This is a genomic window from Psychrobacter sp. CX14 (genome assembly GCF_057396205.2).
The window spans coordinates 2,768,231-2,825,901 of record NZ_CM183187.1 but is presented as its reverse complement, the minus strand read 5'-3'; the positions used below and the strand labels follow the sequence as shown (position 1 = coordinate 2,825,901).

At 43.4% G+C, this 57,671-nt stretch carries 48 protein-coding genes (2 of these 48 running past the window's edge); 34 read left to right on the top strand and 14 right to left on the bottom strand.

Annotated elements, in window-relative coordinates; all coding sequences use genetic code 11:
* Positions 1–3,608, bottom strand: the 5' portion of a protein-coding gene (locus tag AC2SLO_RS11005; RefSeq protein ID WP_486542304.1) for an Rne/Rng family ribonuclease. 616 nt of this gene lie to the left of the window's left edge; only the first 3,608 of its 4,224 coding nucleotides appear in the window; its start codon is at positions 3,606–3,608; its stop codon lies off the left edge, out of view.
* A 1,190-nt stretch (positions 3,609–4,798) separates the two neighbouring features.
* Between AC2SLO_RS11005 and AC2SLO_RS11000 the strand changes: the two genes are divergently transcribed.
* Genes AC2SLO_RS11000 through AC2SLO_RS10985 form a run of 4 tightly spaced genes read left to right on the top strand, consistent with a single transcriptional unit; the run spans position 4,799 to position 8,368 of the window.
* Positions 4,799–5,899, top strand: coding sequence for an RluA family pseudouridine synthase (locus AC2SLO_RS11000; protein ID WP_486542306.1), 1,101 nt, complete (start codon positions 4,799–4,801; stop codon positions 5,897–5,899).
* Positions 5,900–5,952: 53 nt separating this feature from the next.
* Positions 5,953–6,678, top strand: a complete 726-nt coding sequence (locus tag AC2SLO_RS10995) for an HAD family hydrolase (RefSeq protein WP_486542308.1) — start codon at positions 5,953–5,955, stop codon at positions 6,676–6,678.
* 59 nt (positions 6,679–6,737) lie between these two features.
* Positions 6,738–7,688, top strand: coding sequence for a 4-hydroxybenzoate octaprenyltransferase (gene ubiA, locus AC2SLO_RS10990; RefSeq protein WP_486542310.1), 951 nt, complete (start codon positions 6,738–6,740; stop codon positions 7,686–7,688).
* 53 nt (positions 7,689–7,741) lie between these two features.
* A complete protein-coding gene (locus AC2SLO_RS10985; protein WP_486542312.1) occupies positions 7,742–8,368 on the top strand; it encodes a DUF4112 domain-containing protein in 627 nt (208 codons plus the stop codon).
* Between the two features lie 122 nt (positions 8,369–8,490).
* Here AC2SLO_RS10985 and AC2SLO_RS10980 read toward each other — a convergent pair whose 3' ends face one another.
* The 4 genes from AC2SLO_RS10980 to efp all read right to left on the bottom strand — a co-directional run bounded on the left by AC2SLO_RS10980 (position 8,491) and on the right by efp (position 11,776).
* Entirely contained in the window at positions 8,491–9,165 is a 675-nt protein-coding gene (locus tag AC2SLO_RS10980; protein ID WP_486542313.1) for a hypothetical protein, read from the bottom strand.
* A gap of 43 nt (positions 9,166–9,208) precedes the next feature.
* Positions 9,209–9,634: a secondary thiamine-phosphate synthase enzyme YjbQ gene (locus AC2SLO_RS10975; RefSeq protein ID WP_486542315.1), complete on the bottom strand. Its 426-nt coding sequence runs from the start codon at positions 9,632–9,634 to the stop codon at positions 9,209–9,211.
* Positions 9,635–9,762: 128 nt separating this feature from the next.
* Positions 9,763–10,935, bottom strand: coding sequence for a hypothetical protein (locus tag AC2SLO_RS10970; protein ID WP_486542317.1), 1,173 nt, complete (start codon positions 10,933–10,935; stop codon positions 9,763–9,765).
* 268 nt (positions 10,936–11,203) lie between these two features.
* Positions 11,204–11,776 carry an elongation factor P gene (gene efp, locus AC2SLO_RS10965; RefSeq protein WP_486542319.1) on the bottom strand — a complete coding sequence of 191 codons (573 nt, stop codon included), beginning with the start codon at positions 11,774–11,776 and terminating at the stop codon, positions 11,204–11,206.
* Between the two features lie 102 nt (positions 11,777–11,878).
* Here efp and epmB point away from each other — a divergent pair, with 102 nt between their 5' ends.
* Positions 11,879–12,973: an EF-P beta-lysylation protein EpmB gene (gene epmB, locus AC2SLO_RS10960; RefSeq protein WP_486542321.1), complete on the top strand. Its 1,095-nt coding sequence runs from the start codon at positions 11,879–11,881 to the stop codon at positions 12,971–12,973.
* 11 nt (positions 12,974–12,984) lie between these two features.
* Positions 12,985–13,482, top strand: a complete 498-nt coding sequence (locus tag AC2SLO_RS10955) for a c-type cytochrome (RefSeq protein ID WP_486542323.1) — start codon at positions 12,985–12,987, stop codon at positions 13,480–13,482.
* Positions 13,483–13,584: 102 nt separating this feature from the next.
* Here the strand turns inward: AC2SLO_RS10955 and AC2SLO_RS10950 are convergent, their stop codons facing one another.
* The 3 genes from AC2SLO_RS10950 to radC all read right to left on the bottom strand — a co-directional run bounded on the left by AC2SLO_RS10950 (position 13,585) and on the right by radC (position 18,463).
* Complete coding sequence (locus AC2SLO_RS10950; RefSeq protein WP_495637075.1) at positions 13,585–14,199, bottom strand: peptidoglycan DD-metalloendopeptidase family protein; 615 nt, start codon at positions 14,197–14,199, stop codon at positions 13,585–13,587.
* 387 nt (positions 14,200–14,586) lie between these two features.
* Positions 14,587–17,394 carry an acyl-CoA dehydrogenase gene (locus AC2SLO_RS10945; RefSeq protein WP_486542327.1) on the bottom strand — a complete coding sequence of 936 codons (2,808 nt, stop codon included), beginning with the start codon at positions 17,392–17,394 and terminating at the stop codon, positions 14,587–14,589.
* Between the two features lie 388 nt (positions 17,395–17,782).
* A complete protein-coding gene (radC, locus tag AC2SLO_RS10940) occupies positions 17,783–18,463 on the bottom strand; it encodes a RadC family protein (protein WP_486542329.1) in 681 nt (226 codons plus the stop codon).
* Between the two features lie 270 nt (positions 18,464–18,733).
* Between radC and AC2SLO_RS10935 the strand changes: the two genes are divergently transcribed.
* From AC2SLO_RS10935 to AC2SLO_RS10915, 5 genes are all read left to right on the top strand, one after another.
* Complete coding sequence (locus tag AC2SLO_RS10935) at positions 18,734–19,192, top strand: GNAT family N-acetyltransferase (RefSeq protein WP_486542331.1); 459 nt, start codon at positions 18,734–18,736, stop codon at positions 19,190–19,192.
* A gap of 161 nt (positions 19,193–19,353) precedes the next feature.
* Positions 19,354–20,604 (top strand): bifunctional phosphopantothenoylcysteine decarboxylase/phosphopantothenate--cysteine ligase CoaBC, encoded by a 1,251-nt coding sequence (coaBC, locus tag AC2SLO_RS10930; protein ID WP_486542334.1) that lies wholly within the window; start codon positions 19,354–19,356, stop codon positions 20,602–20,604.
* Positions 20,605–20,816: 212 nt separating this feature from the next.
* On the top strand, positions 20,817–21,626 hold the full coding sequence (nfsA, locus tag AC2SLO_RS10925; RefSeq protein WP_486542336.1) for an oxygen-insensitive NADPH nitroreductase: 810 nt from the start codon (positions 20,817–20,819) through the stop codon (positions 21,624–21,626).
* A 212-nt stretch (positions 21,627–21,838) separates the two neighbouring features.
* Entirely contained in the window at positions 21,839–22,606 is a 768-nt protein-coding gene (locus AC2SLO_RS10920; RefSeq protein WP_486542338.1) for a sulfite exporter TauE/SafE family protein, read from the top strand.
* Between the two features lie 143 nt (positions 22,607–22,749).
* The gene (locus tag AC2SLO_RS10915; protein ID WP_486542340.1) at positions 22,750–23,406 is read left to right on the top strand and encodes a DNA-3-methyladenine glycosylase family protein; all 657 of its coding nucleotides are present in this window, start codon (positions 22,750–22,752) and stop codon (positions 23,404–23,406) included.
* 28 nt (positions 23,407–23,434) lie between these two features.
* Here the strand turns inward: AC2SLO_RS10915 and AC2SLO_RS10910 are convergent, their stop codons facing one another.
* Together AC2SLO_RS10910 and rsmI are read right to left on the bottom strand one after the other, a co-directional pair.
* On the bottom strand, positions 23,435–24,805 hold the full coding sequence (locus AC2SLO_RS10910; RefSeq protein ID WP_486542342.1) for an MFS transporter: 1,371 nt from the start codon (positions 24,803–24,805) through the stop codon (positions 23,435–23,437).
* A gap of 279 nt (positions 24,806–25,084) precedes the next feature.
* Positions 25,085–25,969, bottom strand: a complete 885-nt coding sequence (gene rsmI / locus AC2SLO_RS10905; protein WP_486542344.1) for a 16S rRNA (cytidine(1402)-2'-O)-methyltransferase — start codon at positions 25,967–25,969, stop codon at positions 25,085–25,087.
* Between the two features lie 150 nt (positions 25,970–26,119).
* Here rsmI and AC2SLO_RS10900 point away from each other — a divergent pair, with 150 nt between their 5' ends.
* The 5 genes from AC2SLO_RS10900 (at position 26,120) to hisG (ending at position 30,476) form a co-directional block, all read left to right on the top strand.
* On the top strand, positions 26,120–26,557 hold the full coding sequence (locus tag AC2SLO_RS10900) for a YraN family protein (protein ID WP_486542346.1): 438 nt from the start codon (positions 26,120–26,122) through the stop codon (positions 26,555–26,557).
* Positions 26,558–26,911: 354 nt separating this feature from the next.
* On the top strand, positions 26,912–27,820 hold the full coding sequence (locus tag AC2SLO_RS10895; RefSeq protein ID WP_486542349.1) for a BON domain-containing protein: 909 nt from the start codon (positions 26,912–26,914) through the stop codon (positions 27,818–27,820).
* Between the two features lie 264 nt (positions 27,821–28,084).
* Positions 28,085–28,339 (top strand): BolA family protein, encoded by a 255-nt coding sequence (locus AC2SLO_RS10890; protein ID WP_486542351.1) that lies wholly within the window; start codon positions 28,085–28,087, stop codon positions 28,337–28,339.
* A 120-nt stretch (positions 28,340–28,459) separates the two neighbouring features.
* On the top strand, positions 28,460–29,749 hold the full coding sequence (murA, locus tag AC2SLO_RS10885) for a UDP-N-acetylglucosamine 1-carboxyvinyltransferase (protein WP_486542353.1): 1,290 nt from the start codon (positions 28,460–28,462) through the stop codon (positions 29,747–29,749).
* Positions 29,750–29,807: 58 nt separating this feature from the next.
* The gene (gene hisG / locus AC2SLO_RS10880) at positions 29,808–30,476 is read left to right on the top strand and encodes an ATP phosphoribosyltransferase (protein WP_486542355.1); all 669 of its coding nucleotides are present in this window, start codon (positions 29,808–29,810) and stop codon (positions 30,474–30,476) included.
* 136 nt (positions 30,477–30,612) lie between these two features.
* Here the strand turns inward: hisG and AC2SLO_RS10875 are convergent, their stop codons facing one another.
* Positions 30,613–32,091 carry an esterase-like activity of phytase family protein gene (locus tag AC2SLO_RS10875; protein WP_486542357.1) on the bottom strand — a complete coding sequence of 493 codons (1,479 nt, stop codon included), beginning with the start codon at positions 32,089–32,091 and terminating at the stop codon, positions 30,613–30,615.
* A gap of 348 nt (positions 32,092–32,439) precedes the next feature.
* On the opposite strand from AC2SLO_RS10875, the gene hisD reads away from it, so the two are divergent.
* Positions 32,440–33,738, top strand: a complete 1,299-nt coding sequence (gene hisD / locus AC2SLO_RS10870; protein ID WP_486542359.1) for a histidinol dehydrogenase — start codon at positions 32,440–32,442, stop codon at positions 33,736–33,738.
* 291 nt (positions 33,739–34,029) lie between these two features.
* A complete protein-coding gene (gene hisC / locus AC2SLO_RS10865; protein WP_486542361.1) occupies positions 34,030–35,139 on the top strand; it encodes a histidinol-phosphate transaminase in 1,110 nt (369 codons plus the stop codon).
* A gap of 83 nt (positions 35,140–35,222) precedes the next feature.
* Here the strand turns inward: hisC and AC2SLO_RS10860 are convergent, their stop codons facing one another.
* Positions 35,223–36,860 carry an anthranilate synthase component I family protein gene (locus AC2SLO_RS10860; protein WP_486542363.1) on the bottom strand — a complete coding sequence of 546 codons (1,638 nt, stop codon included), beginning with the start codon at positions 36,858–36,860 and terminating at the stop codon, positions 35,223–35,225.
* 278 nt (positions 36,861–37,138) lie between these two features.
* Here AC2SLO_RS10860 and AC2SLO_RS10855 point away from each other — a divergent pair, with 278 nt between their 5' ends.
* Together AC2SLO_RS10855 and AC2SLO_RS10850 are read left to right on the top strand one after the other, a co-directional pair.
* The gene (locus AC2SLO_RS10855; RefSeq protein WP_486542365.1) at positions 37,139–38,260 is read left to right on the top strand and encodes an EcsC family protein; all 1,122 of its coding nucleotides are present in this window, start codon (positions 37,139–37,141) and stop codon (positions 38,258–38,260) included.
* A gap of 332 nt (positions 38,261–38,592) precedes the next feature.
* Positions 38,593–38,871: a type B 50S ribosomal protein L31 gene (locus AC2SLO_RS10850; protein WP_486542367.1), complete on the top strand. Its 279-nt coding sequence runs from the start codon at positions 38,593–38,595 to the stop codon at positions 38,869–38,871.
* Between the two features lie 165 nt (positions 38,872–39,036).
* Here AC2SLO_RS10850 and murJ read toward each other — a convergent pair whose 3' ends face one another.
* Positions 39,037–40,587 carry a murein biosynthesis integral membrane protein MurJ gene (gene murJ / locus AC2SLO_RS10845; protein ID WP_486542369.1) on the bottom strand — a complete coding sequence of 517 codons (1,551 nt, stop codon included), beginning with the start codon at positions 40,585–40,587 and terminating at the stop codon, positions 39,037–39,039.
* A gap of 176 nt (positions 40,588–40,763) precedes the next feature.
* Positions 40,764–41,378, bottom strand: a complete 615-nt coding sequence (ampD, locus tag AC2SLO_RS10840) for a 1,6-anhydro-N-acetylmuramyl-L-alanine amidase AmpD (protein ID WP_486542371.1) — start codon at positions 41,376–41,378, stop codon at positions 40,764–40,766.
* A gap of 282 nt (positions 41,379–41,660) precedes the next feature.
* On the opposite strand from ampD, the gene AC2SLO_RS10835 reads away from it, so the two are divergent.
* From AC2SLO_RS10835 to AC2SLO_RS10770, 14 genes are all read left to right on the top strand, one after another.
* Positions 41,661–43,631: an Lnb N-terminal periplasmic domain-containing protein gene (locus AC2SLO_RS10835; RefSeq protein ID WP_486542373.1), complete on the top strand. Its 1,971-nt coding sequence runs from the start codon at positions 41,661–41,663 to the stop codon at positions 43,629–43,631.
* Between the two features lie 80 nt (positions 43,632–43,711).
* Positions 43,712–45,088 carry an esterase/lipase family protein gene (locus AC2SLO_RS10830; protein WP_486542375.1) on the top strand — a complete coding sequence of 459 codons (1,377 nt, stop codon included), beginning with the start codon at positions 43,712–43,714 and terminating at the stop codon, positions 45,086–45,088.
* An 87-nt stretch (positions 45,089–45,175) separates the two neighbouring features.
* On the top strand, positions 45,176–45,547 hold the full coding sequence (locus tag AC2SLO_RS10825; protein WP_486542377.1) for a hypothetical protein: 372 nt from the start codon (positions 45,176–45,178) through the stop codon (positions 45,545–45,547).
* Between the two features lie 84 nt (positions 45,548–45,631).
* A complete protein-coding gene (locus tag AC2SLO_RS10820; protein ID WP_486542459.1) occupies positions 45,632–46,900 on the top strand; it encodes a WG repeat-containing protein in 1,269 nt (422 codons plus the stop codon).
* Positions 46,890–47,621, top strand: a complete 732-nt coding sequence (locus AC2SLO_RS10815; protein ID WP_486542379.1) for a hypothetical protein — start codon at positions 46,890–46,892, stop codon at positions 47,619–47,621. Before AC2SLO_RS10820 ends, AC2SLO_RS10815 begins: the two co-directional genes overlap by 11 nt.
* 16 nt (positions 47,622–47,637) lie before the next feature.
* The gene (locus AC2SLO_RS10810; RefSeq protein ID WP_486542381.1) at positions 47,638–48,510 is read left to right on the top strand and encodes an SDR family oxidoreductase; all 873 of its coding nucleotides are present in this window, start codon (positions 47,638–47,640) and stop codon (positions 48,508–48,510) included.
* 189 nt (positions 48,511–48,699) lie between these two features.
* The gene (locus AC2SLO_RS10805) at positions 48,700–50,079 is read left to right on the top strand and encodes a hypothetical protein (protein ID WP_486542383.1); all 1,380 of its coding nucleotides are present in this window, start codon (positions 48,700–48,702) and stop codon (positions 50,077–50,079) included.
* Positions 50,080–50,245: 166 nt separating this feature from the next.
* Entirely contained in the window at positions 50,246–50,908 is a 663-nt protein-coding gene (gene pyrE / locus AC2SLO_RS10800; protein ID WP_486542385.1) for an orotate phosphoribosyltransferase, read from the top strand.
* Between the two features lie 109 nt (positions 50,909–51,017).
* Positions 51,018–51,992 carry a glutathione synthase gene (gene gshB / locus AC2SLO_RS10795; RefSeq protein ID WP_486542387.1) on the top strand — a complete coding sequence of 325 codons (975 nt, stop codon included), beginning with the start codon at positions 51,018–51,020 and terminating at the stop codon, positions 51,990–51,992.
* Positions 51,993–52,343: 351 nt separating this feature from the next.
* Positions 52,344–52,790 (top strand): DUF2147 domain-containing protein, encoded by a 447-nt coding sequence (locus AC2SLO_RS10790; protein WP_486542389.1) that lies wholly within the window; start codon positions 52,344–52,346, stop codon positions 52,788–52,790.
* Between the two features lie 403 nt (positions 52,791–53,193).
* Positions 53,194–54,270, top strand: coding sequence for an undecaprenyldiphospho-muramoylpentapeptide beta-N-acetylglucosaminyltransferase (gene murG, locus AC2SLO_RS10785; RefSeq protein WP_486542461.1), 1,077 nt, complete (start codon positions 53,194–53,196; stop codon positions 54,268–54,270).
* 186 nt (positions 54,271–54,456) lie between these two features.
* Positions 54,457–55,899 (top strand): UDP-N-acetylmuramate--L-alanine ligase, encoded by a 1,443-nt coding sequence (gene murC, locus AC2SLO_RS10780; protein ID WP_486542463.1) that lies wholly within the window; start codon positions 54,457–54,459, stop codon positions 55,897–55,899.
* A gap of 68 nt (positions 55,900–55,967) precedes the next feature.
* On the top strand, positions 55,968–56,924 hold the full coding sequence (locus AC2SLO_RS10775) for a D-alanine--D-alanine ligase (protein ID WP_486542391.1): 957 nt from the start codon (positions 55,968–55,970) through the stop codon (positions 56,922–56,924).
* Between the two features lie 239 nt (positions 56,925–57,163).
* A protein-coding gene (locus tag AC2SLO_RS10770) for a cell division protein FtsQ/DivIB (RefSeq protein WP_486542393.1) crosses the window boundary here: on the top strand, positions 57,164–57,671 show its 5' portion. 332 nt of this gene lie beyond the right edge of the window; 508 of the gene's 840 nt are visible here — the first part of the coding sequence; the start codon lies at positions 57,164–57,166; its stop codon lies beyond the right edge, outside the window.

Below are 57,671 nucleotides of genomic sequence, written 5' to 3'. Positions count from 1 at the left end.
GAAGCTTCCGTAGTTTGAGTTGCTTCACCCTGCTCAGATGCTACCTCACTTGAGGTAGAGTCAGTTGATTCAGCCGCTTGAGTATCAGGCTTAGACTCTACCGCTGGCGGCGTATAGTCGGGATGCTGACCACGTGGGTCATTGGCCGCGCGTGCACCGATAGGTGTTGGTGCTACCTCGGTTTTTCCCTGATCCACATTGTGAGCCGCTACCGCTGAGGTCATCTGAGCAAAGCGCTCTAGATAGCTTGGCGATAAAGACTGATAGCCATAGTTGATAAAGCTAAACGCTTGCGGTGTCTCAGCTGCAGGGGTTTTCTGAGTTGTCACAGGTATCGTTTTGATGCCTGAAGTTTCCTTATACGCATTTAATGCCGCTAAGAAACAGGTAATCACACCATCTTTTGCTAGGCGCATACGCGGCTGAGCTAAGTGAGTGTGAATAAACTGACCCACAGAGCCGTTAATCACCGGTGCAGGTGTAGCAGCAGCTTGCTCAGCTTTAGGCGCTGTCTGCTTATTCTGCAAGGAGGCCTTAATCACACGAGGGTCGTTACTGGCTTGTCCAAACTTCTCGGCAGCCACATAGCGATCCGCAAACAGCGACTCAACATCAAAGCTAAGCGTCGCTTTGCTAGAGGTCTCATCTGCCAGTTCAGGACTGGTGTCTACTGCTTTAGCATCAGTCTCTTTAGTAACCGGCGCTTTAGCAGCAACTACTTCTGATTTGCTTTCAGATTGCTCAGATTGATGCGGTGCATCATTCGATGCCGGCTTCTCAGCGCTCTTTTCTGCTACTGGCGCCGACTCTTTAGCTGCTGTCTCTTCTTTAGGAGCAGACTTTGCTACTTCTGGTTGAGATTTAGCTTCTGTCTGCTCGGTTGATTCAACAGGCTTATCAGCGTCTGCTGATTTTTCATGAGCCTCTTTTACTGATGGCTCGCCTTTGTTATCGGCTTGCTGATTTTGAGTAGAGATGTTGTCTTCCTGCTGTGCCGGCTTCTCAGATGACTCTGCTTTTTTTGCAGTGTTATCCGCTTTAGAGTCCCTTGAAACAGGCTGATTGCTCGTCTTGTCATTCTTATGCGACGTAGACTTTGAGTCATCAAGTGAGATGTGAACCACTTCAACTTGTTTTAGATGATTCTCAGCTTCCGTGACACGAAGGTTTACCTCATTTGGATCAACTTGGCGCTCGTTTTGCGAGCGATTGTTTGATCGATTTGAGCCAGACTTATTGTCCTGTCTTGAGTGACGCTCAGAGCGGCTGTCTTGTGACTGATTGTCAGACTTCTGCGGCTGCTTAGTCTCACCACGCTCTATAGCACCGCGTGATTCACGTTTGCTGTTAGGCTCGCGTTTTGGCAACTCTTTTTGTGAGTTGGTTTGGCTGTCGCTGTCTTTAGCGCCTTGATGACGATTGTCTGAACGGTTGTCAGAGCGATTATCAGGCCTTTGCGAGGTGTCAGCCGACTTGTTGTCGTCTTTATCTTGGGTGTTATTACGGCGACGATTATCAGGTCTACTACGCTCACCACGTTTGTCATTTTTGTTGTTACGGCTGCGACTGTTACGTGAGCGGCGGCGTTCTCTGTCGCTGTCACTCTCTGTATTTGAGTCGCTGTCGTTATTGGCTTTATTTTCTGGTGCTGCTGCAGGCGTTGGCGTGGTAGAAGTCAGCGCAGTGGCGCTTACTTGTCCGAAAGCACCACGGCTTTCAGCACCGCTGTTTACAATCGCCTCAATGGCTTGTGCGGCATCGGCACTGCTTACTGTTGCTGCCATTTGAGCTTGCGGCGTTGGAGCAAATAGGTTTGATAACCATGCTACAGCGGCAGGCTTAGCCTGTTCAACAGCTGTTTGATTTGGCTGAGCTGCTGCTTGTTGACTGGCAGGCGGAAGTGGTGGATTAACAATGGCACCGGTATGAGCGGTATTGCTGCCATTTTGAGTGCTGTTATTGTTAGCGGCTGTATTGATACTATTGCCAGTGGCTTTGTTGGCCGCAGTATCTTGCTGACGAGGTTGACGCACTGGCTGCTGCTCTGGGCGATCAGATTCAGCGGTCTGCCAATCAACTTCATAGCCTAGTGAGCTGGTTTCTTGCTGTTGAGTATCGGTCACACGCTCATAACTGGCCGGCGCAAACCCTTGATGATTAAAGTGTAGATTAAAGTTTGGTGACTCAAGATGGGCATGTGGCAAGATAGTGATACGCGTACCGCTGTCTTGTTCTAGATACACAAGACTTTCACGTTTTTCGTTCAATAAGAAAGCAGCGATATCGGTTGGTACTTCAGCTTGAACTTCACCATGACGCTCTTTTAGGGCAGTCTGTTCAATCTGACGCATGATAGATAGCGACAATGAACGTAGGTCGCGAATCATGCCATTACCATGACAACGTGGACAGATATAGCCGGTTGACTCTTCTAAAGATGGACGCAGACGCTGACGGCTCATCTCCATCAAGCCAAAGCGTGAAATTTCACCAAATTGAACGCGAGCACGGTCATATTTAGTGGCTTCAACCAAACGTTTTTCGACTTCTTTTTGATGTTTGTTATCGTTCATATCAATGAAATCGATAACAATCAGGCCACCCATATCACGTAGACGCAATTGACGTGCAATCTCGTCTGCCGCTTCTAAGTTAGTGTGGTAGGCGGTCTCGGCAACGTCAGCACCTTTGGTTGATTTGGCAGAGTTGATATCAATAGAAACCAGTGCTTCGGTTTGGTCGATAACAATTGAACCACCAGATGGCAGACGTACTTCACGCTGATAAGCGGTTTCGATTTGACGTTCAACGTTAAAGCTTGAGAACATCGGTTCAAAGTCGGTATATTTACGCAGCTTATCGATTTGCTTTGGCATAACTGCTTTAACAAAGGTTTCTGCCTCAATAAAAGCCTCTTCATTATCAATCCAGATTTCGCTAATGTCATCACGTAAATAGTCACGCACAGCGCGAGTCACAACGCCGGCTTCTTGATGCACAAGGCGCGGTGAAGCGTATTTTTTGTTTTGGTCTTGAATCGCGTTCCAGATATTAAGTAGATGATTTAAATCATGCTGTAAATCGTCTTGAGTTTTACCAATACCGGCTGTACGTACGATAACACTCATGCCTTTTGGTAAATCAAGATTACCCAGCATACGCTTCATGTCTTCACGTAGCTTGCCGGAGATTTGACGAGAGATACCGCCGCCTTTAGGGTTGTTTGGCATTAATACCAAATAGCGACCGGCTAAAGAAACGTAAGTCGATAGGGCAGCGCCTTTATTACCGCGCTCTTCTTTTTCAACTTGGACGATGAGCTCATCGCCTTCTTTGATTAATTTACGGATGTTTTCTTCGCGTGGGTTGCCGGATAAATATTCACTGGCAATTTCACGAACAGGTAAGAAACCTTGACGCTTTGAGCCATATTCAACAAATACTGCTTCTAGTGAGGGTTCTACGCGGGTCACATGACCTTTATAGATGTTGGCTTTTTTCTGCTCACGCGTACGGTTTTCAAGATCGAAGTCATAAAGGTGGTTGCCTTTACAAAGGGCAACACGAACTTCTTCGTTGTGAGTGGCGTTAATGAGTATGCGTTTCATTGGTGTATCCTAGTTTAGGTCATGATACACAATGGCTGATACTTAGAGGGAGTAAAGCTTAGACATGATATATAGCCAAAATAGGGGCTGGCTTGCTAGGTACTGAGTTGACCGATAATACGGCCTATTCAAGTACAGTTAATCAAAAGATGAAGAGGACAGGGTTAACATAAAACTTCAAAAGGTGTTGAGCATTAAGTCATTGTTTATTAAGCGGTTAAGTTATCAAGCGGGTCAGCAAAGTGTGCTTTAGGCTCGTATTAAGTGTGCAACATTGTGTGATACTCCAAGTTATGTAAAACTTAGATGGCCATAAAAGGTAAATATCACTAGCAGACGGTTGGTCTGCTTATTGTGTTAGTTTTCAGTCGCCCTATAAAGAGAGGCTGTCATCATTACAGTCATACTCAAGGTTGCCAGGTTCTAGTCAAATCAGTACATACGTCGTTGTTACTGCAAAAGAGGTGAGTCGTAAATTCACCGCCATGTCATCTTGGTATGATAAGCCAATCCATATTGAGACTGGCTTGATATCAGGGACCGTGTCGGTACAACTGGGTTAACTATAATAAACCTACTCTTAATTAATAAACTTAATCCGTTAAATTTTAAATCTTTAAAGTTATGTTTGGGTGTCACTTAAGAGCGGAGCTTGGCGGGGCGTACTTGGCAAATAACGGCTTTTTTTATGACGACAAACACAAGGTTTATTGAGTATCTGTTTACGGTTATTTGACCGCCAATTCGGCTCTGTCTTATCTTTTGTTATCATGCTTACTATCCAGATAATGTTAGCGGTAGCTTAATCAATAAAAGCAGGCAAGGTGTAAGGTTGTCTGTACAGATTAGCGGCTACATGACCTATCTGGGCTTTTTAATAGCAGAGGCTTTTGGCCATAAGCTATTGTTATCCTAAGATATTAGAGCATTGTGTTCATGTTAAATTTAAATGGGGATAATGGCGCCAAATTGGCTAAAGTAGGTGTAAGCTACCAGACCATTCACCCAAAATCATTGTTTATAAAAATAACGTTGTGGGCTGACTTTATAACAAAATATCAGTTTATGATATGCAAACGTATATCATTATGAGCCTGCTCAAAAAGTGAGCTTTTACGCATAACAATACACGAGACACAAAGTCAACGTGTTAGACTATACCAAATCTTTTGCCAAACACCTAACAAAATATGTCAAAATCCAACCGAAAACCTGAGAATAATGTAGCTAAAATGAATAATGAAAACCCAAGTATAGAAGAAGATTTAAAAGGTCTAATGGCCAGTGTTGGCGCTGAGCCAACCTCAGTTAGACGCAATTCTACTAAGGCAAGGCCACAAAGTGCCGATGAAGATATTGAAGACTTCGGTCAGGTCAATCACCTCGAAGTAACACGCAACCAACACGGACAGCGTGTGGATAATTTCTTGTTAGCCAGACTTAAAGGCATGCCACGCGCCCATATTTACAAAATGATTCGATCCGATGAGGTGCGCATCAATAACAAGCGCTGCAAGCCTTATGACAATCTTGAACGTGGCGATGTGGTACGTATTGCGCCTGTGCAGTTAGCAACTCGCGAAAAGCCAGTGATTGGTAAAGAATTTGCCAATAGCCTGCTTGAGCGTGTGGTTTATGAAGATGAAGGTCTGATTGTACTCAACAAACCATCAGGTATGGCGGTCCATGGCGGCAGTGGTATCGACTTTGGTGTGATTGAAGCGATGCGTGAAGTTACCGGTAAAAAGTATCTAGAGCTGATTCACCGCATTGACAGAGACACCTCAGGGCTGCTGATGATTTCCAAAAAGCGCTCAACCCTAAAAGTATTGCAAGAGCGTTTGCGCGAAAAAACCATCCAAAAGCACTATCTGTGTATTGTTAAAGGTCAGCCTGCCCTGAATGAGTTAAAAATTGATGCACCTTTACTGCGCTTTACTTTAGCCAGTGGCGAGCGCCGCGTTAAAGTCGATAAATCAAGCTCGGATGCTAAGCCAAGTCAAACCGTTTGCAAAGTATTGGCAAGATTTAAAGTAGGCGGTGAGCCGGTTAGCCTAATTGAAGCAATGCCATTAACGGGCCGTACCCATCAAATTCGTGTGCATTTAGCCTATCTTGGTCATCCTATCTTGGGCGATGATAAATATAACCCTCAAGACAGCTCTGGCGTTCGTCGTCTATGTTTGCATGCGTGGAAGCTGGATATTCCAGATTATGAAACCATTACTGCGCCGCTGCCAGAGGACATGCAAAGCTTATTGCCTAGCGATGTTGATTTAGATAGCGAATAAGCGGTGTTACAAGCTAAGAGACATATACAGTAGATATCGATAAAAGGTGAGATATGAATAAGCGTACGTCCGATTCGGTCGATGTGTCAGCCGGTGAAGACAGTCATTTGCTTGCAGATAAGTCGTTGATTATCTTTGACTGGGATGGCACTTTGATGGACTCTATTGGTCTGATTGTCAAAGCCATGCATGTGGCCGGTGAGGCCAATGGCTTTACCACTACAGATGAGGCGGTCAAATCGATTATTGGCCTGAGTCTTATTCGCGGCATCCAACTCTTATATCCTGAGGCTACGGCAGAGCAGCATGCAGCGATTCAGCAAAGCTATGCTGATTACTATATCAGTGCCAGTATTGAGCCGAATCAACCCCATTCGCAGTTTTTTGAGGGTATTGAGCCCATGTTGCAACAGCTACAAGCACAAGGCAAAAAACTGGCCGTTGCCACCGGTAAAAAACGGGCAGGGCTAGACAGAGTCATGGATTATGCACACAGTCGTCATTATTTTGTGACCAGTCGCTGCGCAGATGAGTCTGGCTCTAAGCCAAATCCGCAGATGCTGATTGATATCCTCGAAGAAACCGGCTATAGCGTGACTGATGCGGTCTTTATCGGTGATAGTATTCATGATATCCAAATGGCCAAAGCGCTTGATATGACCTCTATTGCGGTTAATTATGGTGCCGCCACAGCTGAGACTTTAGCCGCTGAGAATCCGACCTATCAGGTAGAGACGCCGCAGCAGCTTATCGAGCTATTAACCGCGACTTACCACTAAGCAGTACAAACCGTATTTGTGTTATCTTTTTTTACCTTAATTAGCCTTGCTGGTTTGTTATGACTCAATCTTCACTCTCGTTACAACAAAAATTTCACGCCTACGTTCAGCTCACGCGCTTTGACAAGCCTGTGGGTATTGAACTGCTCCTATGGCCGACGTTATGGGCAGTTTTTTTAGCTGCTTTTGGAGCGCCAGAAAGCCTCTCTGAAAATATGAGCAGCGCATTACCGGCAGTGCTACCGTCTTGGTCTGTGCTGTTTATTTTTGCGTTAGGCGCTATTTTTATGCGTGCAGCAGGCTGTGCGATTAATGACTTTGCGGATCGTAAAGTCGACGGCTCGGTAAGCCGGACCAAAGGTCGGCCCTTGGCGGATGGCCGATTATCTGCCGGCGAGGCGGTCGGTGCGTTTTTGTTATTGTCTTTGGTCAGCGCAAGTTTGCTGTTTTGGTTGCCGGTTGAGGTGTTTTATTGGTCGTTGGGCGCAGTGCTACTGGCATTTATCTACCCTTTTATGAAGCGCTTTACCTATCTGCCGCAAGTGTTTTTAGCAGCAGCTTTTGGTTGGGCCATTCCGATGGCGTATGTGGCCGTACAGGGCTCGCCTGATATTTGGTGTTGGCTATTGTTTGCAGCTTATATGTGCTGGACTGTGGCTTATGACACTCAGTATGCGATGGCAGATAGAGAGGATGATTTAAAAATAGGCGTTAAATCGACTGCAATTTTATTCGGTCGTTATGATGTATTGATTATCTCTATTCTGCAAACTGCCTTTTTGATATTAATGGGCGTAGCGTTGGCTCATTATTTTAAAGACACGGTGCTGGGCTTGATTCCAGTATTTGGACTTGGTCTAGTCGCATTATTATTTGCCCAGCAAAACAAAGCCTGTGCAACCCGTCAGCCAATGGCGTGTTTTCAGGCCTTTTTGGCCAATGTATGGGTTGGGCGCTATGTGTTTTTATTAATTGCCTTAAGCTGCGTATGGGTTGCCTTTAATAGATAACTTGCCTCCCATCAGATTTTTTATCTAATAACGATTACATAAGACACACCATTATGAAGCAGCAACCACCCCTAAATCAGTTCGATGAGCGTTTAAAGCGCCAAGGATTAACCCGCGATCAAATCGTTGAGATGGAGCGTGGTTTGGCTAAGTTTGCCAATACCATGGACTCTTTGGTACGTATTCCTTTTACAAAGCAGGGGGTAGGCGCTGATGCCGCATTGTCGACCGTGCCATTAGCCGGTGACGTGGCGGGACTACTATTAACGGGTTACGCCTTTATATTGGGTCGCCGACTGGGTGTACCGATGCATAAACTGATGCCTGCGGTAAAGTTAGCGTTACTCGATATGGTGGTGGGTATCGTGCCTGGGGTCGGTACGTTAGTGGATATTTTTATTCGGCCCAGTCGTAAGACGCTACAGATTGTACGCGAGCATCTACAAGTAGAATATGGTATTGAGGACACGCAGCATATCGACCGTCCTTTTTTACATGAGTCTCTACAAACAAAGCAGCAGCAATCAAAGCTGTGGCGTAATCCGCTTATGGCATGGCTCTATCTGCATATCCCTGACATACTCGGTGTTGTGGTATTGATATTCATTGGATTTATGCTGTGGACAATTGGCAGTTGGGTAATGGATTTGTTTTATCAATATGCATTCCCTAAAGGTTAGTGGCTTAGTATATGAGTCAGTATTATTTAGAGTGAAACAAAAAAAGGTCTCTACTATTTGCAGGGACCTTTTTTGTTTATAAAGATATTTTTAAAACACTATTTTAATGATATAGATAGCGCTTATTTAGGAGTAAGAACCTCGGCATCAGCGCTGACTGCTTCAAAGCTTGTTGATTTACCCTCGTATAGCAAATCAATAGAACCGCCACCGCCATGGGTCACCAGCTCAATACTGCCATCTTTTGACTCGTAAGTAGGGTTGTTGCCTTGACCAGTGGGCGCGGTTAATAACACGCGTTTGCCAGATGGCAGCATTAAATTTGCCTCTAGTGTATCAACCGCTGAGGTCTGGAACGTCACATGGATGCTCTGACCGTTTTTGTCTTGATACTCAACATCGGTCACTTGCGTTTCGGCTTGGATTTTCTTGTTTGCGTTGTTATTTGTAGCGATATCCGAGCTGTCCTCTTCAATCTCTGCAACTGTTGAGCCATCAACTGCTGCCTGATTATATGTGCTATCCATTAAATCGGCATCAGCGTCTACCTCCATGTCACTATCTAGCGTGGTCAACTCGACGTCTTCTTGGGTGACTTCTGCGGCATTGTCATTTGCTGCAACATCATTGCTCTCAGGCGGTGTTATCTCAGTGACTTTAACATTGGACTGAGCTGCTTCAGACTCGTCTGTATTATCAGATTTTTGACAAGCCGTTATCGCAAATAAGCTGCCGCTTAAAAATGTAACGAATATCAATTTAGAAAGACGTGTGTCGGAACAATTCATGATTAACATAGAGTACTCATTTATCATTAATAGGCGATAGGGGTGATATAAATTATACGTTTAAAGTAATAATAAGCCTGCGGCCACTGGCGTGGTCACGGTGTTCACACAGATAGATGCCTTGCCACATGCCCAGTCCAAGACGCCCTTCAACCAGCGGTATATTAAGACTTACACCAAACATCATGCTTTTAAAATGAGCTGGCAGATCATCTGAGCCCTCTAGCGTGTGCCTATAATGTGGCTGATCGGCAGGGGCGATGGTGTTGAGCCAATCTTCAGTATCCAAACGCACGTCAGGGTCTGCATTCTCGTTAATAGTCAAACTGGCAGAAGTATGCTGCAAAAATAAATGTACCATACCAGTTTGCGCTGAACTTGGTAGTAGCTCTTTTAAGGCGCGCTTGATATCTTTAGTAATGATATGTACGCCGCGTGGGTGGGCAGGCAAAGTAATCGTGGTTTGATAATAGGCCATCGTAACCTCTTAGTGAATAATGGGGGAGGGCTAGTATTCAGTTGATTGATTGTAAATAGCACATATACATAACTATCAAGTATCTGAGTGTATTGAATCACAAGCCAAAGTCATTATAAACCCAAGAGTTATAAGCTAAAAAAGCCACTGTCCAGTAAATACTGTGCTTGCGACTGTTTGCTCTTTAACGTGCTAAGCAAAGTTTGCATCGACTCAGGTGTGGTGGAGCCAGTATCATATTGCTGCTTGGCAACCCGTTCAAGCCGCGTTAAGCAATCATTAATCAGCTGCTGAATACGGGTAATTTTTTGTTCAATTAAAGCGTGCTGATTGGCCGTTAATGTCGGTGCTACCTGAGCACTCTTATCACTTTGATTTGAATTGGTGACACTTGCTAATTGCTCTTTAACTGCCTGACGTAACAAATTGGGGATAGCTTGGGCAATAATCTGATCAAAGGCAGGCGTTCCAGCATAACTGCCGTCATGGCTGACTAGGGCATCGCTATAAGTAATGGTACGTTCTGCAGAATGGGTTAAATGACCCAATTGGGTTAAGAGGTCATCGCCTAAAATATCTGAATGCTGCGCTAACGATAGCTGATTCGATGCTTGTTCATCACAGTCTTTAAGATAATCGATGCCACGTTCGAGAAGCTTCTCATGATTGGGCATATCTTCGGCTTGTATCGCCTCTATTTCAGGCGCTTTGATACTGGCATGCTTATTCCCACCTTCATCTTGATCAAATTCGCCATATACCGACTGTAGATAATTGCGGTTTGCTAAGATATTGCTCGCCACCTGCGCCTGCCCCTCTTCTTGCGTGCGGCCCATAAAATCCAGAATAGAGACCAATTGTGCATAGGTGACATCGGCACTGGTCGAGTCATGCTCGGTATCAATAATCGTATTTTGCGCATAATCAGGATCTAAAGTCAGATAATCTTCTAATATCTCTGCAAGGCGGGTGCCGGCAAGTTTATCGACCGTAAAACGCTGCTCGGGCGATAGTTTTACTGAGTTTAGGGTCACATACTGCGCATGGATTTTGCCAAGTAATTGACGAAAGCTGATTGGCAAAGCAGGGTGATTACGATACTTTTGAATGGTCTCGGCAATCTGTAGCTGCTCTGCGGATGCTTTTGGATTGTTGCCTTGAGTATTCGAGCGATTTGTTAGGGCTTTTTGGTTTTTATTATTGTTGGTCAATAGGTTTTGCTTAGATTTGTTTCTCACAACAAATACGCTAGGCACAATAACAACAAGGCTAATAATCAACAGTAATAAAGGATAGGACATGGTAAGGCGACTACTTATATATAAAGGGGTGAATGAATTAAGTGTAGACAAGCTGTGGTAGGGTTTAAATAGAGCTTGTGTAACGGATATTGACACTCAATGTACGGCACTCATTATGCGGCATACAAAAAAAGCCAGACTCATGGGCTTTGAGATTGCCCCACCGAAATGAAGGCGTATTCAAAGTTTTTGAGTCTGGCTATTGACTGTATCTTTAAGGCAATAGCGAAAAATAATGTCGCTATTTTAATCCTTTAATAATGAGTGATTAGCTTACGCGAGTTTGATAATCACCAGTACGCGTATCAACACGAACCACTTCATTTTGCTGAACGAACAAAGGCACACGAACCACTGCACCTGTTTCTAATTTAGCTGGCTTACCGCCGCCGCCTGAAGTATCACCGCGAACACCTGGATCGGTTTCAACGATTTCAAGCTCAACAAAGTTAGGCGGAGTGACTGATAAAGGCACACCATTAAACAAAGTGATGGTACATAAATCGTTACCGTTCTCTTTTAGCCATTGCTTCGCATCAGCCATTGCAGTAGCATCAGCTTGTAATTGCTCAAAGGTCTCAGGATCCATAAAGTGCCAGAACTCACCATCGCTATATAGATAGTTCATTTCCGTATCAATAACGTCAGCGGCTTCTAAGCTCTCACCTGATTTGAAGGTTTGCTCTAATACTTTACCAGTACGCAAATTACGTAGTTTGACACGGTTAAAAGCCTGACCTTTACCTGGTTTTACAAATTCGTTATCAATGATGGCACATGGGTGACCGTCATACATAACCTTAAGACCGGCTTTAAATTCGTTGGTTGAAAAACTTGCCACAATATTGCTCCTGATACTTTTCAAATTAATGACAAAAAATCAAATATAATGAGCCCCATGATAAACCATTTACCTCAACAAAAAAATAGGCAAATATCGATTGTGTCTACAGATGAAAATGTAAGCCAGCCCAGTCATAGTAAAAACCAAGAGATAACCACTATCCCCACAGCAAATCCTGTAGAAAAAGCGACATGGCAGACCAAGCTTGCAGATGTAGTGACTGATATTGATGAGCTGTTAACGTTATTGAATCTAAGCCATATAAAAGACTCATTATATGTGCCCGATAACTTTGGACTGCGCGTGCCCAAAGGCTTTGTATCAAAAATGAAAACAGGCGATGCCAACGACCCATTGCTGCGCCAAGTACTGCCCGATAAGCGTGAACAGGCCAAGATTACGGGCTTTGTCACCGATCCCTTAGATGAAAATCATCAAAACCCCATTCAAGGCCTATTGCACAAATATAAGTCACGGGTATTGATGACCGTCACCGGTGCCTGCGCTATTCATTGCCGTTACTGCTTTAGGCAGCACTTTGATTACAATGCCAATCTGCCCAAGTCTGAGCAATTGTCGGTTATTCAAGACTACATCGCTGAGCACCCTGAGATTAATGAAGTCATCTTAAGTGGGGGTGATCCGCTCAGTGTCTCGAATCGGCGTTTGTCTTTATGGCTAGATGCGCTAGAAGCTCTACCGCAAATCCAAACCATTCGGCTGCATACGCGGCTGCCCATCGTGATACCTGAGCGTTTGGATGATGAATTATTACAGCGCTTACAGCTCAGCCGTTGCCGCATTGTGATGGTGGTGCATACCAACCATGCCAGTGAAATCGATGAGCACACCGCAAAGTATCTTCTTGAAGCCAGAAAGCAGGGCATTACCTTGCTCAATCAGGCCGTTCTATTGACTGGTGTGAATGATACTATTGACGCTCAAGTGGCGCTGAGTGAGCGTTTATTTGACGTGGGTATCTTACCGTATTATTTACATCTTTTAGATAAAGTGGAGGGGGCAGCGCACTTTGATAGTGAGCCCAAAAAAGCGGTAGCGCTTTATTGGCAAATGTTGGCTGAATTGCCGGGATATTTAGTGCCTAAACTGGTGCAAGAGCTGCCAAATAAACCGTTTAAAACCCCTGTTAATTTATATCAATATCCTGAGTTGTTTCAGGTAAATTCGCATTAAGCGAGGAAACTATGTCCGTATTTGATAGTCGTTCGATGGCCTTAAATTCTATTGCTGGTCTTAAAACACTGGGTAATTTACTAGGTTTCACTTGTCTTGCTTTAACGATGGTTAGCTGCTCGCGCACGCCACCAGATTATCGTGCTCAGGTGATGGCGCCAGTGTACGAGCTTGGTGACAGCAAACATGGCGAGGCTCTGTACGAAGAGAATTGTTCACAGTGCCACACGCTACGCCCAGGCAGTAACAAGAAGGGTCCGCAATTATTAGGCGTATATGGCGCACCCTCTGGCACCCTTAAAGATTATAATTATAGCGATGCTATGGATGGGGTGAGTTGGGTATGGGACGCACAAACCTTAGATAACTACATCGCTGACCCAGAAGCCGTCCTACCTGAAACACGCATGCTCTCTGACCCCATGCCAAATGAGCAAGACAGAAAGGACATTATTGCTTATTTATCGACATTAGGCAGAGATGCACCGCCACAGCCTGAGAAGCAATAAAGACTCAAAGTTTATTAAAGTTTAGAGTAATTGAGACTTAGATGCCAAGTGGGTAATAGTGGTTTTGTTAGCTGCTATTAAATTTTAATGTTTCACAGCCATTTATTTTATCAGTAACGGATATGGATTAACCGCGCCAGAGTTTATATAAACACCATAATGTACGTGTGGCGGTGTGCCCTTTGCATTACCGCTGTCACCGACATAGCCAATGACATCGCCAGTTTCCACCCAATCGCCCTCGCTAATATCTGCAAATTCTTCTAAGTGGGCATAATAATGCCCGACACCGCCGGGTCCAACGATAGACACTACATTACCACCTAGCGAGTCAGTACCCACGCGGCGCACAATGCCTGCAGTGGTACTATGAATCGGCGTACCGCGTTCAGCGAAGATATCAATACCCTCATGACGCCGTCCGCCGCTACGGGCAGCACCCCAAGTATCGGTAAGATGCGCATTGGTAATAGGATTCGGCAAGCTGTTCGGTTGTGGCGCCTCCTGCTGCATCAGCTGTGTGTATTTGAAGGGTAGGGTTATCGTTTGTTGCATACGAGACATCGCCGCTTCATGATGAATGTCTGTACCAAAGATAATCAAGCCATAGACAACCACCACCAATAATACAGTCTTAAAAATAAAAGATATGAGCCGCAGCAAAAAATGAGGCGGCTTAGCATTTGGCTGATTTGAATAAGGGTTTGGCATAGGCATTGTATTTCGGTAGCGAATAAAAAATGGTTTATGAAGCATCCAGTATAAACAGCGATAACCTCTGTTGTGTGTAATAACCATGTAATTGTTCTATGAACCAGAATCTAGTGCTATTTTCTTAAACTCGTTTTTAGTAGTTCTATAAGGCGCACTCTTCTACTTACTTTAGAGTATAGCCACAGCCATATAAAAGCGTTATTGCGTTAACCTCGCTAAGCCTTGTAGTACTTGCATTTAGTTGACTTATACCTCATTTATCTGACGGCAGCTATATTTGACCCTAAACAAATACGATGGATAATAAAAAACCGTGCCAAAAGTTTTGGCACGGTTTTTAGTATGAATAGCACGATACAATAATAATGATTTAAGCGCTTACATAACCCATTAATCTTCTAGACTATTATCTTGGTTACGTTTGCGCAGTTGCTCGTTATGATGATTGCGTGCCATGCGCTCCTCTAACGTCATCTCTGCATCACGTACGCGGTGATCTAACGCTTCGTCATCCGGATGAGCTTCATCGAAATCTGCTTGATCCACACGCTCATTTAAAGTGAGTTGCTCACTTGCGGTATCGACATCACCATCTTGTTCATAGCCATGTGCGGCGTTCTCACTGCCGGTTTCTTCTTCAACAGGTTGACTCGATTTCGGGTTCGGATTATTTTCAATCTCATCAATCACGTAAGGCGTTAAATTCTCAGCCGCATTCTCTAGCGTATGCGGATTATGACGGGGTAGCGCCTCATTAAGATGTTCATCAAATACGTCCGTTAACAGAGCATCAAAACGTACTGAGTTATATTCAATTAACTGCTCTGATTCAGACTCAGTAATAGTACCTTCTTTCAGCGCTGTTAACACGTGGTCTTCGAAGGTTAAGCCCATAAATTCGCCTTTGTGTTCGGCTTTCTTAAACTTCTGCCATAGTGGCTCAATTTTTAGCAGCATCTGATAGGCGTTTTCAACACGGCCTGTGGTGTTGTCTGGATCTGTGGTGTAATAAACGAACTTCTTAAGCTGCTCACGGAATGGGTTATTTTCACCATCTTCCATGATTAAATCACCAAGTTTACGTTTTAATTCATCGCTTGGCTTGTCAGCGAACTTACCACCTGGGAAACAAACCAGTTTCACCAGACCAGCCGCCATACGATTTGGGAAGTTGTCATAGAAGTCAAAGAAGGCTTCTTGAATCACAAATAATGATTTTTCTAATGCCAAGCGGGCATGTAACTGCTCAGACTCTGACTGAGTACCGTTAGCATAATATTGCAAGATACCACTCATGATGAATAAGTGAGAGTGAATATCAGCAAGACGGCCAGACAGCAACTCTTTACGTTTTAGATCACCGGCAAGAAGACCCAAGGCCATATCAGCGGTCAACGCAAAGTTGGCACTTAAACGGTTGATTTTCTTGTAATACGGACGGGTAAAGTTATCTGCAAAGTCAGGGGCTTTGCCGCTACCGCCGAAGTAACCGGCAACAAATGATTTAGCACCACGGTTGAAGGTGTAGCCCAAGTGCTTAAAGAACATATCATCAAATTCTTTTTGCGCTTTGGCTTTGTCATCGCTTTGCAGTAGTTGTAGCTCATCAAATAAGTAAGGATGGCAGCGCATCGCACCTTGTCCAAAAATCATCAACGAGCGGGTCAAGATGTTGGCACCCTCAACCGTAATAGATACAGGGATGGCTTGATAAGGCAATGCTAAGAAATTGCGTGGACCATGCTGAATGGCACGACCACCAACGATATCCATACCATGGTTGACTACTTCACGCATGGTCTCGGTAGCATAGTATTTGGCCATAGCTGTCATGACAGACGGGGTACCGCCTTGGTTTAGACCACAAGTGACTAGATGACGGAACGACTCAAGCATATAGGTTTTGCTAGCGATATCACTGCTAGCATCCTGAACACCTTCAAATTTACCGACAGAAATCTTGAACTGCTCACGAATTTTGGAAAATGCACCCACATTTAAGTAGCTCATTTCACCCGCTGCGGTTGATAAGGCAGGCAGTGAGATACCACGGCCGACACCTAGACATTCCATCAGCATGCGCCAACCTTTTCCGGCATTTTCAATACCACCGATAATAAAGTCTAACGGGATAAACACATCTTTACCCACAACCGTACCGTTCATGAATGGTGAACCTGGGTTATGACGAGGGCCGGTCTCAACGCCTTCATAATTTGCAGGAATCAAGGCACAGGTAATGCCATAATCGGTTTTATTCTTATCACCAAGTAGACCATCTGGGTCATGCAGCTTAAATGCCAAACCAACCACGGTAGCGACTGGCGCTAGTGTAATCCAGCGTTTTGAGAAGTTCATATTCAGGCCAAGCACACGCTCGCCTTCATAGTCGCCATAACAGACAACCCCCGTATCTGGAATTGCCCCCGCATCAGAGCCGGCTTCTGGACCCGTTAAGCCAAAGCATGGAATCTCAGTACCATTGGCAAGACCCGGCAACCAACGCTGCTTTTGTTCCTCGGTACCATAATGCATCAATAGCTCGCCTGGGCCTAATGAGTTAGGTACCATACAGGTGACTGCAGCTGTCAAACTGCGTGAACCAATTTTACTCATGATCCGGCTTTGTGCGTATGAGCTAAAGTCGCGACCACCGTAGCTTTCAGGGATAATTAATCCTAAGAAGCCATTGTCTTTAATATACTGCCAAGCCTCAGGTGACAAGTCTTTGTCGTGATGATGAATTTGCCATTCATCAAGCATAGCGCATAAGGTTTCTACTTCATTATCAATAAAAGATTGTTCTTTTTCTGATAGGGTTGGATAAGGGTAGCTTGCAAACGTATCCCAGTTTGGCGCACCCATAAACAGCTCTTTTTCCCACCAGCTAGTACCCGCGTCTAATGCTTCACGCTCGGTATCACTCATGCTAGGCATGGCACCAGCAAGCATTTTATAAACAGGCTTGCTGACAAGCGCTTGGCGTAGCGGCGCAATCAATACTACTAAACATGCCAGAATAATGGGCACACCCAGCAGTAGCGACCAAGGGGCAATCACAGCAGCGATAACTGCTACAATAATAAGCAGAACAGAGCCAACGGTACGGCTCATTCCGTATAAGAACACCACCAACAGCGCAAGTAGCTGCAATAGGATGGCCAGTAAAAATAAACCAACTAAAGACAATGTGGTCATAATAAGTAACCTAAAAAAGATAAGGGTTAAAGGTTTTAATAAAATTTTGCGTTATATTTATGCTTATTGAAAAAAACTTCTAATAAAACTCAAAGATAAGACTAAAGATAGAAATTTGGTACAATTACATTACAGGGTATGTAGATGCAATGCGATAATCAAGACTAAAATCTTTACAATTAGTTAGTTTTGTATATAAATTCTTTAATAAGATGATGAATGCTAAGGTTTTTCTTATATTTGAGTCAGATACTTATATTGTTAACTACGGACAATTGTCTACTGTTATCTTGCTTGCACTTATCTTAAATCAAAATAATTGAGATGAACGGCAATCACTAATATTGATGACGGTAACTCTATTTTTATCCGGCCTAATTTATCCGATCTAAAAAGGAGAGATGCCAGTTTCTGCAAAAGACAGGGTTTGATTACGGCCAACGATAATGTGATCGGCCAGTGTCATATCAATATACTGACACGCCTCTTTTAGGGTTTTGGTCAAATGAATATCCGCTGTCGAGGGCGTCGCATCCTGATTGGGATGGTTGTGTGCCACGATAAGCTGACTACTGCCTTGCTCTAATGCGTATCGCAGCACTTGCTTGATGCAGACAGAGCAAGAAGATAGACCGCCTGTAAATAACACCTTATAATCGAGCAGATTGAGTCCATTATCCAAACATAACACTGCAAACACCTCATTACTTTCACGGCGTAGCTGCGTGGTAATATAGTCTTTCACCACCTGAGAGCGATTAAGCGTGTGGCCGGATTTCAACTCACTATTTAAGTAGCGTTTGCCCATCTCAAGGCTGGCAAACAGCTGAGCATATTTAGCAGGTCCGATACCATGACAGTCCAGCACGTCTTGTTGCGGTGCTGCCAATAATTCAGCGATACTGCCAAAGCGTTCGATTAATTGGCGTGCTAACTCAATAGCTGACTGGTCTTTAGTACCTGTTCGCAAAAATATGGCCAATATCTCGGCATCACTTAGGTGCTCTGCACCGAGTCTCAGTAACTTTTCTCGTGGACGGTCATCTTCGTGCCAATCTTTGATAGCCATAAATGCAAATACTTGTATGATGAAGGGCAAAGTAGTCTAAAACAGTGTGCTTTGAATGATAGGTTCTAAAAATAAGCACAATGGGCCTTTAGTATAGTCGCTATCTATATAATATTTGCATAAAATACTAAATTATAAGTTTAATAGTATTAACCTATAGCTAAGTTATTCATTTAATAAAGAAAGTTAGTAGAAGTAAGTTGATAGAAGTATAGAGCTACAGTATCCTAAGTCACCCCCTTTAAGTTATCCACCTATAAGGCTTTTGCCATGAGTATAGCACCATCTGAATTATCTATCCGTCCTTTAGCGCACTCTGATTATGAACAGTGGCTAGCGTTATGGCAGGGATATCTAACCTTTTATGAAACGACCCTTAGCCAAGAGGTGACGCAAGCGACTTGGAAGAAGCTGCTGTCTGATACAGCGCCTGTTCATGGCTTTGGTGCTTATCAAGCAAAGACGTTGGTCGGCTTCGCTCATGTGGTGCTACATCCCAATACATGGAATACGACTGATTGTTGCTACCTAGAAGATTTGTACGTTGATAGTATCGTACGTGGGCAAGGGGTAGGCCGTGTCTTAATTGAGGCGGTTTATGAGTTTGCGGCGGATAAAAACTGCAATCGAGTATATTGGACAACCCAAGTGGGTAATAAAACGGCACGTAAGCTATATGACTCTATCGCTCAGCAAACCGATATGGTGCAATACCGTCATAATTTATAAATAATAGTCCTTTATATATAAGCTTTAGCCAGTCAGATTCAGCAGATGTTTATCATGCAACTAATACAATAAACCCTATCCAAATGTTTATTAAACTTGATACCATAAGCGCATTTTATTCATATTCTAAATATTAGACATCCTTAAGGTAACACCCACTTATGAGCATGATATTCACACCTGTCCATGCGCCGGCAAAAGACATCAAAAACATTCTTCTTGCGATTACAGGCGGTATTGCGGCCTATAAATCAGCTTTACTGGCACGATTGTTGGTTAAAGAGGGATTTGAGGTGCGGGTTATTATGACCGCCGGCGCGCAGCAATTTATTACACCGTTGACACTGCAAGCATTGACCGGCAATGAGGTACATACTGAGCTGCTAGATACCAATGCAGAGTTGGGCATGGGTCATATTGAACTGGCTAAGTGGGCAGATTTAATGATGATTGCGCCTGCTTCTGCCAATACCTTAGCGCGCTTGGCGATGGGTATGGCTGATGATTTATTAGCCACGGTCTGTTTGGCAACAGCGGCGCCAGTAATGATTGCACCGGCAATGAATCAGCAAATGTGGGCACATCCTGCGGTTCAGCTTAATATCCAAACCTTGGGCGACTTGGGCTATGAAGTTATTACGCCGGATAGTGGTGTTCAGGCTTGCGGCGATGTAGGCGCAGGGCGTTTGCCTGAGCCAGAAACGTTATTACAACATATTTTATATGCACGAGCAAAACAGAGTATCCCGCAGTCTTTAACAGGGAAAAAGGTCACAATCACCGCAGGCCCGACGGTTGAGGCCATTGACCCAGTTCGTTTTTTATCTAATCACTCCACTGGCAAGATGGGTTTTGCTTTAGCGCGTGCTTGCCGTGATGCTGGCGCAGAAGTGACCTTAATTGCAGGGGGTAAAGTGGGCCTAGAAACTCCGTTTGGCGTGCAGCGTGTGGATGTGCTCTCGGCCAATGATATGTTGGCGGCGGCGGAAAGCCTAGCGCAGGCAGGTACAGATGTGTTTATTGCTACTGCCGCTGTGGCTGATTATCGTACTCGAGATGCGGCGCCGCAAAAGATTAAAAAGACGCAAGATAAGATGACACTCGAACTGGTCAAAAACCCTGATATTTTAGCGACCATTTCGCATAATTATCCCAACTTATTTGTGGTGGGTTTTGCCGCTGAGACGCAAGATATTGAGACCTATGCTAAGGGTAAGCTCAAAACCAAGAATTTGGACATGATTGCCTGTAATGATGTTTCAAGACAAGATATTGGTTTTGCTAGTGATGAGAATGCAATGACAGTGTTTTTTGCAGAAAAGTATCAGAAACCGGCGGTTGATTTAGAAAAGATGAGTAAAAATAACATAGCAGAACATTTGGTAAACTTGATAAGTACCGTAATCGGTTAAGTTTACATTTAAAATACAGCTTGGCTAATTGATAAGTCAAACAGTATATTAAGCAAGATATAAGTCAATAAATCAGCGCGCTGCGTTTAGTGCTATTTATCTAATAATAGAAACAACTAAGACCACTTAGTGTATTTATGAGTCATGAGGCGCACTGAATTTAACTTATATATTTAAGCCTAATCAATAACAATATAAATAAAGGATGAGATATGACTGACGCATCGAACGATTTAAAAGAGATGAGCCCAACCCTAAAAACTATGTTAAACCACCGCTCTGTGCGTAATTTTACCGATGAGCCGATTAGCCCGAAAATGCTAGAGGCTATTTTAGAAGCAGGGCGTGCGTCATCAACATCTAACTATATGGGTTCGGTGAGCATTGTGCGTATTACCGATCCTGAGCAGCGCAAGAAATTCCACCAAATCTCAAATGGTTTGAGCGAAGAAGAGTACAATCAAGCCGTTGCAGATGGTAAAGAGCTTAAGCACCCGTATATCATTGAATGTGCAGAATATTTTGTATTCTGCATGGACAATCATCGCCATCATAAAATAGACCCAGAGTCGCAATTAGACTGGATGGAAGTGGTGTTTATCGGTACAGTAGACGCTGGCATCATGGCGCAAAACATCATGGCTGCTGCTGAATCTCTCGGCTTAGGCGGTGTTTATATCGGTAGTATGCGTAACGATATTCGCCGTGCTGGTGAAGTGATTAATGCGCCTAAACATGTGCTTCCTTTATTTGGTATGTGCTTAGGTCACCCAAGTGATACGCCTGAAACCACGTTGCAAAAACCAAGATGGTCGCTGTCTACATTGGTATCAGAAAATACCTATCAGCCAGTGACTGAAGAGCAAATCGAAGCGTTCAATAATAAAGTTATTGAGTACTATAATAAGCGCGGCGAGCCAAACCACAAAGACTGGAAAGAACAGGTTACTAAAACCTTTGGTGGACCAGTGCGCCCAGAAGTCATGGCTTATGTTAACGAACAAGGTTATGCAAAACGCTAAGTAGCTGTTATTTAATAGCTTATACTCAGTACTAGCCTACAAGCATAAGCTCTAACATGTAAAAGCGTATTCAAAGATATATTAAAACAAAGATTGTCTTATTGCACTCACTAAAGGTATATTAAAACGCAGGTTTTAATATACCTTTTTACATTAGGGCCTGTATAGAATTCATTTACGGAACTGACAGTGAGGGCAGTAGGACATGAGTTATGGTTGATACTGAGCGCGTCATTTTAAGTCTTATATTTGCGATTGCTTCACTATTACACGGTATTAGTGGTCTTGGCGTAACCTTGGTTACTACTACGGCACTGGCGAGCATGTACCCGCTACAGCACGCTATTATTCTTATCATCCTACCATCCTTTGCGCTGAATCTGATGACTTGGCTGATTGGCGGTGAGCGCAGTATCTGGGGTAATTTTACCTACTATCTTAAGCACTATTGGCTACTTGCACTGATGAGTCTTTTGGGCAGCTTATTTGGTGTTAAGCTGCTTATGTGGGTTGATAGCAGCTATATCTTATTGTTACTTGCTGCAGTGATTGCTTTTTATGTCATCAGTAATGCGTTAGGCAAAAAAATCATTCTACCGGCCACCACGCCAGTACTCATTATTATCGGTCTTACTGCTGGTATTATTGGTGGTTCAACCAACGCTATGTCGACTATTTTGCTGATGTATCTGCTGTCTGCTACCGATGATAAGAACACCATCGCCAAAGTCGGCAACATGTGTTATTTACTGGGCAAGGTGGCACAAATCATCGTCCTGCGTGAGCCTATTATGGCGCTACCTGCCAGTGAGTGGCTGCTGATTATCATGCTGACAACAGTCTCTATAGCCTGCTTACTGTTCGGTATTCGGCTACGTCATCATTTATCTCAAGCCCGCTTTCGCCAACTAGTATTGGTCATTCTAACTGTGCTTGGTTTACGAGTGGGCTGGCAAGGTATGATAGGCTTGATGTCATGATGGGTGTTATGAGTATCAAGTGTGGTGCTGTTAAAGCAGTAGGCAGCTAAGAGATAATGACCAATTTATATGTATTAAGTATTCACAGTAGATGAGCGGTCGTAAATGATGTCAATAAATTGCTAGAGGCTAAAACGAATAAGATGAATCAGCAGATAAACAGCAAGTCACAGATACGAGTAATCAAGGACGAACAGCAGTTGCAGCGTCATATTGAAGCGTTGATTGACATTGAGCCACGTTTTGATGCGGTGTATCAACAGGTGGGAGTGCCTGATTTACGCCGTAATCAAGGGGGATTTGAGCAGTTGATGCGGGCAATGGTCGGACAGCAGTTATCTGTGGCAGCGGCTCGCAGTATCTGGAATAAGCTAGAGACGGCAGATCTGACGACGCCTAAAGCCATTTTGCAGGCGAACGATAAGCAATTACGGGCTCAGGGGTTATCACGACAGAAAATTCGTTATATTCAATCTTTGGTCGAGCATGATATTGATTTTAAAGCACTTGAGCAGATGTCAGATACTGAGGTGATTGAAACTCTGACGGCGGTGACGGGTATTGGCAAATGGACGGCAGAGATGTATATGCTGTTTAGTTTAGGCCGCGCCGATGTATTGGCAGTAGATGATTTAGCGATTAAAGTTGGCGCGATGGATTTGCTACAGCTGGATAGCAGACCGACCCCAAAGCAACTTAAACAGTTAACCCAGAGCTGGTCACCGTATCGCAGCGCCGCAAGCTTACTACTTTGGGCGCATTATGGCTGGCTTAAAGCTAGGGATGCAGTGCCGGTATAAAATATTATCTGCTATAGGGACTTATTATCTAGGCAATCGCTGTCTCATATTCAGGAACCTGCGGTGCCTGATACACATAAATACCGACAAAGAAGGCACAGATGCTAATAAACACAAGATAAAGTGCCGGTGCGAAACTAACGGTTTCTGTAATAAATAATAAAGAGATTGGTAAAATAACGCCAGTAAATACAGTCGTTGAGTGAAAGATGACGCTAATAGCAGTCAGGCGAATATGGGTTGGAAATAACTGCAAGAATATCATAGGGCAAAGGCTGATAAAGCCACTACAAAACCCCATTAGTGCATAAATAGGTACTAAGTACGTACCATCTCCATTTGATAAATAGTAATAAAACATCAAAGTTTGAAAGCACATCAACGCTGCGCCGAGCATCAGTGCGCGGCCCACATCTAATTTGTCAGCAAGCTTGCCGAAGAAAATCATACCCAGCGCCATACAGCTCATACCAACAACGGTCAAAAAACGAAGTGACGAATCATCTACATTAACTTGGCTGTTAATAAGCTTGGGCAGTAACAATAAAAACATAATGATTGAACTGGCATAGATAAGCGCCAAAAAGCACGTTAGTAAGATGGCGTTAAAACGATTAAGACTGTCAGTGACTGGTGATAAGGTCATCTTTTTAGGAGAGATGATGGCGGTAGTTTGTTTCAAAAAGGCATCCGTCTCACTAAGGTGACGTACTAGTAGATAGCCAAGTAACCCCATAACACCGCTGCATATAAATGGAATACGCCATGCATAGGCAGTGAGTTGTTCGGCAGTAAAGAGAAAGGTTAAACAGGCGATAAACAGAGCGCAAACAACGGCACCAAACACAAAGCTGGCACAGACCATACTGATATAAGCGGCAATCTCTTTATAACTATAGCTTTCAGTCAAATATACCCAGCTTAGGCTTAGTTGATTGGCAACTGCAGCACCTTGGAAAAGACGAACTAGGATAATGAGCACAGAGGCTGTTACCCCAATGTTTGCGTAAGTTGGCAGGCAAGCCGCCACCATTGAGGTCAAGAATAATAAAATAAGACCGACATGTAAGGCAGGTTTACGTCCTTTGTTATCTCCATAACGACCAATGAGCAGCGCACCAATAGGCCGTGCAATAAAGCCAATGGCAAATAAGCTGACTAATTTAAGTTGTTCAGAAGATAGGTCGCCTGATTTAGCAAAAAAGGTCAAATTAAGGGTATCTGATAGGAAGATAAAGATCGTAAAATCGAAGCTTGCGAGGAAGGTAATAAAGCAAATCGTCAGTAGAGCGTAAGGCAGTTTTTGGTTACCTGTGTTTTTATTTAATAATCGTCTAGTACTGGATAATGCCCCAATATTTTGAAAAGCTGTGCACTTGTTCGTGCTTGGATTTGGCATAATTTAATAAATGTCTTTAAGAGAAGTATTTACATACTACTCGCAATTACATTTGATTACAAAGTATTATGCAAGTATTTTAGATTAAGTGGTAGTAGGCGATTGCGCTGTTTTATTAGAAATGATAACAAATGATGATATTAAATTAAACTTAACTTATTGTAAGACTGGTTTAATAAACCAGTCGTTCTACTTGTTGTTATAAAATGGAAAAGGCACAATAAGCATTTAAAAACCTGCTTATTGTGCCTTTTGTCGGTTAGCGGCTACTGTATATCCTTATTTTTGCAGCTCAAGCAATCTTTGATACAAGGCATTTTTCTTAATGCCCGTAATATCGGATGCCAAAGCGGCGGCTTTTTTGACGGATAAGTCCTCAAGCAAACGCAGTAGTAATTTGTCATGAATACTGTCATCGTCGGCGACATTATTCACATTACCGCCAACGACCACGACAATTTCACCTTTTTGCTGGTTATTATCAGCTTCGACAAAGGCGGTTAGTTCGCCTAAAGTTGATTTTTTCACCGTTTCAAAGGTTTTGGTCAATTCACGGCATAAGGTGGCAGGGCGGTTGTCGCCGAAGACAGCGGCCATATCTTTTAGGCTTACCACGATGCGATGCGGCGCTTCATAAAAGATAAGCGTCTCGGTACGATCCGCATAGTGCTCCAGCTGTTTGACGCGGCCATGAGTCTTAGCCGGCAAAAAGCCTACAAAGCTGAATTTATCAGAGGGTAGACCCGCAACACTGAGCGCTGCAATGGCAGCACTGGCGCCAACGATAGGCACAACCGCTACGCCGGCTGCATGGGCCGCTTGTACTAATTGATAGCCAGGATCGCTAATAAGCGGCGTGCCGGCATCACTGATAAGGGCAATAGAATGACCACGCTGAATCATTTCGATAATTTTAGGTGTTTGGATTTCGCTATTGTGCTCATGATAGGCCCACGTCTGGGTATCAATACCAAAGTTGGATAAAAGCTTGCCTGAGGTGCGCGTGTCTTCGCAGGCAATGATATCGACCTGTTTAAGCGTTTCAATGGCGCGAGCAGTGATGTCGCCCATATTCCCAATTGGGGTGGCGACGATAAAAAGGTAGGCTTTGGCCACAGAGCTTGCGGCTTGGGTGGTATGCGAGGTGTTATCTTGCGCTGTCATAAAAGACCTTAATCACGAACAAAAAGAGAAAATAGGTTAGGTGTTACCAGTTTACCATGATGTGCTAATATATCACTGCTTTGCTTTTGTGCCGCCTATCGATAAATAATTGAGAGTGGTCTGCTATTCACCTTCACTTAAGTTGCTTTTATGCCTGCAAATCCCTCATTATTAAAATCGCCCAAGCAGCGGAACGGAGGGCATTATGAGCAGCTTGCGGCTGAATTTTTGCAATCCAATGGGCTGCAAATTATTAGTCAAAATTGGCAGCAGCCGAAAGTGGGGGAAATAGATTTGGTATTATTGCATCCTGGCGCCGCATGGGATACGTTAGTGTTCGCTGAAGTTCGCAAGCGTCAGGTATCTGGTTTTGGCGATGCCTTTATGAGCGTAACAGCGAGCAAGCAGCGAAAATTGATTAAAACCGCGCGCTATTTTTTGCAGCAGTATCCGCAGTATGCCAATTTAGAATGCCGTTTTGATGTGGTGGGATTTAATTCACCCGCAAAACTTGCCTCAAGCGATATGGCAGAGCAAGCGTGTTTGCCCGAATGGATACAAAGCGCTTTTATCAGCCGTGCTTGGTAATTCATTTTATTTAGATTAGAGCATTGGCATTTAAGCTGATGGTTTAATAGTGGGTTAATGAGGTGCTATGCAATAAGGCACTAGATAAGCGCGTTGAATCAACGCTACACTTTTGTTACTAAAGCGGGCATTTAGCGAAAGTTTTTATGGTTACACTAAAAGATTTATTTGCAGAAACATACAGTAAGTTAATAGCAGTGAATAGGGTAAGTGCTTATCAATAAAATGACTTTTATTAGATAGGTCAATTTATTGTGCCGCATTTGCTACTGATTATGAGCCGGTGTTTATACTTATCATCTATCTTTTATAAGCGGTATAAAGCAGTCAGGCTATCAATAAGGACATTAGAACATGGTGAAATCTCGGTTAGCGGATAATAAGCGGTTTAGTCGCAGTGTAGTTTATGGCTTACTCAGTGCGTGCGTATTAAGCACAGCAGCATTGACAGGCTGTGCGACCTTACAGAGTAGTGCGCCGGCAGGCTCTTATGGTGTGCCTGTGACGGACCGTACCATTGCTCAGCGCATCTTAGATCAAAGTATCGTAAATACAGCCAAAACCAATATTAATGCGATGGATCCCACTTTATATAAACGTAGCCGTATTGGCGTTGATAGCTTTTATAGTCAGGTGCTGCTGACCGGTGAGGTGCCTGATGAGGACACCAAAAAGAAAGTGGTACAGATTGTCTCTGCTATGCCGGATGTGAAAGAAGTCTATGATAAGCTGACAGTGGGTCCGCAAAAGGGCACCAGTTATACTGTGCATGATGGCTATATCTCGTCAAAGATTAATGCCAAGATTATTGCCAATAACGCCATTAGTAGCTCGCAAATTAAAGTAGTGAGCGATGATGGTATCGTCTATGTGATGGGCAAGCTAACCCCAACGCAGCGTGGCCATTTAATGAATATCGTTGAGAGCACTGTCGGTATCAAGGAGTTGGTGCTATTGACCGAACTGATTGATAATAATGGCGTGCCAATTGATGAGTCCAGTGTTATTCAAGAGACGCAGCTTGAGCCGCCCGATAGATTCTATACTACTGCGCCTGAGCCGGTGGCCTATCCTGCCACGCAGCAAGCTGCTAATACAGCTGTACCACAAAACAATAACGCCCAGACACAAGGCAGTGTAAATAATACTCAGCCTACCACCAACCAGCAACCGATTACTCAAGGCCCGAGTAGGCCAAGATCGGGCGAGCCTTATGCCAGCCCTTATATCGAAATGTATAAAAACCAAGTGCCTGGTTGGTAGTCGGTTAGCAAATAAGGACTAAGTTAAATGACAAGGACTAAGTTAAATGACTAAGTTAAAAGCCACTTAACCAAAAGTAGTTGGGTTATCAGTGGCGAAGCCAAAGGCAGCTTAGTCAAATATGTTTTAGGCAAATATGTTTTAGGCAAATAGCTTAAACACTTGTTATAATCAAAAAATATGTGGCCACTATTAGGCTGGACCTCTTTATTTATTAGATTTATTCGTTAAACTTTCACCCCATTTTAATTATAGGTAGTTTACATGAGCATGAACGCTGATGATTTAATCGCATTTTTACAACCGCATTACCCAGACGCTTTTATTCAAGCGGCCAATCAGGGCAATAAATTTGATGTGCGTGTAGTAGATGCAAGCTTTGAGGGCAAACGTGCCGTGCAGCGCCAGCAAGCAGTTTATGCTTTGGTGAATGATATTATCGCTCGCGGCGACATTCATGCCCTTAACATTCAAGCACTAACCCCTGCTGAGTGGGAAGCCAAACAAGCCGGTCAATAAGACCACTTAAACGGCTTTTTTTGTTTGGTTTTAGCTCAGCCTTAGAAGGTCATTAGGTCTAACGCCTTCTTTATCCTCGTTATATAATTTTATCGTCATTCCAGTTTAGGACAGTATTCAATGGATCAGTTTTTAATTACCGGCCGTAGCCGCATTGCAGGCGAAGTTACTATTTCAGGCGCAAAAAACGCGGCGCTTCCTCTATTAGCGGCCATGATTTTGGCAGAAACGCCCACAACATTGACCAATGTCCCTTCATTGCAAGACGTGCGTACCCTGATTAAGCTGATTGCTGGCATGGGTATTACTATCGAGAAAAAAGGCGATACCGTTACTTGTGATACCAGTACCATTGAGAACTACTTTGCGCCATATGATTTGGTAAAAACCATGCGCGCCTCTATTTTGGTGCTTGGCCCATTATTAGCACGCTTTGGTGAAGCAGAAGTGTCCTTACCAGGCGGCTGCGCGATTGGATCACGCCCTGTGGATCAGCATCTAAAGGCATTTAGAGCAATGGGTGCAGAAATCAATGTAGAAAATGGCTATGTGATTGCCAAAGCACCAGAAGGCGGTCGCTTAATCGGCTGCGAATACAGCTTTGATATGGTGACCGTTGGCGGGACAGAAAATGTCATTATCGCAGCGACGCTAGCCAAAGGCACGACGGTATTAGAAAACTGCGCGCGTGAGCCAGAAGTTGTTGACTTAGCGAATATGTTGGTCGCGATGGGTGCCAAAATCAACGGTATTGGTACCTCAACCATGACTATCGAAGGCGTTGACAGCTTGAAAGGCTGTGAATACGCTGTGGTACCGGATCGTATCGAGACAGGCTCATACCTTGCTGGTGCACTAATGACCGAAGGCGACGTGACCACACGCAATACGGACTCTCAATTACTGCTTCCTGTATTACAGAAATTTGAGGAGATGGGCGCAATCATCACCACGGGCGATGACTGGATTCGTGCGCAAATGACGGGTCGTCCTAAGCCTGTTGATATCCGTACGCAGCCGCATCCTGGTTTCCCAACCGATATGCAAGCACAGCTGATGGCTGTTTGCTGTCTAGCCGATGGTACCAGCACAATTAGCGAAAATATTTTTGAAAATCGCTATATGCATGTGCCTGAATTGCAACGTTTGGGCGCTAATATTAAAGTTGATGGGCATACAGCCGTGGTCCGAGGTGTTGAATCCTTTAATTCAGCACCTGTGATGGCGACTGATTTGCGCGCCTCTATGTCACTTGTGATGGCAGCCGCCGCAGCCGAAGGCGAAAGTGTGATTGATCGTATTTATCACATTGACCGCGGCTATGAAAATGTAGAAGAGAAGCTGCGCGGTCTTGGCGTTAATATTGAACGCATTAACCCAGTGACAGATGGTCATGACAGTGATGACTAATTGCTGAGCCAATCGCACTTATATTTAAATCACTCTCAATATTAAGACACGGCACACTATGACTGAACAAAATGAACTACTTAATCAAGCAGACAGCAATTATAAAGGGCTAACCCTGGCGCTATCAAAAGGCCGTATTCTAAAAGAAACCTTACCGCTACTAAAAGATGCCGGTATTGAGCTATTAGAAGATCCAGATAAATCGCGTAAACTGATTTTTCCAACATCGCATGAAGATGTACGCGTGCTTATCTTGCGTGCTAGTGACGTGCCAACTTATGTAGAGCACGGCGCGGCGGACTTCGGTGTGGCCGGTAAAGATGTTTTATTAGAGTATGGTGCGAAACACGTGTATGAGCTGCTGGATTTGAAAATTGCTCAGTGTAAGCTGATGACCGCTGGTATCAAAGGCGCAGAGCTGCCAAACCGTCGTCTACGTATTGCAACCAAATACGTCAACGTGGCTCGTGCTTATTTTGCCAGTCAAGGTCAGCAAGTGGACTTGATTAAACTATATGGCTCAATGGAGTTAGCGCCTTTGGTTGGTCTTGGCGACTTGATTGTGGATGTGGTGGATACCGGTAATACACTGCGTGCTAATGGTCTTGAGCCACGCGAGCATATTTGTGATGTGTCATCACGCCTGATTGTGAACCAAGTCAGTTATAAGCGTAAATTTAGCCTGCTTGAGCCTATTTTAGAGAGCTTCAAAAAAAGCGTTGGTTAAGATGCTGATATAGCTTGCTAAATTAACATCACAAAAAACTGCTCAAATGAGCAGTTTTTTTGTTTTTGGCAGATTAAGTGGCAATAAAGGTCACAGAATACTGACGTTAGAATTGTTCAAAGTATCGCTGACACTATTAATAATCCAGTCCTGTAGCGATATACAAACGGTTGCTATCTTCATCTGTCATCGCATTGTCTAGATACTTCTGCTCAAGAACGCCATCGGTTGACCAAGTCGCAAAATCATCATCGTTAATCAGTCCTAAGCGGCCATCACCCATTAGCCACATGCCTTCCAATTTGTCATGTGGATAGTGGAACTGTTTAACCGCATCTAACACCAACACTTTACTCACTGGTTTGATACCGTGAGTCGTTAACGTGTTCCAGCTACCTTTGCTATCTGTCACCACTTGCTCAAGCGTTTTACCATTAATGGTTAGCCCAAGCTTGTCATCTTGGTCCATATCTGCGGTTGGCGCTATCGCTTCGATATTGGTGGCATTGTCTAGCGATATTTTATAGATATGCTTTTGTGCGCCCGGCTTTTTACCCTCAAATCCGCCATCACGTTCAATCACCAAAAAGTGACTGTTATCTAGCGCCACAATACCAGAGTTTGAGTTTTGCGTTTTTTCTTGTTGATATAAGTATTGTGCAATCTCACCGGTTACAAGATTGACGGTAACGATACGGGTTATATTCTGTTTACGCACGGCCTTGGTTGGATTATCCAGTGTCGATTGCATGATACCAACCAGCGTTGTCTCATCTGGGGTAATTGCTAACCCCTCCATACCACGATTGGGGCGACGATTGGCAAACTCAGCAGGTAGGGTAATGGCTTTACCGTTAATCACTAGGTTGTTTCGATTATCGCTAGTAAAGGCATTAATACGATTGATTTCACGACCGGTTTTATCAAAATGAACCATATGCGGACCATATTCGTCACTTACCCAAAAGCTGCCGTCTTTTAATGCGACCAAGCCTTCACCATCTAGACCGAAGTTATCCGTTTTAATCGGGTTGGTGGTTTTGTCATAAGGTTTGTTAGGGTTAACCAAAATTGGCTTACCGTATTTGTCATAGGCGGTCTCACCGGTGCCACCTAAATTCGCTGAATTGGGCAGTCCTGAGATGTTATAGCCTTGAGTGTCTTTCAGCAGAATCTCTTTTACCTTAGCGATGCTACCATCATCTTGTAACTCAAACAGGCCAATGCGCGGCGTATAGTCAGGGGTTGGGAACTTCTTACCGTTACCGATAGATCCGTTAAATTTGGCATTCGGCCCACGATCGGTGAGAGCATAGAATTGTCTTGTGTTTGTTGGATGAGCGGCGGCATCAGAGCCATAACCTCCGTTACGAATTAGCATTTTTTGGCCAGATTTTAAGCCATTGTCCACGCTGTCATCTAATACGGTAAAGGGTAGGCTAGTCCCTTGCTTGAAGTTGCCGATAATTGTATTAAGCTGATTGTTTGCAGCCGTGTTGGAATGATTGTTGTTATTATCATAATCGATACTTTGGCAACCGGTTACGCTAAATAAGGTAAAGCTCATTAAGCAGGTCGATAATCGTTTTTTAGAGAATTTTGGTGCTAAAGTCATGTCATCATTCCAAAGTGGATTCTAGTAAGTAGTATTAATAATTAGCAGGCATGAAATTTGAAGACGTAAAATAGACCTTATCATGCTGCAGATAACAGGATAGACAAGGTGCATTATTTTAATCACTAAACCATACTAGAAGTGTGTTTCAGTATCATGAAGGTAGGAGATTAATATGGATGCCTTTGTTTTAATCGGCTTGTGTTAGCTAGGTAAGCGTTGAGCCGCTATTTTTAAATGGATGAGAATTAGACCGAGTAGTGTTTTTAATGACCGATGCATTTAGGCGACTATAATAATCTTGTGCTAAACTGATTTTTATTATGATAAATATTTAGAGGATGGTTTATGCGTATTCTGAACAGTAGTGATACCAGCTTTGATACTCAGTTAAATGACTTATTGGCTTTTGAAACCGTCAATGACAGTGCATTGCTACACACAGTGGATGATATTATTCATCAGGTACGCCAAACAGGGGATAAAGCAGTACTCGAGTTGACCCAGAAGTTTGACTCACATCCGGCGACCAGTATGCAAGATTTGATGCTAACGTCAGCAGAGTTAAAAGAGGCATATGAAGCACTCGATACACCTATTAAAGAGGCGCTAGATACCGCAGCGAAGCGGGTAAAAAGCTTCCATCAGCGCCAAGTACAAGAAACGTGGGAATATACCGATGAGCTAGGCAATCGTTTGGGTCAAAAAGTAACGCCGCTCGATCGTGTTGGTATCTATGTGCCGGGCGGCTTGGCCTCTTATCCATCTTCTGTATTGATGAATGCTATTCCTGCCAAAGTGGCCGGCGTGCAAGAAGTGATTATGGTAGTACCTGCACCGAAAGGCGAGCTGAATTCGTTAGTGCTAGCTGCGGCGTATTTGTCAGGTGTGGATAAGGTATTTACCATCGGTGGTGCGCAAGCTGTGGCTGCTCTGGCGTATGGCACAGATACTATTCCTCAAGTAGATAAGGTCACTGGGCCAGGTAACAAATACGTTGCTGCTGCTAAGCGTGCAGTGTTCGGTCAGGTCGGTATTGATATGATTGCTGGCCCCTCTGAAGTGTTGGTTTATGCCGAAGGTGAGGCGGCGGATAATGCAGATTGGTTGGCAATGGATTTATTATCGCAAGCGGAGCATGATACGGTCGCTCAGGCCATTTTTGTAACGACCAGCCGTAAGCAATTAGATGAGGTGGCCAAAGCCATTGAGACTGCGCTTGAGCAATTACCAAAAGCAGATATCGCTCGTGAAGCGCTTGAGAATCGTGGTGCACTGATATTGGTTAAGGACCGAAATGAGGGGCTTGAGGTGATTAACCGTATTGCACCTGAGCATTTAGAGCTGTCCGTCGATAATCCAGATGCGCTGATTGATGATATTCGTCATGCTGGCGCTATCTTTATGGGCCGTCACACGCCAGAGGCCATTGGCGATTATTGTGCGGGTCCAAACCATGTACTGCCAACATCTGGCACTGCGCGCTTCTCTTCGCCTTTAGGGGTATATGATTTCCAGAAGAAATCCTCTTTAATATATTGCTCATCAGAGGGCGCAAAACCGTTAGCAAAAGTCGCCGATACTTTGGCGATGCAAGAAAATCTAGAAGCACACGCGCGCTCAGCCCGTTATCGCAGCGAAGGTTAGCATAAGATATTAACCCACTGCACTGTTGGCCGTTTCAAATTACTACGACATCAGCTGTCGTTTAATTTATATATTATTCATAATTCTTATGTAATATAGCAGGTTGCTCATGGACGTCATGCTAATATAAGGGATAAGCTGGGCAACCTGATAAACGGCTTGCCAAATAATTGATAATGATAAGGCAGGTCAAATTAGCGCATATAAAGGACAGTTCGAGCGGGGTTAAGAGAGAAGTAAGCTTATCGCTACCTCTACCACCCGCAGCAATACTCAGACACTGATGAAAAGATGATAAAAACTATGGAACAAAAACCAGATACTCGATTATGGTCGAATAAGGCCCGTAATTTAATGCCTTATGTACCGGGCGAACAGCCAGTGCATGACAATTTATGTAAGTTAAATACCAATGAGAATCCGTTTGCGCCATCGCCTAAGGTTGCTGAAGCAATCAGTCGGGCTTTGGTCAATCAGGCTGATGAGCTACGTCTGTATCCAGAGCCTGAGTCTGATAAGTTAAGACAAGCACTGGCGGATAATCACCATCTTGATATCGATCAAGTTTTTGTTGGTAATGGCTCAGATGAAGTATTGGCGTTGGTATTTGCTTGTTTCTTTACCAAAGAGCGTCCGTTATTAGCGCCAGATATCAGCTATAGCTTCTATCCAGTTTACGCTGAGACATTCGATGTTGATTTAGTAAAGATTGCCCTACGTGATGATTTCTCGATTGAGCCTGATGATTATCGTCAGCCTTGCTCAGGTATTTTGATTGCTAACCCAAATGCGCCAACAGGGCTGCTATTGTCATTAGAATCCATTCGTAAACTGGCAACCGAGCATCCTAATGCGGTTGTGGTCATTGATGAAGCTTATATTGACTTTGCGCATAGCGATGAGGGCGAGGTATCGGCGATTAGCTTAATTAATGAGTTTGATAACGTTTTAGTCACTCAAACGTTCTCAAAATCGCGTTCGCTTGCAGGCCTGCGTGTTGGTATGGCTTTTGGTGATTCATCATTGATTGAAGCACTAACACGTATGAAGAATAGCTTTAATAGCTACCCGCTCGATCGTTTAGCGCAAGCAGGTGCGCTTGCCAGTGTGCAGGATGCCGCATACTTTAAAGAGACTTGTGACAAGGTAATTAAGCTGCGTGATGCGCTAACTGCTTCGTTAACCGAGCTGGACTTTGAGGTACTGCCGTCACAGGCCAACTTCGTGCTGGCTCGCCCTAAAAGTGGTGACGCTGCAGAAATTGCTCAAAGCTTACGTGATGAAGGCATCATCGTGCGTCACTTTAGTCAGCCAAGAGTAAATGACTATCTGCGTATTACAGTTGGTACAGCAGAGCAGAATCAGCGTCTTGTTGATGCATTAAAACTACTGGCTTTTTAATTGGGTGTCATTAAGTTTAAGCGAAAAAACGCTTGCTAATAATGAGTCATAAAAAAGGACAGCCCTCAGTCGGCTGTCTTTTTTTATGGGTTTGGCTGACTTAGTATAGACAGTAAATTGCCCACTTTGTCTTTGCACTCTTGGTATTCTGCTGCGTATTCTGAACTAACAGTAATACCGCCGCCTGCCCACAATTCGACATGACCTTGTCTATTAGCTTGTAATGATCGAATCAAGACATTCCATTGACCGTAGCCATCAAAATTCATATAACCCAATGTGCCACAGTAAGCACCGCGAGGGCCTGATTCAAGCTCGCTAATAATCTCGACGGCGCGTTTTTTGGGCGTGCCCGTAATGGAGCCGGCAGGCAAGCTATCAAAAAGTACGGTCAACGGGTGGATATTGTCTTTAATGGTGGCAGTGATGGAGCTGACCATATGATGCACATTGCTAAAGCTTTCAATGGCGAATAAATGCGGCACCTGTACGCTGCCTGTCTTGGCATATCGGCCTAAATCATTGCGCAGTAAATCAACAATCATTACATTTTCAGCACGGTCTTTGTCGCTATTGATTAATTGCTGCTTAAGCGCTTCATCTTTTTCAGGAGTGGTGCCGCGTGGCATGGTACCTTTAATGGGTTTGGTTAATATTTGCTGTTCGCCTTGATCGTTACTGGTAAATACCACAAATAATTCAGGTGAGCAGCTGAGTAGCTCAAAGGCTAAAGACGAGCTGTTGATATCTTCTATTTTAAACTCTTTGGATTTGGTGTTAATACCTAAGTAACCGGCAAAGGGTGCCTGTGTTTGCTGATGTAACGACGGTAAGTAATCAACCAAATTCACTGTATTGTTGAAAGCGCTAGGCAGTTGTCCTTGCCACTTTTGGGTGAGGTTAATCTGATAGCTGTCGCCTTGGTATAAAAAGTACTGGGTTTTTTCAAAGGCAGCCGTATAGTCGTCAATATGCCAATTGGCTTCTAGAACTAATGGTGGAGGAGGTGGTAATAACTGCTTTTGATTATCTTGCCTAGTGCTATCAGGCTTAGATAACTGCTGTTCTACAAACTGCAGAAATGCTTTAACAGTATTGATGGCCTTGTCACTGGTGTCTTGCTGAGTATGTAATAGCCAGCCTTGATTTGCTTCATAGGTGAGATAGATATCGTAATGACCCATGAATGCACTGTGCTGATTAGCTACGGCAATAGCGTTAGTCGTGCTAAGCGCTTTGGCACTTAAATCATAGCCAATAAATCCCATTAGCCCGTTTTGATAGCTATTGGTATTTGTCACACTGTTTTGTGGTTGCTGCGCATTTGAATAATCAATAAGCTCGCTAATCCACTCGGCATAGCTGCACTTATATGTCTGATTATCGTAAGTACAAGTTAAGTTGGAGCAGTTATCCGAGTTATTTGGCAAAGCCTGACGCGCGGTCTTGAGTATTTCAATATAAACAGAGTCACTAACGCCATTATCCTCATCAACAGGCTCAGTAGGACTCACTGTCCAAGCGACTTTAGGTAACAACCCAATCACGGGCAGGCTGTCATTGTTCAACCAGCAAATATGCCACGGCAAAACGGTATTCGCTTTAGTTTGAGATAACGAATTATGCTCGCTTTGTGTTTGATATAAAGACCCAAGCCTAACCAAATATGGAACAAGCTTGTGCGCAGGCAGGTGGTTAAACGAGAAGATATGAAAAGTCATAAACACTCAATAGCTTAAAAAAGATGAAGCGGCTGCTAAATAACCTATAATTAACGCAATATTTTACATTGCACCAAAGGCTGATAACACTGTTTAAACTGATACTTGTGCCCAAGTTACATAAAATTGACTTAATAACCAATATTACTCGCTTATTTTGGACAGGATGGTTTGTTTAGTAGGATGTTATAACTCTGCTGAGACATTAAATCTTGTGTGACTTATTTTTATTTAAACGATATTTATTTAACTGACATTAAATTTAGGAGAATTATAGAATGAGTAACAAATCAAAAAAATCAAATAACGCTCAGGGTATTGCTAAAGGATTAGATGCCGCCGGTCATTTGGCGCGTAATAATTTAGAGCGTTTAGGCTCATTTTTAGATGGTTTAAGTGCCAAGTCCGGTAAAGCTAGTCAATTTAAAGCAGTAGATTTATCAAACTACGAAACCAAATCAGTAGACAATTTATTTAGCCAACAAACCCTAAAAGCATCGCAGCAGCTAATCGGTAAGCGCTTTGCCACTTATAGTAAATACGCCAAAAAAGTGGTGCCAAATAGTGTGTTTAACAAAGCGACAGACAGTGCCTTTACTCAAGTAGGTAAATTAGCGGCAACGTGGAGTCAAATTGATTTACCAAGCGAGCAGCGTTTTGAGGGCATTCAAGGTTTAAGCGATCAAGAGCGCAATGCACTAGCCCGTGATATCGCTAACCAAAACCGTGCGCTTGCTACCATTGGCGGCGGTGTGTCAGGTTTAGCAGGCTTGCCAGGTATGTTCGCTGATACGCTATGGTTATTGCTGGTATCGCTACGTACCGTTTATCAGTTAGCGACCGTGTACGACAAGCCGTTAACTGGTAAGCAGGGCGTTAAAATGGCGTATGCTGTGCTATCTCATGCTGATCTAAGCAAGATGCAAGAGAAGCAAACGATCCTAGCAGGTCTGGGTATGGCCAAAGGTTTATTAGGTAGTGCCAATAATTCTGGCCTACGTGATGAGCTTAAGAATATGGGCGTTGGCGGTAGCAGCGTACAGTTCTACGCTGAGCAAGTCGACAATATCGCTAAGCAGTTTAATTTTGATTTAGACGGTATTGATTTAAGCTGGTTATTAAAATTCTTACCGCTAACGTCAGTAGCCGTTGCCGCGCATTACAACAGTCACTTAATTGACCAAGTAATCGGTGTAGCAAAAGCAACCTTTGGTCCTGAGCCTATCCCTGCTAAAGAGGGTATCGAAGACAAATCGGACGCAGACAAAAAAGCGGATGATAATGAAAAGGATAAGTCTGAGGCGAGCAAGGAAGACAAGTCTGAAGACACTAAATCAGACGAGTCTAAAAAAGACAGCCAAGATGACAGTAATAAAGACGATAAAGCGTCTGACAAATAGATTTTGAGGTTATTTTAAGTTTGGCTCTTTAGAGTTGGGCTTATTAAACACAATCGTCTAATTGATAAAATGACTTTTCAAGATGCTTGGAAAGTCATTTTTATTTATAATAGAGGCGGTGATGATAGGTTGTGTTATGTGATTAAGACTTGCAACAACGACGATAAATCGGTAGAATCACCGCCTTAACTTCCCGCTGAGGAAGGCTAGAATTGCAAATGGTTGGTATCTTGTGCTGGAATAAGCCAGTGACACGGTGGCTAACCACTCATTGCGCTAGTGCCTCAGTTACGTACAGCAACGCTGTATATCGGACATAGAGAGAATTAATTATGCGTAAAGATATCCACCCAGAATACCAAGAAGTATTGTTCCACGACACTAACGCGGACGCTTTCTTCTTAATTCGTTCAACTGCTAAAACCAAAGCCACTCGCGAATATGAAGGCAAAGAATATCCTTACTATCCACTAGATATTTCTAGCGCTTCACATCCTTTCTACACTGGCGAGCAACGTAAAACCTCTAACGAAGGTCGTGTTGCAAGCTTCAACAAACGCTTTGGCGCGTTTGGTGGCCGTAGCAAGGCTAAGACTACTGACGCTGAGTAATTTTAAATTATTCTGTTGTTAGTCTTCAGCATAAAAAACCACCGCTTGCGGTGGTTTTTTTTGTACCAATTCATTATCAAAATAGATGGCTCAGAATAAACAAATATTTAGGCCAAAAAAATACCAGCTCTAATAGCTGGTATTTTTTGCGGGTAATATATTTAACTAACCATGTTTTAACTGACGTGGACGGAAGCCAGATAGCAATAGACAAACGCCATAAACGACAGCGCCTAATGCACATATTAATAGCAGAGCTATGACTCGATGAAGCTGCGATGAATGAGTTGGGAAGTAAGGTAACACCGTATAAAGCGTAGCAACCATCACCGCACTGGCGAACACAAATTGCGCCATCAGCTTTTTCCACTGCGGGCCGAATTTGAACAAATTACGCTTATGTAGCAGATAGTACAACAGACCTGCGTTCACAAAGGATGCAGCTGTGGTAGCAAGTGCTAGACCGCCGTGTAGTGGCAACTTGAAGTAATAGAAAATACCCACAAATAGTAAGCTAAAGACCATGTTGGCAATGACGGTCACAATACCGATTTGGACCGGTGTTTTGGTATCTTGACGGGCAAAGAAGGCCGGAGCAAAAATCTTAATAAGCATAAAGCCTAAAATGCCGCCTGCCATACTACGAAGTGCAAAGCCGCTCATATTGGCATCATTTAATGCAAATTCGCCGCGCATAAACAGAGTCTGCATGAGTACATCTGCTAGCACAAATAGCGCACAGGCTGCAGGGATACCGACCACGATAATCAGGCGTGCCGCCCAGTCGAGTGTCTTACGAAAAGTGACATCGTCTTTTTTGGCTTCACTGGCAGACAGGCTGGGTAGAATAACCGTACCAATCGCGACACCAATGAGACCTAATGGCAGCTCAGTCAATCGCTCTGCAGCATACAGCCAAGATACAGAGCCGGTCATCATCAGTGATGCAAGAATGGTATTGAGCAGTAAGTTAATTTGAGTAACGGACACACCAAAGATGGCCGGTAGCATCAACTTTAAGATACGGCGCACACCTTCATGCTGAAAGTCAATCTTTGGCCCGACTAATAGCTTTTGTTGATAAAGCTGTGGTAGCTGAATAAAAAACTGCAATAGACCGGCGATAGCAACAGCATAACCAAGCGCCATAATTGGCTTATCAAACATCGGCGCAAAAATTAATGCACCGGCAATCATACATAAGTTAAGCAGCACTGGTGCAATGGCAGGCGCGGCAAAGCGGCCATAGCTTTGCAAAATACTACCGGCAAATGCGGTCATCGAGATAAATAATAGATACGGGAAGGTCAGACGCAGCAAGTCAGCGGCCGTATTAAATTTCTCTGGCTCATCAGCAAAGCCTGGGGCAAATAAGGTAATGACCCAAGGCGATGCAATCATAACTACGACGGTGAGCACCGATAAGATAGACAGTAGAGCGCCTGAGGTGCGACTGATTAAAATCTGCACCTCTTGTAGCGTAAAGCGCTCTTTATATTCAGATAATACGGGAACAAAGGCTTGGCTGAAGGCACCTTCTGCAAATAAGCGGCGCAAAAAGTTGGGAATCTTAAACGCTACCAAAAAGGCGTCCATTAGTCCGCCTGCACCAAACACACCCATCAGCACAATATCACGTACTAGGCCTAGGATTCGAGAGAGCATTGTCATGGAGCTGACAATCATCGTCGAGCGAAACAGTTTGCTTTTTGCCATGTAATGTTAACGCCTATGGTTTTTAATGGGTTCAAAAATTGTGCAGATTATAGCATTATCTCAATGCGTTCTTGACGACCTCAGATGAAAATATTATGAAGTAGAGTTTGAGAAGGCAGTGTGATTTCACACACGCTACCAAACACAGTATTTGCTTTGAGTATCGTCAATAATAGTTAGCCCAATAAGTCATGAACTTTTTGACGTAATTTAGCCCAATCAAAATACTCACCTGGGTCGGTTTTACGGCCCGGCGCAATATCGCTATGACCAGTCAGATGACGGCGTGTTTTGGGATATGCTTTATGCAAAGCGGCAACGGCGGCGGCTAGTGTATTGTATTGTTTGTTAGTAAAGCCCTGGAAATCTGAGCCTTCAAGCTCGATACCAATACTATAGTCGTTGCACTCTGGTTTGCCTAGATAGCTTGAACGGCCGGCATGCCACGCTCTGTCTTCAAAGTTGACTAGCTGAGTTGCTTGTCCACTGCGCTCAATAAAGAGGTGTGCTGATACTTCCATACCCTCAATACTCTTAAAATAAGGGTGCTCATTCCAGTCTAGAGTGTTGGTAAATAGCGCTTTAACATAGTGCAGCCCATTGGCATCGGTTTGCTCAAATTCATTGGGCGGTAGACTAATGTTATGAATGACAATCGCGTTAATCTCACTATCTACAGGACGCTGATTGAAGTTGGGCGAGGGTAACCAATCGGCTTGCATCAAGCGGCCATCTGTAATCGTGAAAGAGGTGGGTGATGCTGATTTTGAAGAGAAAATAGGTTTTTTCATAAAGGTATCACATCAAAAGTATCAAGGTGAGCGGGGAGCATGGCTTTAAATAGCCAACATGGTATCATCGTAAGCTTAAGCTCTCTAGTCTCATAAACATAAGAAAATAGTAGCCGTATCACAGCAGGCTAAAAAGCGACTATCTGTTTTAGTCATTCAATGTATTTAGCAATGAAGATAACTTAATCATCAAAGCGACTTAGCAATTGAAGTAATATTAATATACATCAGTATTTGACTGTCTATACATTAATCGTCACTCAATTATAAATAAGGTTGACTATGTTTGCCTCTCATTCTATCTCAAATCAAAGTACAGCTCATAAGCGCTTCAAAAAAGGCATGGGTCAAATTGCATTAGTAGCTGCTATCAGCAGTGTGGCGCTCTCCACGCATGCAGCACAGACCAACTCTCAAGTATTTCCAGAGCGGTCAGCGCAGTCTTCTTCTACTGCAGTAAGCAATACCGAGCAAGATGCCCAAGTGAATAGCTTAATCGAAAGGGCGCGGCAAAAGAATTTAGCGCAGCATCCTACTTGGCTACGCCTACATTTTTATGAAAACAGTGGCAGTGATGACCACAAACACTATCGTAGCAGCGTAGATAATAAAGATTTTTTTGTCAGCGAAAAAGGCAGAACCGATCCGCAAGCAGAGCTAGATGCCTTTATCAAAGCAACAGTCACTCAAGGTATTGATGGCGATGACAGCGTTGCTTGTCGTTTTCCTGCGCGTACACATTGGTTAAAGACACAGCTGGGGATGGAGGAGATTCAGCCTAATTGTCCAGATTTTGATGTTTGGTTACAAAAGCTTGATCCGCAGCGTTTGTCAGTAGTATTTGCTGAAGAATACCCCAACCGAGCGGTTTCAGCCTTTGGTCATACGCTGATGCTCATTGATTCAACAGCAAGTTTGGCGAACCCAAAAGCGATTGATAAGGCGCATGCTTTAAATGACTCAGTCGCAGGTAATCCTGACGACTCAGCGCCGATATATGCTCTAAAATCTGCAACAGGTGGTTATCCAAATGACATTACTATCGAGCCGTATCCTGTTAAGTTGGCCGATTATCTGCAAAGAGACAGCCGCGATGTATGGACCTATGCGCTTGATTTAAGCACTGAAGAGGTACAGCAAATCATGCGTCATGTCTATGAGAGCAAAGATTTAGAGCTGCCTTATTACTTTACCATGGATAACTGTGCCTCCGAGATTCTGCGCTATATAGATATCGTGCGCCCTGAGGGTCATTTATTGGATGAATTCAAAGTAGCCGTGGTGCCCTCTGATGTCATCCGTTTATTGCAAAAAGAGGGGCTGATTAATCAGCAAAACTATATACCGGCAGATAAAACCTTAGCTCAGGCTAAGCTCAATGACCCTCAGCTGATAGAGTTACCAGATAGTAGTATCAGTCCAGACCACAAGTTTGTGCCAACGCATTTAACAGCTGCAGACAACAACCCGCTTAACGCCCATTCTTTGCAGCGAGTGATGGTGGGCGCTGGTAGGCAGGACGATACCGGCTATCTGAGTTTGGCGTATCGTGGTGGTTTTAATGGCTTTTTGGACAGACCTAGTGGCTATCCGCAGAACTTCCATCTAGAAGCTGGTTCGGTTGAACTACGAGCTTACGGTGATGATGACAAGAATAAAGGCGATCATAAAAACGTAGAACTGCAACAATTAACTGTATTTCGAGGACGTGCATTTAACCCCATTAATACCGCCAAAAAAGGCGATTCATTATTATCAAGCTGGGGCGTAAACGTTCAAGCCAAACAGGTAAAGGATGGATCGAACGCGGGCATGAGCCGCTATAATAATGACAGCAGCCATCTTGTCGGTAGCGTCACTTATGAAAAAGGTATCTCGGCAGCTTTTGGTACACCAACCGCCGGCTCCGGTGAATTGCCACCGCATCTGTGTTATGCCTTTGGTACAGGTGCAGCGCAGATCGGTAAAGGACTTGGTAAAGGCTACCGTGTTGGAGCTGGCGTCAATGTCGGTTGCCGCTATCAGTTCTCTCGTAACGCTCGTCTAGTGGGCGAGATTGAAGCGCCTTATTGGTTCCACGGTGATATGGATTCAGACCAAGGCAAAGGCCATTACTGGCAGCCAATACTCAGTCTAGGCGCGCAATATGATTTGGGGCAAAACCAAGCCATCAGACTAAAAGGTAGTTATGAGTTGCAAAATCGTGTTGACGGTCGTGATGATGTGCAATTGGCCTACGTAAAATATTTTTAGCAGCCACTTTTAAATCAGGGTAGTATTAAGGTTAGACGGGTCTTTCATGGCTAACCACACAATAAGGATGTTAAGAAATCATGGACTCTGATATAGACGCTCAGAAACCAAGTGAGCATGTTGATGCCAATATCAATGAAGTATCGGTCGCTACTATTAAAACACATACTAATACTGCTAATAGTCAGCTCTCGATGAGTGACTTTTTAGCTGGGGTTAGTCAGCTAGCGGTCATCGGTGTGATTGAAACCACGGGCATCGTTGAAGCGATACATCGTGAGATAGTGCTGCGCCCCTTAGGGCTACTTAACCATAGATACGGTAGATTTTGGAATAAAGGCATTAGCGGACGTGTTTATGGGGTGGTCAAAGGGGTAACCTCGCTTGTGGGACATAGTCTTGCAATGGGTATCACTCAATATAATCGGCTCGCACGCCATGCACCGTCTCAGCCGCTACCTAAGACGCTGAACATGGTGGTAAATGTCATCAATGGCGTCATGGGCGATCATCTGGTTAGTCACAACAACCCTATTGCTTTGCCTATGACGCTGTATGGCCTAAATAATCAGCATCAAATTCAGCCTATTTATCTCTCTCTAACGCCTGACGTCAAAACAAATCCTACTGATAACGCCTCATCTAACCAAGGCCACAAGCCGCTCTGTGGTAGAGTCATTATCCTGCTACATGGTTTATGCATGGGCTATCTAAACTGGCAACCGGATAGCGAGCAATCGCTAGGACATAGGATTTTAAAAGAGTTGCCGGATGTGACCCTGTTGTACTTAAACTACAATACCGGACAGCGTATCTCTACCAATGGTCATCAGTTTGCTGAGCTCTTACATGGATTAACTACCCAATACCCTGATATCACACAAATTGATTTAGTTGGGCATAGTATGGGCGGGCTGGTCTCACGTAGTGCGCTTTATTATGGTACTCAAGCTCAATACAACTGGGTAAAGAAGGTAGATAAGCTAATTACTTTAGGTACGCCGCATCATGGGGCGGTGCTAGAGCGTATCGGTGATTTTGTGCAACAAAGTATCGCCAAACTGCCTTTTGCGGGTGCATTAGCCAAACTTGGTGATATACGCAGTGCGGGGATTATCGATTTGCGTCATGGTAGTATTCGAGATGAGGACTGGCAGTCGCTACAGACACGCAGCGTATTGCCTGATGAGGCGCGTCACTTCACAGCATTGCCTGAGCATATTAGCAGTTATTTTTTAGCAGGTAGCTTAAGTCAGGCGGAGGATGAGTCAGACATGAGTCAGTTGTTGGGCGATGGTCTGGTTAATATTGCATCTGCTTTGGGAGAGCATACTAACGAGCACACTCTAGATATACCAGATGCGCATAAAGCGGTGTTTTATGAGGTAAGTCATTTGGCGTTATTAACCGATGAACGAGTTATCAGTCAGGCTGTTGAGTGGTTGCTGGAAAAGTAACTAAGCGCTTTTTGATTGTAAACAAAACAGCTATATTCAAGCTAAAACTTCAAATTTATATCTAACAATCAGGTGTTTACCCTCATTATGACTTTCACTATTAGCGGAAACGTCAACGAAAGCAATAGCATTAAAAATGATAACAACTGTCAATTAAATAGCGTTTTTGTGGCTATTAAATCATTGATTGTCTCTGCTGTATTAATGGGTTTTGCCACCATGACCTATGCCGAAATCAATAGCTGTTATTATCGAGAGTTTGGCGTAAATTATAGTGATAATAAAAACAAGTTTATAGTACCAGCTGGTACTGTGTTTGATATGAATGAGGCTTTAAAAGATATTTATTTAGAAAAAAAGGGCGATTCCTTCATCGTTAAAGATGCTCAAGAAACGCCGCTATATCAAAGATTATATGATATAGAGGTCTATACCAACGGCTACATTATTGCAAAGTAAGCAAAGGGTGATAGGCCGCAAGACGACGATAGAAAAGGTGTTGATAGCAAAGGCAGCAATAGAGGCGATGCCAACTATGGACTAATCGATCCGACCGGCAAGCTCATTTATGACTTTAAATATCAAAGTATTGATTTGGTGGACGATGAACTGGCGATTTTAACCACAGAACACCAAGGGCAACAAAGCGATACTTTGATGACGCATGACGGACACGTTATTTACCCTGCCAAATTGGATACGGGCATAAATCTTGGTGCTGATAAGAAAAATCCAGCGGTTCACATTACTGCCATTCATTATGATACTGAAAGTCAGCAAGGTTATTTTCAAGTTGATAACAGCGATAAGTCTGGCGTGATTAATCAGCAAGGGGAAATGGTTATCCCCCTTATTTATGATGAAATGAGTGTCATGAACGACATATGTGAATCTGTATTTGATATTGATAAGACTAATGCGCTAAAAGTACGTATCGATAATAAACTAGGATTGATTCAGCCTAATGGCCAATGGAGTGTTCCCCTAGCACCTATGCAGTCGATTATTTATTTCAACTTTCAAACCTTTACGCCTTTTATTCTAAACCATATTGAAGCCAATCAAGGTAAGGTGGACTCTGTCTATTGGCGACCTCAGGAAAAAGATACGATTAGGGAAAATCTAATAACGCTGAAAGGAGAAGTGCTGCTTACCTCAGATGAGCCTATAAAAGATTTACGTGGCGACTTGTATCAGTTTTCAAAAAATGGCAAGGTTGGCATCATTAATAATTGGGCTAGGATAGTATTAGATGCTAATTACGATAGAATTATAGTCAAACCTAATCAGGTGTTTATGGCTGAGCGTGAGGGAAAATTGGGTGTGGTATATGTCGATCAGTTAGATCAGGCATTGGTCGTACGCCGTTATTTTGACACTTTACAACCTGCACAAAGTGTTGACATCGATGATATATGGGTAACTGAAGATATAACCACATGGAATGAAGAGAGCTTAGAGTTCGAGGCAGAGGCTGTCTTAGATACAAGTTATCCGTTTCCAAAGGAGACCTATCTTATAAGTGGTGGCAATCATAATATACATTCTGTCGGTAACCCAATAAGTCATGACTATTATGAAGCGGTTACTCCCAAAGCGTATATTGCCAGTAGCGATAAAAAGTATGGCGTATTTCATGGCGATACGGTTCTGATTCCGTTTGTTTATGACGATATCATTGATTATAACGGCGTGTTTATCGTCAATAAGTCTGGCAAGTATGGTGTGTTAGACATTAATAATAACGTGTTACAGCCGATTGTGTATAACAGCTTACAGGATGCTAAAAATGCCTCATCGGATGTCCGCTAAAAGATTATTACCGAAAGTCTTGATGGATAATGTACTTAGTATTCGAGGGTTTTGGCGCTTATTTTTTATTGGTACTGCTGTCGCTGTCTCTAATATTAGTCCACTTCAGGCACATAGCAATACGCCCAACCAGTTAGCCACTCAAGCTGACATTGATAAATCAAAAGTAGATACATCAGACTCGCTGCCTTTTTATTTAACTAAGATTTGCACAAAACCTGTTCATATGGATTTGGATATGATGGATTGTGAGGCAGGCTATGTATTAAAAGTTGAAACACTAAGTGATGGTACGGTTGTCGAGTCACAATTTATGGATGAATACGACGGATATGGGTGGTCACATTCCCGAATTAAAAAGTTAAACGATGATATTTATCTATTCTCATTAAGCTGTGGAACGCAGTGTGGTAATTTTATACTTGTGGGTCGAAATGGCCACGAACAATACTTTGAGCTTTTCTCTGACTTTGATACAGAGACACAATGTGCTGTAGAGTACGACTATGATAAGAAAATGTGGGTTGCCGCTCCCTTTTTCTCAGAAAACCGCATTGATTTAGTACAGACACGTGGCGACAGTGAGTCTGCTGTACTGCCTAAGTATGACTTGATGTTTAATAAAACAGGTGATGTTGAAGCATTCGACAGCTTTTCTGAAAATAGAATAATCCTTTTCACCATATCCAATCCTTGTCAACAGACCCTATTATCGAAATAATAATAACGAGATTAATATGAACGCACCTCTCAAGCGCAATTTACTTATCATCGGTCAAGGCGATATCGGTCTGGCAGTGACGAATGCCTTAGCCAATCAAGGTGTTAAAACCACAGGGCTGGCACGCGGTGAGCGTCATCAATATGAACTGGCTGATACGGCTAAATACATACAAGCAGATTCTCGTGAACTAACAGCCGAGCAGCTTAGTCAGTTTACTCATATCGCTATTATTGTCGCCCCTGATAACTATCAGGCAATCGATTATCAGCAAACTTATTTAGGTATTGCCGAACATATTGCGACGTTAGCGGACAGTCTGCCAGAGCTTGAGCGCGTGGTATTTATTTCATCCACTGGAGTATACGGTCAGGATAATGGCGAATGGATAGATGAGACAGTTATTCCAAAGACACCAAAGCGAGAAGCTTCTCGCTATATTCTGCAAGCTGAGCAAGCACTACAATTCGCTTACAGCAAAAAGGCGGTGGTTATCCGTCCTAGCGGTATTTACGGTAAGCGGCGTTTAATGCTTATCCGTAAAGCGAGCGAGAGCAATAAAGAGCCGATGCTAAAATATGCATGGAGCAATCGCATTATGGACACAGACCTTGTCAATATTATCGTGCAAGTATTAATGGTCGATAATGCACAACTAAAACCTGTATATTTGGCAACAGATTATGCGCCTGTTACCTCTTTTGAATTGACCTGTTGGCTGGCTGATAAGTTAGGTAGCTCACAGCCTACTGTATTGAAGGAGGGTCAACAGAGCAGCGATGTCATGAGCGGTAAACGTTTGCACAGTAATATTCCACGTAACTGGCTAAGATATCCAGATTGGCAAAGTGGATATCGTTATATATTGGCAGAATTGAAGATAAGCTAAAGGCAGGGTGGAGATAACGCTATAAATCATGCATGCACATTAAAATAGCCAATCGAATGAATTCACATAGAATTACTTTGATTAAAACTAATAAACACAAAATCTGTATATCTTAAGTTGCTAATTGAAGTGGTTTTGATAGACTAAACCGCTCAAAACGATTTTTAGGTTAAGCTTGTAGGAGGGCGTATGTCATCAATGGGAAATTCGCAAGACGATGCGCAACAAAGCTCATCAACAGACAAAAAGCTTGACGCTAATTCTGAGCAGCAACCAAGTCAACAAGACGCCAATCAAACAAAGTCTAATAAACCGGACTCAAACCTCAATAAAGCAGAGCAAACAGATTCTCTTCCTATCAAAGATGTGACAAGAAAGCTAAATGAGCCATTATTAGGGACGACGGTAGACAGTGCCGTTAATCCTAATAGCCGCACTTCTCGGGCTTTAAATAAAGAAGCGACGACTTATAAAACAGCCAAGCCGCAACCAGACCGCGTGTCACAGATTAGCGGGCAGTTTGATGTGGCACATCCACGAATTGCGCATCCAGACTTTAACCCCAAAACCAAAGATTCTGCTTTAGATCCTGATAGACCGCTTAGCGATATTCCAGCGCCTTCACCGCGTTATCAGCAGCCTATCAAAAAGCTTTTGCACGAAATGATTGCTGACAATAAAGCGTTAACCAAAGTCATTCATGAAGCCAATCAGCTTACCGAGCCTGATTTGTCTCAACAAGGGCAATACGATAATGCATCAAAGTGGGCGCTTATTGCCTCACCAGCGCTAGCTTCACATTTGGAGTTATTGCAATTGGGCGGATTGATTAATCTGCCTGCCGCATTTTTTGAACCAGTTGCCGCGCATGAGATGGTAAATACAACAACGGCATCTAGTGCTATTGCTACTAAAGCTACGACTGTTAAAGAGCCACTAGAGCTGCTGTCTCCTTTGACAGAAATGACGCTACTGGATATGTCAGATATTTACCGTGTCTGTCAGCAATATCCATCGCTCACACGTTATGGCTTCAAGGTAAGTGCTGATACAGAGACTAAGCCTACCTTAGCGGGTATCTCACAGTTATCAGCGACCATGCCAGAGATGATTAATGATATATTTGCGCCAAATTGGGAGCTTATCTTATATCCAGAGCGTTTTGATAATGGCGTAGACAGCCTAAGCACCGATATCTTAGCCTGTAGCGTGGCGGTGCATATTTTAAAGAAATGTCAGACACGTCAATCGGTTAATCGCAGCATCACCGCGCAGCAAATCTGTCAGCACATGCGCAGCTACGTACTCAGTCAGTGTAATATTCATCCGCAATATGAACAGCAATACCGTCAAATACGTTTGTTTGTGGGTCATGTGGTAGTAGCAGCGCATTATCTGGGACTAAAAATTACCCATGCTGCGCATCACGACCATGCGTCACATACCAATGTTAAAGGTAAGCCGAGTGCCAATTTAGGTCAGCCTATTTACCTTAATATCTCATCACGTACTGCTTTGTTGACCCGTTATCCAAATATCAGTGATTACTATATTAACGGCTGGTCGTAATCACAATAAACAGCTGATTATTAGTGATTAAGTGCATGGGTTTATTTATGGGTGCGATAGCGATAAAAATAGTTTGCACCTATTGGTCTGAATGACTAAGATAGCCCTCTTTAAATATACTGTAAGCTTTTAATCTTGAATTTTATTTACTTTTATAGGAATGCTCATGTCCGTGCAACCTTTTAGCTCTAACGCATTTATCGACCTTGCTTTATCAAACAACGTTTTAAAATTTGGCGAATATGTGCTGAAATCAGGTCGCATTAGCCCTTATTTTTTTAATGCCGGCTTATTGGCAACAGGTGAAACCTTATCATTATTGGCCAATGGTTATGCTGATGCCTTAGCAGAACAAGTAAAAGACACGGGCAGTGATGAGCTGGTTATCTTTGGTGCTGCATATAAAGGTATTCCTTTTGTGGCAGCGACGGCACAAGCGCTTTGGAACAATCATGGTATTAATGCCAAATGGGGCTATAACCGTAAAGAGGCCAAAGATCATGGGGAGGGCGGTAATCTAGTTGGCGCCGATATCAAAGGTAAGGCGGTTTGGGTGTTAGACGATGTAATTACCGCAGGCACGGCTATGCGTGAAGTGGTGGAGATTTTAGATAAAGCAGGCGCCACTGTGGCCGGTATTATCGTGGCATTAGATCGTAAAGAGCGTGGTCAAAATGAGCAATCTGCTATTCAAGAGCTTGCTGAAACGTTAAACGTTCCTGTACAAGCTTTGGTCACTATTGATGATATTATTGATTATGTTGCCAAAAATGGCGACAGCACCCAATTAGCAAAAATGCGCCATTACCGTGAGCAATACGGTATCTAAGCATTAACACTATTGTAGAGTTAAAATCACCATCAGCGTCAATATTATAACAATGCCAATCGCTGGGACGATTCTCAATAATAGGGTAGTCATAACGGAGTAATGTAGCATGAGTCAAAATTTAATGGGCAAATCACTTAATGTATTGGTGGTGATGGATCCGATTGAGACGGTCAATTATAAAAAAGACAGTACACTGGCAATGATGTGGGCGGCAAGTGACCGCGGGCATAAGCTGGGTTATTGTCAGATTCATGACTTATGGCTTGATGAAGGCGCTTTAAAAATCGATGCTCAAGCAGTGACTGTGCGCCGTGACCCTGAAGACTTCTATAGTCTTGAGCAGAAGGTAACTCAGCCGATTACTGATTATGACGTTATTTTAATGCGCAAAGACCCACCGTTTAACATGCGTTTTTTATATAGCACCTATATGCTTGATCATGCCAAAGAGGCTGGCGTGTTGGTGGTTAATGACCCGCAAGCGATTCGTGACTGCAACGAGAAACTGTTTGCCACATGGTTTAGTGATTTGATGAGCCCAACGATTGTGACTAGCAAACAGTCGCATATTCGTCAGTTTATCAAAGAGCAGCATGACGTCATCGTTAAGCCGCTAGATGGTATGGGCGGTACCGGTATCTTTAGATTGACCGAAGACAGTCCTAATATTGGTGCAACACTTGAGATGCTAACCGAACTTGAGACTCTGCCGATTATGGCGCAGCGTTATTTGCCAGAGATCAAAGATGGCGATAAGCGCATTTTGATTGTTGACGGTGAGATTGTGCCTTTTAGCCTAGCGCGTATTCCGACGAAAGGTGAGACTCGAGGCAATCTAGCAGCCGGCGGTCAAGGTGTGGCAATGCCCGTTACGGATGCTGAAATGAAAGTTGCCAAACAGGTAGCGCCGATTGTGAAAGACAAAGGGCTAATGTTTGTCGGTCTTGATGTCATTGGCGGCAAAATTACCGAGATTAATGTGACAAGCCCAACTTGTATTCGTGAGGTTAATGATCAGTGCGGTACAGACATCGCCATTGACTTGTTGATTGCGATTGAGAATAAGCTGATTAATCGCTAAAAGTAGACAGTAGTTGGGCTAATTTCCATTTAATAGGTGATATTGCGCTAATATTACTCAACTATTAATAAATAGAGCTGTTTTTTACAAATTAATGGGTCAAGCGCTGTGTTAGGAGTTGATTTTCCGTCAGACTCTTATATTATGAGAGAGTCAATTAACATGACTTAATGAATAGTTGGTATTAAATCACTTATTACCGATTCTTCTTATTTGATTCCAAGCTCAGATAAGACAGACGATACTCAATTCTTTAGGATAAAGAGGTGAGTGGTTTTAAGTAATTATTAATAACCGCCTGTCTAATCACGACAGGCACCAACCTCAATTAACTTTTAACAAGGATGTATTATGAAAATGCTAGCGAAAACTTTAGTATTATCAGCCGGTTTAGCCTTTGGGTTTGCCGCAAATGCAGCAGATCAATTAAACAACACAAAATGGACGACCTTCAATGATAAAGGTCAGCCTGACTCAGTATTGCAATTCGTTGAGCAAAACAACGGTAAGTTATCGGCCAAAATAGTTAAAGTATTAGATCCACGCGCCGCAGGTAAGAGTGTGTGTGATACCTGTAGAGGTAAATTCAAAAACAAGCCTTTAACCGGTGCAACGGTTATTTGGGATTTAGAAGCCGATCCAAAAAATCCTAATAAATACATCAATGGCTCAGGTATCGAACCTGAAACGGGTACGACCTTCTCAGGTAAAGCAGAGTTAAAAGGCAATACTTTAAAGCTTCGTGGCTACAAAGGTATTTCATTGTTAGGTAAGACCCGTACCCTTAAACGTCGTTAATTTTATCGATTCTTTTGAGTTTCTAACTAACTATTTTATAGAGGCTATAGCCTTTATAAAATAAGTCGGTAGACATAATGATATGCTGCTATTTTATAATCAAGCAACTTTAGAACCAAGCAACGATATTTCGCTGCTTGGTTTTTTGCGTTTAGACAATCCTTATAACGGCAGACCCTACACAATCGAAACAGTTGTGTACTTTGTTGTACATTAATTCTCTTTAAACGGTGGATGTCATCGCCTAAGCATGTGATTTATGCTATGATTTTTCTGATTTATTTGTGCCCTATTTTCTTGCATAAAATTTAGGAGATTTTTTGTGTCTGAGTCCTCAACTGTGAGTCGTCCTACTGAACCGGCGACCACTCAAGTCACTACCAAAGCAGCCCCGAATGTATTGATGATGGCAGCGGGTACCGGTGGTCATGTCTTCCCAGCTTTGGCTGTCGCGGAAGAGTTGACGAGACGCGGTGCAGTAGTACACTGGTTAGGGACGCCGCAAGGCATGGAAAATGATTTGGTTAAGCCTGTTGGCTATACATTTCATACTATTAATATGCAAGGTCTGCGCGGCAAAGGCATGGGGCGGTTGCTAAAAATGCCGTTTACGCTGTCGCAAGCGGTACTTGCCAGTATCAAAGTGATTAAAAGCAATCGTATTGATGTGGTCGTCGGCTTTGGCGGTTATGTGAGCGCACCGGGTGGACTGGCTGCAAAAGCAACTGGTACGCCGCTGATTATTCATGAGCAAAATGCCATTGCAGGTATGAGTAATCGTTATTTAGCAAAATTGGCCACCAAAGTACTGCAAGCCTTCCCGAATACCTTTGGGGATAGTGAAAGTGAGGATAATCCTAAGCTTGAAACCGTCGGTAATCCGGTTCGAGAAGCGATTTCTAATATTGAGCCGCCAGAGACGCGTTATGATGTGGAAGATGACAGCCCATTAAAGCTATTGGTCGTGGGCGGCTCATTGGGTGCGCAAATACTTAATCAGACTGTGCCGGCAGCACTGGCTCAAATTGATAAGCCAATTTCAGTGCATCATCAGTGTGGCCATAACAACTTTGCCACTACTCAGACCAATTATGAAATAGTCGATAAATCAGTGCATGATGTAACGGTTAAACCATTTATTGATAATATGGCAGCAGCCTATGCGTGGGCGGATATTATCGTTTGCCGTGCTGGCGCCATGACAGTGACTGAGATTCAAAATGTCGGTTTAGCCGCGATATTTGTGCCATTACCGCATGCAGTAGATGACCATCAGACTGCTAATGCTCGATCACTCGCCATTGAAGATGCTGCTTACTTAATTCCACAAAGCAAGTTTACGCCAGAGCACTTATCAGAGATTCTACTCGATTTAGATCGTGAGAAATGTCAGACCATGGCCAAAAAAGGCAAAGCACTGGCTAATCCAGGATCCACAGTGATGACTGCAGACTATATTTGGTCAGAGCTGTCAAAATAGCTTGAGTTAAACCAGTCATATTTATCAAATTGACTGACTCAGCCACTGGTGCAGTTATTTGTATTGTCTTATAATCACTCCATTCTTGGTGATAGAAAATATAAGTCAGGTAAACCCATACATTCATTTGGACAATGCCTGATTTGAGAAGTTAGTTCGTTAATCCTTTATCAGTAATAAAAAGAGATATCTATGTCAAAAGCAGCCCTGCCCAAACGATTGATAGAAATTCCAGAAATGCGCCGAATCAAAAGCATTCACTTTATTGGAATTGGCGGAGCAGGGATGTGTGGTATTGCTGAGGTCATGAAAAACCAAGGCTACGGCGTAAGCGGCTCTGATATCAAAGAAAGTCCAGTAACCAAGCGCCTTGAAAGCCTTGATATTGACGTTTTTGTGGGTCATGATTCTAAAAATATCGCCAATGCAGATGTGATCGTGGTGTCATCGGCAATTGACCGCAGCAACCCTGAGATTCAAGCGGCACTAAAGGCACAGCTACCTGTTGTACGTCGTGCCGATATGCTGGGTGAATTAATGCGTTACCGTCATGGCATTGCCGTCGCTGGTGCTCATGGTAAAACAACTACAACTAGTTTGTTGACCATGATGATGACCGAAGCAGGGTTTGACCCTACTTATGTGATTGGCGGTAAGCTAAATGCTTCGGGCAAAAATGCCTCATTAGGGGAGAGTCGTTATCTTATCGCTGAAGCCGATGAGTCCGATGCGTCTTTCTTAACCTTGCATCCAATGGCCGCTATTGTGACCAATATCGACCAAGATCACATGGATACTTACGAGAACAGCTTTGATAAATTAAAAGCAGCTTATATTCAGTTCCTACAGAACATGCCGTTTTATGGCCTTGCTGTAGTATGCGGCGATGACAAAGAGCTGTACGCTATGATTGATGACATCGGCCGCCCAGTACAGACATTTGGTTTTGAGCCACATAACAATGTGCAAGCCACTAATGTACGTGTCGAGGGTACCAAAACCCATTTCACCGTATTACGTAAAGACCACGAGCCACTTCAGCTAACGCTTAATATTCCCGGTCAGCATAATGTGTTAAATGCATTAGCAGCGATTACCATGGCTACGGATGAGGGCGTCGATGATGAAGCCATTAAGCGCGCCTTGGCAAAATTTGCAGGCGTTGGTCGCCGTTTTGAACAGCAAGCTCTTGTTGCTAAAGATGATGGCGATATTCTGCTAATTGACGATTATGGTCATCATCCAGTAGAAGTAGCTGCAACAATTAAGGCGGCTCGTGAAAGTTATCCAGAACGCCGTCTAGTGATGCTGTTCCAGCCACACCGTTATAGCCGTACTCGTGATTGCTATGATGATTTCGTTGAGGTATTGTCGCAAGTTGATGAGCTGTTATTATTAGATGTTTACAGTGCTGGCGAAGCCCCTATCGTTGGTGCAGATACGCGAGCATTGGCGCGCAGTATCCGTCTGCGCGGCGAAGTTGAGCCTGTTTTAGTTGATAAAGATGACCTAGCGCCTGTTATGCAGCGCGTATTAAGAGCAGGTGATATGCTGATTACTCAAGGTGCGGGTAATGTGGGTCAGCTAAGCCAAGAATTAGCAGCGAACCAGTTGTATCTTACTTCTTAAATCGCAAGTCTTACGTTTATTTTATTACCCTTTATTCCCACCTATTTACCGTTAAGATGCCAATAACTATGACACATTCTTCTGATTCTCAAGCCACTAAAAACGCAGCTACTCAAGACCCAAGCGTATTTGGCAAAGTCGCTGTGATTTATGGCGGCAACAGCAATGAACGCGATGTTTCTTTAGACAGTGGTAATGCTGTATTAAAAGCACTACAGTCGCAAGGCGTTGATGCCACACATTTTGATCCAAAAAATCAGGACATGACTGAGCTTAAAGGTTATGACCGTGTATTTAATGTATTGCATGGCCGCGGTGGTGAGGATGGTCAATTGCAAGGTCTGCTAGATTGGTTCGGTATCCCGCAAACGGGTTCTGGCGTCTTAGCTTCAGCGATTGGTATGGACAAAGTACGTACCAAACAATTGTGGCAGGGCTGCGGCTTATCAACGGCACCTTTCTCTATTTTGACCGCGGATACCGATTGGCAGCAAATTGTTAATACATTAGGCTTACCGCTGATGGTTAAACCGGTTCATGAAGGCTCAAGTATTGGCATGAGTAAGGTTAATAGTTTAGATGAACTGCCTAAAGCTTATGAAATGGCGGCAGGCTGTGGTGATGTTGTTATGGCAGAAAAGTGGATTACGGGTCGTGAATTCACCATCGTAATTATCGATGATGAAGCGTATCCTGTGATTCGTCTAGAGCCGGCGGATATCTCTAACTTCTATGACTATGAAGCTAAGTATAATCGCAATGACACGGCGTACCATATTCCTTGTGGCCTATCACAGGAAGAAGAAGCACATCTTCAAGCGTTAAGTGTGGCTGCATTCAAAGCTGTAGATGCAAAAGGGTGGGGGCGTATCGATGCCATGCAGGACGAAGAAGGTAACTTCTGGCTGCTTGAGATTAATACCGTACCAGGTATGACCAGTCATAGCCTAGTACCTATGGCTGCTAAGGCACGCGGTATGAATTTTGAGCAATTATGTTGGCATATCCTAGCGCAAACGCTGTAGAGATTAGACCCATTTTCTGATTATTTAATGAACACAGTAGCAAGACGAGCTTAAGAGTGTTACCTTTAAGCTCATCCTGACAAATTTATTACTTAAGCGTCATAAGCTATTTAAATTTTCAGTGTTTAATACTTATGTAATATATTGTCATAAATTGATACATGCTCATTAAGCCTAGGCGCTATCGCTACTATAGCAAATGCGTTACAATTATAAGAGATATAGACTAAGTGGACACGATGGCTGCCTCTGTGAATAAAGTTTCGCTGAATCCAAGTAAATTATTATCCGCAAAATCGTGGATGGCTATCGGAATATTGTTATTTATAGCAATATTCTTCTTGGTATCGAGTCAAATTTATAATTCGCAGCCGGCCGATATTGTGGTTAATCCCACTAGTCTAAATCCGGCAGAGTATCGTGTATTAAGCGAGGCGATGGATAAAAAAGAAGCCGGTAGCTTCTTTACCGCTAAACTGCCACAGCTCAAAGATGAGGTAATGGCTCAAGACTGGGTCAGTCAAGTTGATATTGAGCGTAAATGGGGTGAGGGGATTGTAATTACTGCACTGCCTCGCGCGCCTATTGCGAAGTTTGGTAGTGAGCATCTGATTGATGCGCAAGGTCAAGTCTTTCAGCCAGTGAATGAAGCGGACCTGCAGCAAGACAATCTCATCATGCTACAAGGCGATGCTGATCAATCTAACTTGATTATGCAGCAGATGCAGCAAGTAAGTCAGTGGTTTG

Excerpts from the sequence above, each read along its gene's own strand:
- AC2SLO_RS11000 (WP_486542306.1), top strand. The coding sequence starts at position 4,799 with ATGTCAAAATCCAACCGAAAACCTGAGAATAATGTAGCTAAAATGAAT.
- AC2SLO_RS10995 (WP_486542308.1), top strand. The coding sequence starts at position 5,953 with ATGAATAAGCGTACGTCCGATTCGGTCGATGTGTCAGCCGGTGAAGAC.
- ubiA (WP_486542310.1), top strand. The coding sequence starts at position 6,738 with ATGACTCAATCTTCACTCTCGTTACAACAAAAATTTCACGCCTACGTT.
- AC2SLO_RS10985 (WP_486542312.1), top strand. The coding sequence starts at position 7,742 with ATGAAGCAGCAACCACCCCTAAATCAGTTCGATGAGCGTTTAAAGCGC.
- AC2SLO_RS10980 (WP_486542313.1), bottom strand. The coding sequence starts at position 9,165 with ATGTTAATCATGAATTGTTCCGACACACGTCTTTCTAAATTGATATTC.
- AC2SLO_RS10975 (WP_486542315.1), bottom strand. The coding sequence starts at position 9,634 with ATGGCCTATTATCAAACCACGATTACTTTGCCTGCCCACCCACGCGGC.
- AC2SLO_RS10970 (WP_486542317.1), bottom strand. The coding sequence starts at position 10,935 with ATGTCCTATCCTTTATTACTGTTGATTATTAGCCTTGTTGTTATTGTG.
- AC2SLO_RS10955 (WP_486542323.1), top strand. The coding sequence starts at position 12,985 with ATGTCCGTATTTGATAGTCGTTCGATGGCCTTAAATTCTATTGCTGGT.
- AC2SLO_RS10950 (WP_495637075.1), bottom strand. The coding sequence starts at position 14,199 with ATGCCTATGCCAAACCCTTATTCAAATCAGCCAAATGCTAAGCCGCCT.
- AC2SLO_RS10945 (WP_486542327.1), bottom strand. The coding sequence starts at position 17,394 with ATGACCACATTGTCTTTAGTTGGTTTATTTTTACTGGCCATCCTATTG.
- radC (WP_486542329.1), bottom strand. The coding sequence starts at position 18,463 with ATGGCTATCAAAGATTGGCACGAAGATGACCGTCCACGAGAAAAGTTA.
- AC2SLO_RS10935 (WP_486542331.1), top strand. The coding sequence starts at position 18,734 with ATGAGTATAGCACCATCTGAATTATCTATCCGTCCTTTAGCGCACTCT.
- coaBC (WP_486542334.1), top strand. The coding sequence starts at position 19,354 with ATGAGCATGATATTCACACCTGTCCATGCGCCGGCAAAAGACATCAAA.
- nfsA (WP_486542336.1), top strand. The coding sequence starts at position 20,817 with ATGACTGACGCATCGAACGATTTAAAAGAGATGAGCCCAACCCTAAAA.
- AC2SLO_RS10920 (WP_486542338.1), top strand. The coding sequence starts at position 21,839 with ATGGTTGATACTGAGCGCGTCATTTTAAGTCTTATATTTGCGATTGCT.
- AC2SLO_RS10915 (WP_486542340.1), top strand. The coding sequence starts at position 22,750 with ATGAATCAGCAGATAAACAGCAAGTCACAGATACGAGTAATCAAGGAC.
- AC2SLO_RS10910 (WP_486542342.1), bottom strand. The coding sequence starts at position 24,805 with ATGCCAAATCCAAGCACGAACAAGTGCACAGCTTTTCAAAATATTGGG.
- rsmI (WP_486542344.1), bottom strand. The coding sequence starts at position 25,969 with ATGACAGCGCAAGATAACACCTCGCATACCACCCAAGCCGCAAGCTCT.
- AC2SLO_RS10900 (WP_486542346.1), top strand. The coding sequence starts at position 26,120 with ATGCCTGCAAATCCCTCATTATTAAAATCGCCCAAGCAGCGGAACGGA.
- AC2SLO_RS10895 (WP_486542349.1), top strand. The coding sequence starts at position 26,912 with ATGGTGAAATCTCGGTTAGCGGATAATAAGCGGTTTAGTCGCAGTGTA.
- AC2SLO_RS10890 (WP_486542351.1), top strand. The coding sequence starts at position 28,085 with ATGAGCATGAACGCTGATGATTTAATCGCATTTTTACAACCGCATTAC.
- murA (WP_486542353.1), top strand. The coding sequence starts at position 28,460 with ATGGATCAGTTTTTAATTACCGGCCGTAGCCGCATTGCAGGCGAAGTT.
- hisG (WP_486542355.1), top strand. The coding sequence starts at position 29,808 with ATGACTGAACAAAATGAACTACTTAATCAAGCAGACAGCAATTATAAA.
- AC2SLO_RS10875 (WP_486542357.1), bottom strand. The coding sequence starts at position 32,091 with ATGACTTTAGCACCAAAATTCTCTAAAAAACGATTATCGACCTGCTTA.
- hisD (WP_486542359.1), top strand. The coding sequence starts at position 32,440 with ATGCGTATTCTGAACAGTAGTGATACCAGCTTTGATACTCAGTTAAAT.
- hisC (WP_486542361.1), top strand. The coding sequence starts at position 34,030 with ATGATAAAAACTATGGAACAAAAACCAGATACTCGATTATGGTCGAAT.
- AC2SLO_RS10860 (WP_486542363.1), bottom strand. The coding sequence starts at position 36,860 with ATGACTTTTCATATCTTCTCGTTTAACCACCTGCCTGCGCACAAGCTT.
- AC2SLO_RS10855 (WP_486542365.1), top strand. The coding sequence starts at position 37,139 with ATGAGTAACAAATCAAAAAAATCAAATAACGCTCAGGGTATTGCTAAA.
- AC2SLO_RS10850 (WP_486542367.1), top strand. The coding sequence starts at position 38,593 with ATGCGTAAAGATATCCACCCAGAATACCAAGAAGTATTGTTCCACGAC.
- murJ (WP_486542369.1), bottom strand. The coding sequence starts at position 40,587 with ATGGCAAAAAGCAAACTGTTTCGCTCGACGATGATTGTCAGCTCCATG.
- ampD (WP_486542371.1), bottom strand. The coding sequence starts at position 41,378 with ATGAAAAAACCTATTTTCTCTTCAAAATCAGCATCACCCACCTCTTTC.
- AC2SLO_RS10835 (WP_486542373.1), top strand. The coding sequence starts at position 41,661 with ATGTTTGCCTCTCATTCTATCTCAAATCAAAGTACAGCTCATAAGCGC.
- AC2SLO_RS10830 (WP_486542375.1), top strand. The coding sequence starts at position 43,712 with ATGGACTCTGATATAGACGCTCAGAAACCAAGTGAGCATGTTGATGCC.
- AC2SLO_RS10825 (WP_486542377.1), top strand. The coding sequence starts at position 45,176 with ATGACTTTCACTATTAGCGGAAACGTCAACGAAAGCAATAGCATTAAA.
- AC2SLO_RS10815 (WP_486542379.1), top strand. The coding sequence starts at position 46,890 with ATGTCCGCTAAAAGATTATTACCGAAAGTCTTGATGGATAATGTACTT.
- AC2SLO_RS10810 (WP_486542381.1), top strand. The coding sequence starts at position 47,638 with ATGAACGCACCTCTCAAGCGCAATTTACTTATCATCGGTCAAGGCGAT.
- AC2SLO_RS10805 (WP_486542383.1), top strand. The coding sequence starts at position 48,700 with ATGTCATCAATGGGAAATTCGCAAGACGATGCGCAACAAAGCTCATCA.
- pyrE (WP_486542385.1), top strand. The coding sequence starts at position 50,246 with ATGTCCGTGCAACCTTTTAGCTCTAACGCATTTATCGACCTTGCTTTA.
- gshB (WP_486542387.1), top strand. The coding sequence starts at position 51,018 with ATGAGTCAAAATTTAATGGGCAAATCACTTAATGTATTGGTGGTGATG.
- AC2SLO_RS10790 (WP_486542389.1), top strand. The coding sequence starts at position 52,344 with ATGAAAATGCTAGCGAAAACTTTAGTATTATCAGCCGGTTTAGCCTTT.
- murG (WP_486542461.1), top strand. The coding sequence starts at position 53,194 with ATGATGGCAGCGGGTACCGGTGGTCATGTCTTCCCAGCTTTGGCTGTC.
- AC2SLO_RS10775 (WP_486542391.1), top strand. The coding sequence starts at position 55,968 with ATGACACATTCTTCTGATTCTCAAGCCACTAAAAACGCAGCTACTCAA.